Origin of the sequence: Burkholderia sp. IMCC1007, assembly GCF_027257875.1 — a bacterium.
Taxonomy (GTDB): Bacteria; Pseudomonadota; Gammaproteobacteria; order Burkholderiales; family Burkholderiaceae; genus Burkholderia.
This window is the reverse complement of record NZ_JAPVQY010000040.1, coordinates 1-57,671: the sequence shown is the minus strand read 5'-3', so window position 1 is coordinate 57,671 and position 57,671 is coordinate 1. Positions and strand designations below refer to the sequence as shown.

At 68.0% G+C, this 57,671-nt stretch carries 41 protein-coding genes and 3 pseudogenes (1 of these 44 running past the window's edge); 34 read left to right on the top strand and 10 right to left on the bottom strand.

The window, feature by feature from the left end; translation table 11 throughout:
• The 9 genes and pseudogenes from O1Q03_RS27705 to O1Q03_RS27675 form a co-directional block, all read left to right on the top strand.
• Nucleotides 1–137 carry the final stretch of a hypothetical protein gene (locus O1Q03_RS27705; protein WP_269507236.1) on the top strand. The gene continues 160 nt to the left of window position 1, outside the view, so 137 of the gene's 297 nt are visible here — the last part of the coding sequence; its start codon lies beyond the left edge, outside the window; its stop codon occupies nt 135–137.
• 24 nt (nt 138–161) lie between these two features.
• A complete protein-coding gene (locus O1Q03_RS40280; RefSeq protein ID WP_442865859.1) occupies nt 162–356 on the top strand; it encodes a GH-E family nuclease in 195 nt (64 codons plus the stop codon).
• Between the two features lie 189 nt (nt 357–545).
• The gene (locus O1Q03_RS27700; RefSeq protein WP_269507235.1) at nt 546–1,019 is read left to right on the top strand and encodes an immunity 42 family protein; all 474 of its coding nucleotides are present in this window, start codon (nt 546–548) and stop codon (nt 1,017–1,019) included.
• A 33-nt stretch (nt 1,020–1,052) separates the two neighbouring features.
• Nucleotides 1,053–1,205, top strand: a pseudogene (locus tag O1Q03_RS40275) (hemagglutinin repeat-containing protein); the annotation flags it as partial.
• A gap of 141 nt (nt 1,206–1,346) precedes the next feature.
• The gene (locus O1Q03_RS40270; RefSeq protein ID WP_442865858.1) at nt 1,347–1,604 is read left to right on the top strand and encodes a contact-dependent growth inhibition system immunity protein; all 258 of its coding nucleotides are present in this window, start codon (nt 1,347–1,349) and stop codon (nt 1,602–1,604) included.
• Complete coding sequence (locus O1Q03_RS40265) at nt 1,537–1,836, top strand: contact-dependent growth inhibition system immunity protein (RefSeq protein WP_442865860.1); 300 nt, start codon at nt 1,537–1,539, stop codon at nt 1,834–1,836. Before O1Q03_RS40270 ends, O1Q03_RS40265 begins: the two co-directional genes overlap by 68 nt.
• 26 nt (nt 1,837–1,862) lie before the next feature.
• Nucleotides 1,863–2,204 carry a hypothetical protein gene (locus O1Q03_RS27685; protein WP_269507232.1) on the top strand — a complete coding sequence of 114 codons (342 nt, stop codon included), beginning with the start codon at nt 1,863–1,865 and terminating at the stop codon, nt 2,202–2,204.
• 9 nt (nt 2,205–2,213) lie between these two features.
• Nucleotides 2,214–3,224, top strand: coding sequence for a hypothetical protein (locus O1Q03_RS27680; RefSeq protein WP_269507231.1), 1,011 nt, complete (start codon nt 2,214–2,216; stop codon nt 3,222–3,224).
• 355 nt (nt 3,225–3,579) lie between these two features.
• Nucleotides 3,580–5,270: pseudogene (locus O1Q03_RS27675) on the top strand (ShlB/FhaC/HecB family hemolysin secretion/activation protein).
• A 120-nt stretch (nt 5,271–5,390) separates the two neighbouring features.
• Here O1Q03_RS27675 and O1Q03_RS27670 read toward each other — a convergent pair.
• Nucleotides 5,391–6,674, bottom strand: a complete 1,284-nt coding sequence (locus O1Q03_RS27670) for a M23 family metallopeptidase (RefSeq protein ID WP_269507230.1) — start codon at nt 6,672–6,674, stop codon at nt 5,391–5,393.
• A gap of 329 nt (nt 6,675–7,003) precedes the next feature.
• Nucleotides 7,004–7,651 carry a TetR family transcriptional regulator gene (locus tag O1Q03_RS27665; protein WP_269507229.1) on the bottom strand — a complete coding sequence of 216 codons (648 nt, stop codon included), beginning with the start codon at nt 7,649–7,651 and terminating at the stop codon, nt 7,004–7,006.
• Nucleotides 7,652–7,800: 149 nt separating this feature from the next.
• On the opposite strand from O1Q03_RS27665, the gene O1Q03_RS27660 reads away from it, so the two are divergent.
• The 7 genes from O1Q03_RS27660 to O1Q03_RS27630 all read left to right on the top strand — a co-directional run bounded on the left by O1Q03_RS27660 (nt 7,801) and on the right by O1Q03_RS27630 (nt 19,327).
• On the top strand, nt 7,801–9,003 hold the full coding sequence (locus O1Q03_RS27660; RefSeq protein WP_269507228.1) for a MexX/AxyX family multidrug efflux RND transporter periplasmic adaptor subunit: 1,203 nt from the start codon (nt 7,801–7,803) through the stop codon (nt 9,001–9,003).
• A 15-nt stretch (nt 9,004–9,018) separates the two neighbouring features.
• Nucleotides 9,019–12,156 carry a multidrug efflux RND transporter permease subunit gene (locus O1Q03_RS27655; protein WP_269507227.1) on the top strand — a complete coding sequence of 1,046 codons (3,138 nt, stop codon included), beginning with the start codon at nt 9,019–9,021 and terminating at the stop codon, nt 12,154–12,156.
• Complete coding sequence (locus O1Q03_RS27650; protein WP_269507248.1) at nt 12,156–13,607, top strand: efflux transporter outer membrane subunit; 1,452 nt, start codon at nt 12,156–12,158, stop codon at nt 13,605–13,607. Before O1Q03_RS27655 ends, O1Q03_RS27650 begins: the two co-directional genes overlap by 1 nt.
• 840 nt (nt 13,608–14,447) lie before the next feature.
• Nucleotides 14,448–14,960, top strand: coding sequence for a fimbrial protein (locus O1Q03_RS27645; RefSeq protein ID WP_269507226.1), 513 nt, complete (start codon nt 14,448–14,450; stop codon nt 14,958–14,960).
• A gap of 122 nt (nt 14,961–15,082) precedes the next feature.
• Nucleotides 15,083–17,536, top strand: a complete 2,454-nt coding sequence (locus tag O1Q03_RS27640; RefSeq protein ID WP_269507225.1) for a fimbria/pilus outer membrane usher protein — start codon at nt 15,083–15,085, stop codon at nt 17,534–17,536.
• A 16-nt stretch (nt 17,537–17,552) separates the two neighbouring features.
• Nucleotides 17,553–18,299: a fimbrial biogenesis chaperone gene (locus O1Q03_RS27635; protein ID WP_269507224.1), complete on the top strand. Its 747-nt coding sequence runs from the start codon at nt 17,553–17,555 to the stop codon at nt 18,297–18,299.
• Nucleotides 18,296–19,327, top strand: a complete 1,032-nt coding sequence (locus O1Q03_RS27630) for a fimbrial protein (RefSeq protein ID WP_269507223.1) — start codon at nt 18,296–18,298, stop codon at nt 19,325–19,327. The genes O1Q03_RS27635 and O1Q03_RS27630 overlap by 4 nt, the downstream gene beginning before the upstream one ends.
• A 130-nt stretch (nt 19,328–19,457) precedes the next feature.
• Here the strand turns inward: O1Q03_RS27630 and O1Q03_RS27625 are convergent, their stop codons facing one another.
• Nucleotides 19,458–19,595, bottom strand: a complete 138-nt coding sequence (locus O1Q03_RS27625) for an HHHH-motif protein (RefSeq protein ID WP_011545368.1) — start codon at nt 19,593–19,595, stop codon at nt 19,458–19,460.
• A 46-nt stretch (nt 19,596–19,641) separates the two neighbouring features.
• Nucleotides 19,642–19,908, bottom strand: coding sequence for a hypothetical protein (locus O1Q03_RS27620; RefSeq protein ID WP_269507222.1), 267 nt, complete (start codon nt 19,906–19,908; stop codon nt 19,642–19,644).
• A gap of 401 nt (nt 19,909–20,309) precedes the next feature.
• On the opposite strand from O1Q03_RS27620, the gene O1Q03_RS27615 reads away from it, so the two are divergent.
• The 7 genes from O1Q03_RS27615 to O1Q03_RS27585 all read left to right on the top strand — a co-directional run bounded on the left by O1Q03_RS27615 (nt 20,310) and on the right by O1Q03_RS27585 (nt 27,154).
• Entirely contained in the window at nt 20,310–20,990 is a 681-nt protein-coding gene (locus tag O1Q03_RS27615) for an RNA polymerase factor sigma-70 (RefSeq protein ID WP_269507221.1), read from the top strand.
• Between the two features lie 104 nt (nt 20,991–21,094).
• On the top strand, nt 21,095–21,337 hold the full coding sequence (locus O1Q03_RS27610) for an MbtH family protein (protein WP_269507220.1): 243 nt from the start codon (nt 21,095–21,097) through the stop codon (nt 21,335–21,337).
• 44 nt (nt 21,338–21,381) lie between these two features.
• Nucleotides 21,382–22,401 (top strand): TauD/TfdA family dioxygenase, encoded by a 1,020-nt coding sequence (locus tag O1Q03_RS27605; RefSeq protein WP_269507218.1) that lies wholly within the window; start codon nt 21,382–21,384, stop codon nt 22,399–22,401.
• A complete protein-coding gene (locus O1Q03_RS27600; protein WP_269507217.1) occupies nt 22,391–23,239 on the top strand; it encodes an ABC transporter ATP-binding protein in 849 nt (282 codons plus the stop codon). The genes O1Q03_RS27605 and O1Q03_RS27600 overlap by 11 nt, the downstream gene beginning before the upstream one ends.
• Nucleotides 23,236–25,329, top strand: a complete 2,094-nt coding sequence (fhuB, locus tag O1Q03_RS27595) for a Fe(3+)-hydroxamate ABC transporter permease FhuB (RefSeq protein ID WP_269507215.1) — start codon at nt 23,236–23,238, stop codon at nt 25,327–25,329. The genes O1Q03_RS27600 and fhuB overlap by 4 nt, the downstream gene beginning before the upstream one ends.
• Nucleotides 25,326–26,129: a siderophore-iron reductase FhuF gene (fhuF, locus tag O1Q03_RS27590; RefSeq protein ID WP_269507214.1), complete on the top strand. Its 804-nt coding sequence runs from the start codon at nt 25,326–25,328 to the stop codon at nt 26,127–26,129. The genes fhuB and fhuF overlap by 4 nt, the downstream gene beginning before the upstream one ends.
• Nucleotides 26,126–27,154, top strand: coding sequence for an ABC transporter substrate-binding protein (locus O1Q03_RS27585; protein WP_269507213.1), 1,029 nt, complete (start codon nt 26,126–26,128; stop codon nt 27,152–27,154). Before fhuF ends, O1Q03_RS27585 begins: the two co-directional genes overlap by 4 nt.
• Nucleotides 27,155–27,248: 94 nt before the next feature.
• On the opposite strand, the gene O1Q03_RS27580 is transcribed toward O1Q03_RS27585, so the two are convergent.
• Nucleotides 27,249–28,994 (bottom strand): cyclic peptide export ABC transporter, encoded by a 1,746-nt coding sequence (locus O1Q03_RS27580; RefSeq protein WP_269507212.1) that lies wholly within the window; start codon nt 28,992–28,994, stop codon nt 27,249–27,251.
• 274 nt (nt 28,995–29,268) lie between these two features.
• Here O1Q03_RS27580 and O1Q03_RS27575 point away from each other — a divergent pair, with 274 nt between their 5' ends.
• The 9 genes from O1Q03_RS27575 to O1Q03_RS27535 all read left to right on the top strand — a co-directional run bounded on the left by O1Q03_RS27575 (nt 29,269) and on the right by O1Q03_RS27535 (nt 51,563).
• Nucleotides 29,269–38,922 (top strand): non-ribosomal peptide synthetase, encoded by a 9,654-nt coding sequence (locus O1Q03_RS27575; RefSeq protein WP_269507211.1) that lies wholly within the window; start codon nt 29,269–29,271, stop codon nt 38,920–38,922.
• A 9-nt stretch (nt 38,923–38,931) separates the two neighbouring features.
• A complete protein-coding gene (locus O1Q03_RS27570) occupies nt 38,932–43,926 on the top strand; it encodes a non-ribosomal peptide synthetase (RefSeq protein WP_269507209.1) in 4,995 nt (1,664 codons plus the stop codon).
• Entirely contained in the window at nt 43,916–44,941 is a 1,026-nt protein-coding gene (locus O1Q03_RS27565; protein ID WP_269507208.1) for a GNAT family N-acetyltransferase, read from the top strand. The genes O1Q03_RS27570 and O1Q03_RS27565 overlap by 11 nt, the downstream gene beginning before the upstream one ends.
• Before the next feature lie 34 nt (nt 44,942–44,975).
• Entirely contained in the window at nt 44,976–46,352 is a 1,377-nt protein-coding gene (locus O1Q03_RS27560) for a lysine N(6)-hydroxylase/L-ornithine N(5)-oxygenase family protein (protein ID WP_269507207.1), read from the top strand.
• Nucleotides 46,353–46,397: 45 nt separating this feature from the next.
• On the top strand, nt 46,398–48,683 hold the full coding sequence (locus O1Q03_RS27555) for a TonB-dependent siderophore receptor (RefSeq protein ID WP_269507206.1): 2,286 nt from the start codon (nt 46,398–46,400) through the stop codon (nt 48,681–48,683).
• 85 nt (nt 48,684–48,768) lie between these two features.
• Nucleotides 48,769–49,608, top strand: a complete 840-nt coding sequence (locus O1Q03_RS27550; RefSeq protein WP_269507204.1) for a formyltransferase family protein — start codon at nt 48,769–48,771, stop codon at nt 49,606–49,608.
• The gene (locus O1Q03_RS27545; RefSeq protein ID WP_269507203.1) at nt 49,608–50,636 is read left to right on the top strand and encodes a GNAT family N-acetyltransferase; all 1,029 of its coding nucleotides are present in this window, start codon (nt 49,608–49,610) and stop codon (nt 50,634–50,636) included. Before O1Q03_RS27550 ends, O1Q03_RS27545 begins: the two co-directional genes overlap by 1 nt.
• A gap of 250 nt (nt 50,637–50,886) precedes the next feature.
• The gene (gene vapB, locus O1Q03_RS27540) at nt 50,887–51,150 is read left to right on the top strand and encodes a type II toxin-antitoxin system VapB family antitoxin (protein ID WP_269507247.1); all 264 of its coding nucleotides are present in this window, start codon (nt 50,887–50,889) and stop codon (nt 51,148–51,150) included.
• Nucleotides 51,147–51,563, top strand: coding sequence for a PIN domain-containing protein (locus O1Q03_RS27535; RefSeq protein WP_269507202.1), 417 nt, complete (start codon nt 51,147–51,149; stop codon nt 51,561–51,563). The genes vapB and O1Q03_RS27535 overlap by 4 nt, the downstream gene beginning before the upstream one ends.
• 43 nt (nt 51,564–51,606) lie before the next feature.
• On the opposite strand, the gene O1Q03_RS27530 is transcribed toward O1Q03_RS27535, so the two are convergent.
• Together O1Q03_RS27530 and O1Q03_RS27525 are read right to left on the bottom strand one after the other, a co-directional pair.
• A complete protein-coding gene (locus O1Q03_RS27530) occupies nt 51,607–52,512 on the bottom strand; it encodes a nucleotidyl transferase AbiEii/AbiGii toxin family protein (RefSeq protein ID WP_269507201.1) in 906 nt (301 codons plus the stop codon).
• Entirely contained in the window at nt 52,481–53,551 is a 1,071-nt protein-coding gene (locus tag O1Q03_RS27525) for a type IV toxin-antitoxin system AbiEi family antitoxin (RefSeq protein ID WP_269507245.1), read from the bottom strand. The genes O1Q03_RS27530 and O1Q03_RS27525 overlap by 32 nt, the downstream gene beginning before the upstream one ends.
• 358 nt (nt 53,552–53,909) lie before the next feature.
• Here O1Q03_RS27525 and O1Q03_RS27520 point away from each other — a divergent pair, with 358 nt between their 5' ends.
• Nucleotides 53,910–55,073 carry a M20 aminoacylase family protein gene (locus O1Q03_RS27520; RefSeq protein WP_269507200.1) on the top strand — a complete coding sequence of 388 codons (1,164 nt, stop codon included), beginning with the start codon at nt 53,910–53,912 and terminating at the stop codon, nt 55,071–55,073.
• Between the two features lie 113 nt (nt 55,074–55,186).
• Nucleotides 55,187–55,473 (top strand): annotated as a pseudogene (locus tag O1Q03_RS27515) (type II toxin-antitoxin system ParD family antitoxin).
• On the opposite strand, the gene O1Q03_RS27510 reads toward O1Q03_RS27515, so the two are convergent.
• The 3 genes from O1Q03_RS27510 to O1Q03_RS27500 form a co-directional block, all read right to left on the bottom strand.
• Nucleotides 55,454–56,758 carry a cobyrinate a,c-diamide synthase gene (locus tag O1Q03_RS27510; RefSeq protein WP_269507199.1) on the bottom strand — a complete coding sequence of 435 codons (1,305 nt, stop codon included), beginning with the start codon at nt 56,756–56,758 and terminating at the stop codon, nt 55,454–55,456. The pseudogene O1Q03_RS27515 and the gene O1Q03_RS27510 sit on opposite strands and share 20 nt — an antisense overlap.
• A gap of 2 nt (nt 56,759–56,760) precedes the next feature.
• A complete protein-coding gene (gene cobO, locus O1Q03_RS27505) occupies nt 56,761–57,363 on the bottom strand; it encodes a cob(I)yrinic acid a,c-diamide adenosyltransferase (protein WP_269507198.1) in 603 nt (200 codons plus the stop codon).
• A gap of 34 nt (nt 57,364–57,397) precedes the next feature.
• A partial coding sequence (locus O1Q03_RS27500) for a cobalamin biosynthesis protein (protein ID WP_269507197.1) occupies nt 57,398–57,671 on the bottom strand: 274 nt, incomplete at its 5' end.

The window sequence follows — 57,671 nt, the reverse complement described above, 5'->3', positions numbered from 1 at the left end:
CGATGGATGAGGTTGGATCTGAATTGGCATCGCACTTTGAGCATGAATTGGTCGATATGCACTGCATTCGGATCGATGTACCGCAGCCGTTTCGTGATAGTTCATTAGAACTACATGCCTATCAACGAAAGGAATGATTCATAGTCGAGAACGATCTACTTTTGCCGCAAAAAAATGTAACGATTCCTCGCGGACAAAGTCGGCGAGATTGGGACGTCGACCACCGGCCTCCGTGGAGCCCGCGAGATCTTTCGGGTATGACGACCGACCAGGTCGCTGATGAGTGCAACAAATGCTCACGTCTGGAATGCTCGAGCTGCAATAGCTTGCGCGGTGACAAACCGGCAGGACAATGAAATGACAATTATCCGCGACGATGCCAACGGGCTGGATTTATCGACTCGCGCGGCAACATCAATCGGTTCTACTCGGATGGAAACGGCATTTATCATTGGTCCGGCTCTACTGGCGATTCGTCCGCACCGCTCAACATTTCGAGGATTCCGACGGACGTCAGACGATCGCTCGGTTTTAAGGAGAAGTGAATGTTATCTGGCAACCCTGACACATTCGCCATTTGGTTCGACTCAGTTGACTCTTGGTCGACCGATAGTTTCAAGAATGGATGCTTTGGCTGCTTCATCGCAGGAGAGCTAATTTGGTCGCTGCGCTCTACGCTGGGAGCTGATCTTCATCGGCTAAGTTTGATGAGCATCATGAATCATCCTGTCGAAAACGAGGAAATGTTTAATTTGCCGCCGTGGTTCGCATATCAGCGGCTTTGCAAGCTTGCTTTCCCTTCACTTGATTCCGATGCCGAAGTCAGCGATTTCACGTATCTTGTATCGCCGGAAAGCCTATCTGATGAAGGGTATTACCTGTTTCTTGTGGAGCTTGGAGAGCACGCGAAGCTAATCTCTGGTTTCAAGGAAGACCTCAGCAGTGTTCGGCAAGTTATTTTGAAGCGCGGAGAATTTCAAGACGTCGTGAGGGGTGCGATTGAGAAGTTAACGGTATAGAAGGATTGATTGTGCGTTGAGGTTCGCCGCGCGCTCCAGTCAGGCGGTGATACGAATCTGAAGGGCGCAATCGCGTCGGGCAAGCAGGTGGTCGCCGATGTTGGCGGCAATCGGAACATCGAGAGTCTGCAAGACAAGGACCATTACGGCTCGAAACAACAGAATGCCGGCGTTTCGGTGCGCGTTTGCCCGCCGCCTTGCGTGTCGAGCGTGGCGGGCAACTTGCAGTGCGGAACAAACAAACGCGGTGCAGTGGGAGCAGATCAATCGGGCTATCCAGTACGGTGAGAGTTAAGGTTGTTGTGACAACGGTAAAGGGGAAGTGAATTGAGTGACGTTAAACCTTGGCGCGGTGCGGCCATTTATCGAAATCGAGATTTCATTTTCATTGGAACGCAGTCTGGATATGGCGTTTCAATCGCAGATCCGGATGGCGGTGCATATTTTCTCGACACAGATGCTGATGACGAAACACTCGGTCGTTGTCTCAACGATGCGTTGTTGAAAAAGTCGTTTCATTACCCCACAGCAACGTGCGGAAAATCAGCTTTTCTTCGACTTTCGGCTGGTTGGAGAGAACTATAAGAAGTGGGTCGATGGCCTTCTTACACGGTTTGGGTACAAAACCAAGCAAGCCCTGTTCAAGAAAATGATCTTGTGTCACGCAAAAGTCGTTGACGGTGTTCTAAGGCTTGATCCAAACCGTCATGAGAAGCTCGAAGCGTGGGAAGGGTTGGGCGACGACGCCAAAGTCATCCTTCCATTCGATTCCCCAGAAGCAGAAATCGGCGCTGCTCTGCGAGTCGCGTTGGACTGATGCATTCCATAAATCGACGAACCCCATTGATAACAACAACATCCACGAGCATTGATCTGGTCTATATCGATCAGCAAACCAGGACGATTTATCATGTCGAGGTGAAAACCGTGACCGGTGATCGGATTCCGATAACGCCAGAAGACAACCTCACCAATCGATTCAATGACTGGGTTGCTCAAGCATCGACTGGGGTCCTGAATAAGCAGCAACTCCCAGGCGACATGCAGGCCCTTGCGAACCGGATCGGTCAAGCGCAGGACGAAGGGTACGCAGTTAGCCACAATGTCATGCAGGTCCGAATTCCGCGCCCAGGGGCAACAGGTTCAGTGACCGCTGGCCTTTTGCCGTGGCCGCCTGCACCGTGAGAAAAGTGAATGAAACGCCTTGGTATCTATCCCCGTTGGGAGACCGAAGATCAACTTCTGTCCGAAATTGAGAAGAGTTGGGAGCAGTTGCGACAGAACATATGGGAGCCGCGTCGACAGGACCTGGAGGCATATGCACGTGGTGAAAATCCATTTACAGATGTATCTGGGACTTCTCCGGCAAAATACCTTTCTCACGGGGTTAGTACCTCACTGGTTTGCGCTCAAAAGGAAAAATCCGAAGCCGTAAGGCTCATGTTTTCTTCCCATGAGGAGTCTGAGTGGAAAGGATTGCTGGCAGAAAGCTTCGGCTACCAGTACTGGCGCACAAGAATTGAACAGTATAAGCAGATCGATTCCACTCGAACCGATTTTCGAGCATCGTTCAATCAAGCGATTGAGACCTTGTCTGCCTGCCTGTGTATTGGCTGGCTCGATGAGGCGAGACTGCTGACCAATGAAATAAAGATTCTCTATGAGAGGCAGCGGTACTATGACACGGGGCATTACCCGCTTTATCACTGGTTGCTGCAGATCTGCTTTGACCACTGGGATATTCCGTTCGATGCCTGGAGCCATCCTGATAAAGAAACACCTCATTCTTTGAACCAGCCGATACTAAATGAACTGTTCACTCACTGGCGCGGAACTGATCTCTTGCCAATGCGAGAGCACATCCTCTGGCTATGCGATTTTTACACGCATCGAACCAGACGCAAGCAATGGTACGAATTCAACAACAGCCATCTCCTGACACGTTTCCCAGCGCCGATGCTGGCTTGGCAGCGGCTTCGCGAGATTCGAGGGCTTGAGAATCCGCCCATCGATCATCCGCTGATGCAACCGACATATGCGCGCCTCCAGGCCGCAATGCCGTTCTATACGGATCCGGTATTGGAGGCAGCAGTGGTGCGTCTCCGTCGCGAGGAAATGCCGGATCTCGGGAGCGTGCATTGGCCATCTTTGCCTGCAAGGACAGAGAAGCGCGGTCTGTTCGCTCGACTGTTCGGGCGGACGTGAACATGAGCAATTCTTCTCTCTGGAGGATCCAGCAATGCGAGAAACAATGCCGTCGATAATAAGTTGGGGTCCGGGGCCTTAATTGCATTGGCTTTCCTTTATGAAATTCTCCTTTATCCACACGTCCGAATCTTGAGCCCAACAGGATAATCGGGCTGGCGGGTGCTAGGAATGTTGTTTCCTGGGGTCAATATCGCTTGAACTGGATTTTCGCGTTCGCGAACTGGCCGGCAGTTGATCAAAGACGATGCCCCAATAATTCTGTGCGGCGCAGTTGCGACCCACGATCACATACCTAGAAAAACATACGAGAACTATTCTCCGTGGGAATTCTGCTGCTGCAGCACTGCTGTTTATCGTGACCAGTGCGGCGGCCCAGGAAGCTCCTCGCCTGATCATTCCGGGCAACGACCAGCAAACCCGACAGCAGGAAGAGGCGCGTGAGCGTGAACGGGCGGTCTCCGCGCCCGGGGTGCGATCGAACGTGACGGCGAACGCAGGCTATTCCACGCTACCGTTGGAAACGCCGTGCTTTCGCATCGAGCGGTTTGCACTTGACGTGCCCGATGCGCTTTCCGCTTCCGTGAAAGCGCAAGGCGCTTCGGCATTGCCAATGGATCGCTTCGCATTCGCGCGCGAATGGCTTGAGCACTACGCTGGCCAGTGCATCGGAAAGCAGGGCCTCGACATCCTCGTCAAGGCTCTGTCGCAAGCGATCCTGGCGCGCGGGTACGTCACGACGCGTGTGCCACTGCCTGAACAGGATCTGTCGAGCGACACCCTCAAGTTTTCGCTGATCCCCGGCGTGATTCGCCACGTTCGCTTCGCCGACGAGAAACTGCGCGGCACGTGGAAGACCGCGTTTCCAACGCGCGACGGCGAACTGCTGAACCTGCGCGATCTCGAACAGGGCCTCGAACAAATGAAACGCGTATCGAGCCGGACGTCTCGATGCAAATCGTTCCGGGCGAGCTACCCGGCGAAAGCGATGTCGTACTCGACGTGAAGCGCGGCAAACCGTGGACCGTCGTCGCCTCTGTCGACAACTCCGGCACGCGTGCGACCGGCAAGCTGCAAGGCAATCTGTCGCTCGGCATCGACAATCCGCTCGGCCTGAACGACATCTTCAACATCGGCGTGAGCCAGGATCTCGAATTCGGCGACAAGCGCCTCGGCTCGCACGGCTGGAACGGCTTCTATTCGATTCCGTGGGGCTACTGGACGGCTACGCTATCCGCCTACACGAACACGTACTACCAGCAGATTGCCGGCGTTAACGAGACATTCGTCGCGAGCGGCAACTCGAAGACGGTCGATTTCAAGCTGGCCCGCGTGCTGTCGCGCAGTCAGGACGATGTGTTCGGCGCGTACGTTCGCCTGTCGCGCCGTTTCGGACAAAGCTTTATCGAAGACACCGAGATCTCACAGCAGCGTCGCAATAATACGATGATCGAATTCGGCCTGACCGATCGCCACTACTTCGGCGGCGCACAGTTCGACGGCTCGCTTGCATATCGTCAAGGTGTCGGTGGGTTGGGTGCTCAGGACGATGCGTTGGCGGCGGGTGGCGGGCCGACCTATCGCTTCAAGATGGCGGTGCTCGATGCCAACTTCTCGGTGCCGTTCGCAATCGGCAAGCAGCCATTCCGCTATGTCGGCACATTCCACGGCCAGTACACCGGAAACACGCTTTACTACATCGACGACTTGACGATTGGCAGTCGCTATACAGTGCGCGGTTTCGATGGCGAAACGATGCTAGCCGCGGCACGCGGCTTCTACTGGCGCAACGAACTGCAGGCGCCCATCGGGGAGACGGGGCAGGCCGTTTATGCGGGACTCGACGATGGTCGCGTATGGGGCCCACAGCCTGTCGTCCTCGTCGGGACGCAGTTGGCTGGCGCAGTGATCGGCATAAAGGGTAGCGTGGGTACGCGATTCGGAGCCTATGCGTACGATCTCTTCGCGGGTACGCCTGTCTACAAGCCGTCGGGTTTTCCGACTGCGCGAGTGACGCTCGGTTTTCAGGTGACTGCGCAATTCTGACGACAATGAGCCAAGGTATTGCTCCGATACGTACATGTCGCAAGCCATTGGCTCAAGCCTGCGACCAACTGACGGTGTCGTGACCGTACGCTCTTCTGCAATCAGGATCGTGCCTCGGAATCAGCTTCGTTCCGCCGAGTAATGCGTATCGAACACCGCGCGCAGCGTCGACGGGCCGGTCGCGAAGTCGCCCCACAGCGGGCCGTCGTTCTGCGCGAACGCGAACGGCGTCGGATTGATCGACGCGAGGCGGCCGCGCCATTGCGCCGCTTCCTGGCGGAACGCGGTGAGCTGCATGTCGGAAAGCCCAGTCTGCGCGTTCGCGAGCGTGACGAGCGGATCGACCGGATCGTTCGCGACACGCACTTCGAAGTGCAGGTGCGGGCCGGTGGCCGCACCGGTCATCCCGACTGAACCGATGCGTTGCCCCTGCTTGACGGTCTCACCCGTCTTCAGCCCGCGCGCGTAAGCGGACAGGTGCGCGTAGTACGTCGAATAGCCGTCGGCGTGGTCGACGATCACGTAGTGGCCGTAGCCGCCCGGATCGGTGCCGACGAACGACACGACGCCGTCGGCCGCCGCATTGACGGGCGTGCCGCTCGGCGCGGCGAGATCGACGCCGGTATGGAACGCCATCGCCTGCGACAACGGGTGGATGCGTTCGCCGAAGAACGAGCTGATGCGCGTCCATTTGACCGGCATCGTGAACGCGGCCGCTTCGAGCGGTGCGCCGTCGAGCGTGTAGTACGCGCCGTGCTCGGCGCCGGGCGCGCGGAACCAGATCGCGCCGAACGTGCGGCCCGCGACGCGCAGCTCGAGCGCGGTGAGGTGCGGCGTGCCGTTGTCCGTGTCGTACGCGACGCGGTAGTAGTCGCCGCGGTGCGCGCTCGCGCGCATCGCGACCTTGCCGGTGACGATATCGCCGAGCTGGATGCGCACTTCGGGCGGCACGTCCAGGCGGTTCAGCGTATCGGACAGCGTCAGTTCGATGTCGCCCGCACGCATCCCGTGCTGGTGTTCGGGCGCCGCGAACTGAAACAGGCTCGCATAGCCGAGCATGTCGTTGCGGTGCGCGCTGAGCGGGGCGAACAGGCCGGGTTGCGGGTTCCGGTCGTTGCGTTCGGTGAGTGCGTCGCGCTCGCCGATCGTGCGCGCGAGCTCGCTCGTCACGAAGTGCTGCGCGGTGGGAAACGGCGTGTCGGACAGCACGCGCTGCGGCAGCACGGCGGTGCTGGTATCGACGGCGCCCGGCAGTTGCGAGACGGCCGGCAGCGCGGCGGCGAGACCGAAGGCGGCGAGGGCGCCGAGCACGGCGGCTGGCACGAGCGCACGCACGAAGCGCTGCGCGCGGCCGGGCGCGAAAGCATCAGGGGTTGCGGCAGGCTTGACCAAGGGTGTCCACATCCGGGAAAACGGTTCAAAGAGGTGTGGGCAGGGGCCATCGGCGGCACATCCGTCGGGCGACGACGGGGCGGGCGACGGGCGTGCAACAAAACAGGCCCTGCAAAGGGCCTGTGTCGTTTCCGTTCGACCCAACGCGCGGGCAGGCCCGCTTCGAACGGCGGCGTGAGTTTGCCGGGTCGAACCCGGTTTATCACACAGACGCTAAAGAAAGATGACAGCGCCAGTCTACCGACGTTCCATCAAATGTGAAAAATTTTAAACAGGGTCGGCGCGTTCGTTTCGCGGTGCGGTAAATCGGGTTGCATCGGCATTTCTTGCGCCATTTTTCGTCAGTCTGGCAATTTTTGCGCGCGCACCCGCAGCGCGGCAGCGGTGCGCACCGCATCGAAACCGGCGTCGAGCATCGCTTCGGCGTCGTTCCACAGATTCCCTCGCAGCCGGTTGGTCCAGATCATCGACGCGAACACGCCTTCGAGCAGCGACACCAGATAGACGGCCGCGAGGTGCACGTCCAGGTCGGCCGCGAGTTCGCCGGCCGCGATCGCACGGCGCAACAACGCCTTCGCGATGCGCAGCATCTGCAACTCGAGCAGCATCCGGCGCCGTTGCAGCGCACCGTTCTCCTCGCTCTGTTCGCACTTCGTATAGAGGATCACCAGCACGCGCTGCATCGCGCCCGGCTCGCCGCATTGCTGCAGATAGTGCGACGCGGCGCGGCGCAGCGTGCCGAACGCTGGGAGACTGTCGCCCGCGTCGAAGCCTTCGGACGTGCGCGCGAACGCGCGGTCGCACATCGCCAGACACACTTCCATCTTGTTGCGGTAATGGCCGTAGACGGCGCCGCGCGACATGCCGGCGGCCTCGGCGAGATCCGCCATCGCTGTTTGCGCGACGCCTTTCTCGAGCAGCACGAGCTCGGCAGCGTCGAGGATCCGGTGCTTGATGGCGAGCGATTCTTCCCGGGTCTTGCGGGCCATGTCGTGAATGTCCTTGCAGTTCGCTGTCGTTTTATTGAGACAGCATGACGAATGGATTACAAATGCACATATTTAATCAGTCGTGACTGATTATAATCGGCCACCCTGAGCCGCCGCATTGTATCGGCGGCAGACGATCGAGATCACACATGAATAACAAACGTTCGTTGTCGCGCCGCGCCCGGCTCGCGCTGTTCGCGCTCGCGGCCCTGCTGGTCCTGGCCGGATGCGGAAAGGGCGCAAAGGACCAGGCGCCGGAGGCCATTCAGAACGCGACGGTCGTGACGGTACGTCCGACGGCCGTGCCGATGACCGTCGAGTTGCCGGGCCGGCTCGACGCGTATCGGCAGGCGGAAGTGCGCGCACGGGTCGCGGGCATCGTCACCGCGCGCACTTACGAGGAAGGCCAGGAAGTGAAGCAGGGCGCGGTGCTGTTCCGCATCGACCCCGCACCGCTGAAAGCCGCGCGCGACGCCGCGCAGGGCGCGCTCGCGAAGGCGCAGGCCGCGGCGCTCGCGGCGACCGACAAGCGCCGCCGTTACGACGATCTCGTGCGCGACCGCGCGGTCAGCGAGCGCGATCACACCGAGGCCGTCGCCGACGATACGCAGGCGAAGGCCGATGTCGCGTCCGCGAAGGCGGAGCTCGCCCGCGCGCAACTGCAGCTCGACTACGCGACGGTCACCGCGCCGATCGCGGGCCGCGCGCGCCGCGCGCTCGTCACCGAAGGCGCGCTCGTCGGCCACGACCAGGCGACGCCGCTCACGATCGTCGAGCAGCTCGATCCCATCTACGTGAACTTCTCGCAGCCGGCGGCCGACGTCGATGCGTTGCGCCGCGCGGTGAAAAGCGGACGCGCGACGGGCATCGCGCAGCACGACGTCGCGGTGACGCTGCTGCGCGCCGACGGCACCGCGTATCCGCTGAAGGGCAAGCTGCTGTTCAGCGATCTCGCGGTCGATCCGACCACCGACACCGTCGCGATGCGCGCGCTGTTCCCGAATCCCGAGCGCGAGCTGCTGCCGGGCGCGTATGTGCGGATCGCGCTCGACGCGGCGGTCGACCAGCGGGCGATCCTCGTGCCGCGCGACGCGCTGTTGCGTACCGCCGACCGTACGTCGGTGCGTGTCGTCGGCGCGAACGGCAAGGTCAAGGACGTCGAGGTCACGGCCGACCAGATGAGCGGCCATGACTGGCGCATCACGCGCGGCCTCGCGGGCGGCGAGCGCGTGATCGTCGACGACGCCGCGCAGTTCGCGCCCGATACGTCCGTCAAGCCCGTCGAAAAGGCGCCGCCGTCGAAGGCGGCGCCGTCAGCGGCCGCTTCGCAGGCGGCCGCCCGTCAAACCTGACCGGTTCAAACCAACATGGCACGTTTCTTCATCGATCGCCCCGTCTTCGCGTGGGTGATCGCCATCATCATCATGCTGGGCGGCCTGTTCGCGATCCGCGCGCTGCCCGTCGCGCAGTACCCGGACATCGCACCGCCCGTCGTCAGCATCTACGCGACCTATCCGGGCGCGTCCGCGCAGGTCGTCGAGGAATCGGTGACCGCGCTGATCGAGCGCGAGATGAACGGCGCGCCGGGGCTGCTGTATACGTCCGCGACGAGCAGCGCCGGGGCCGCGTCACTGTACCTGACGTTCAAGCAGGGCGTGAACGCGGATCTCGCCGCCGTCGAAGTGCAGAACCGGCTGAAGACGGTCGATGCGCGCCTGCCCGAGCCCGTGCGCCGCGACGGCATCCAGGTCGAGAAGGCCGCCGACAACATCCAGCTCGTCGTGTCGCTGACGTCCGACGACGGCCGGATGACCGACGTGCAGCTCGGCGAATATGCGTCGGCGAACGTCGTGCAGGCGCTGCGTCGCGTCGAGGGTGTCGGCAAGGTGCAGTTCTGGGGCGCCGAATATGCGATGCGGATCTGGCCCGACCCGGTGAAGCTGGCCGGGCACGGGCTCACCGCGTCGGATATCGCGTCGGCCGTGCGTGCGCACAATGCGCGCGTGACGATCGGCGACATCGGCCGCAGCGCGGTGCCGGACAGCGCGCCGATCGCGGCGACGGTGTTCGCGGACGCGCCGCTGAAGACGCCGGCCGATTTCGGCGCGATCGCGCTGCGTGCGCGGGCCGACGGCTCGGCGCTGTTCCTGCGCGACGTCGCGCGCGTCGAATTCGGCGGCAACGACTACAACTATCCGTCGTACGTGAACGGCAAGGTCGCGACCGGGATGGGCATCAAACTTGCGCCGGGCTCGAACGCGGTATCCACCGAGAAGCGCGTGCGCGCGACGATGGACGAGCTGTCCAGGTACTTCCCGCCGGGCGTGAAATACCAGATCCCGTACGAGACGTCGTCGTTCGTGCGCGTGTCGATGAACAAGGTCGTCACGACGCTGATCGAAGCCGGCGTGCTGGTGTTCCTCGTGATGTTCCTGTTCATGCAGAACCTGCGCGCGACGCTGATCCCGACGCTCGTCGTGCCGGTCGCGCTCGCGGGCACGTTCGGTGTGATGTACGCGGCCGGCTTCTCGATCAACGTGCTGACGATGTTCGGGATGGTGCTCGCGATCGGCATCCTCGTCGACGACGCGATCGTCGTCGTCGAGAACGTCGAGCGGCTGATGGTCGAGGAGCGGCTCGCGCCGTACGACGCGACCGTCAAGGCGATGCAGCAGATCAGCGGCGCGATCGTCGGGATCACCGTGGTGCTGACCTCGGTGTTCGTGCCGATGGCGTTCTTCGGCGGCGCGGTGGGCAACATCTACCGGCAGTTCGCGCTGTCGCTCGCGGTATCGATCGGCTTCTCGGCCTTCCTCGCGCTATCGCTGACGCCCGCGCTGTGCGCGACGCTGCTCAAGCCGGTGTCGGGCGACCATCACGAGAAGCGCGGTTTCTTCGGTTGGTTCAACCGCTTCGTCGCGCGCGCGACGCAGCGCTATGCGACGCGCGTCGGCGCGATGCTGAAGAAGCCGCTGCGCTGGCTCGTCGTGTACGGCGCGCTGACCGCGGCCGCGGTGCTGATGCTCACGCAGTTGCCGACCGCGTTCCTGCCCGACGAGGACCAGGGCAACTTCATGGTGATGGTGATCCGCCCGCAAGGCACGCCGCTCGCGGAAACGATGCAGAGCGTGCGCGCGGTCGAGTCGGCCATCCGCCGCGACGAGCCGACCGCCTATACGTATGCGCTCGGCGGCTTCAACCTGTACGGCGAAGGGCCGAACGGCGGGATGATCTTCGTCACGCTGAAGAACTGGAAGGCGCGCAAGGCCGCGCGCGATCACGTGCAGTCGATCGTCGCGCGCATCAACGAGCGCTTCGCGGGCACGCCGAACACGACGGTGTTCGCGATGAATTCGCCGGCGCTGCCCGATCTCGGTTCGTCGAGCGGTTTCGACTTCCGGCTGCAGAACCGCGGCGGGCTCGACTACGCGACGTTCAGCGCCGCGCGCGAGCAGCTGCTTGCAGCGGGCGGCAAGGATCGCGCGCTCACCGACCTGATGTTCGCGGGCACGCAGGACGCGCCGCAACTGAAGCTCGACATCGATCGCGCGAAGGCGTCCGCGCTCGGCGTGTCGATGGACGAGATCAACACGACGCTCGCGGTGATGTTCGGCTCCGACTATATCGGCGACTTCATGCACGGCACGCAGGTGCGGCGCGTGATGGTGCAGGCCGACGGGCGGCACCGGCTCGATCCGGACGACGTGAAGAAGCTGCGCGTGCGCAACGCGCGCGGCGAGATGGTGCCGCTCGCGGCGTTCACGACGCTGCATTGGACGATGGGGCCGCCGCAGCTCACGCGCTACAACGGCTATCCGTCGTTCACGATCAACGGCTCGGCCGCGGCCGGCCACAGCAGCGGCGAGGCGATGACCGCGATCGAGCGGATCGCCGCGAAGCTGCCGGCCGGCATCGGCTATGCGTGGTCGGGGCAGTCGTTCGAGGAGCGGCTGTCGGGCGCGCAGGCGCCGATGCTGTTCGCGCTGTCGGTGCTCGTCGTGTTCCTCGCACTCGCGGCGCTCTACGAGAGCTGGTCGATTCCGTTCGCGGTGATGCTGGTGGTCCCGCTCGGCGTGATCGGCGCGGTGCTCGGCGTGACGCTGCGCGGAATGCCCAACGACATCTATTTCAAGGTGGGGCTGATCGCGACGATCGGGCTGTCCGCGAAGAACGCGATCCTGATCGTCGAAGTCGCGAAGGATCTCGTCGCGCAGCGCATGTCGCTCGTCGACGCCGCGCTCGAGGCCGCGCGCCTGCGGCTGCGGCCGATCGTGATGACGTCGCTCGCGTTCGGCGTCGGCGTGCTGCCGCTCGCGTTCGCGTCGGGCGCCGCGTCCGGCGCGCAGATGGCGATCGGCACCGGCGTGCTCGGCGGCGTGATCACGGCGACCGTGCTCGCGGTGTTCCTCGTCCCGCTGTTTTTCGTGATCGTCGGGCGCCTGTTCGACGTCGGCCCGCACCGACGCGGCGGCGCGCAGCCGGCGACGATGGAGGGTTCGCCATGATGTTTGCGTGGGATGTACGCGCGACGCTGAAGGGTCAACTGGCGCTGGCCGCGGCGCTGGCGCTCGCGGGCTGCTCGCTCGCGCCGCATTACGAGCGGCCGGCCGCGCCGGTGCCGGGCAGCTACGCGCCGGTCGACGACGGCGCCGCGGCCACCGCCGCGACGTCGGCGGATGCCGCGCTGCTCGACGACTGGCGCGCGTACTTCACCGATCCGGTGCTGCAGGCGTGGATCGACGCGGCGCTCGCGAACAATCGCGACCTGCGGATCGCCGCCGCACGCCTCGACGAAGCGCGCGCGCTGTACGGCGTGCAGCGCGCGGACCTGATGCCGTCGGTCGACGCGAATCTCGGCTACGAGCGCACGCGCCAGTACGACCCGGTGGTGCGCGAGAGCGCGGTGAGCGGGCTGTATCGTGCGGGCGTCGGCATCAGCGCGTACGAACTCGATCTGTTCGGCCGCGTGCGCAGTCTTTCCGATGCGGCGCTGGCCGAGTATTTCGCGACGGCCGACGCGCAGCGTACCGTGCGCATCGGCGTGATTGCCGAAGTCGCCGGTGCGTACGTGTCGGAGCGTTCGTTGCACGAGCAACTAGTGCTGGCGCGGCGCACGCTCGACGCGCGGCAGCGCATCGCATCGCTCACGCAGCGTCGCTATGCGGCCGGCACGAGCGATGCGATCGAGTTGCGTTCGGCGCAGATGCTGGTCGCGTCCGCACGTGCGTCGGAGGCCGCGCTGGCGCGCGACCACGCGCAGGCGGTGCGAGCGCTGCAATTGCTCGCGGGCGACTTCGCTCGCACCGTGCCGGCCGACGGCACCGCGCTCGACACGCTCGCGATTGCGCCGGTGGCGCCCGGCGCACCGAGCGCGCTGCTCGAACGGCGGCCCGACATCCGGCAGGCCGAGTCGCGGCTCAAGGCCGCGAACGCGCAGATCGGCGCCGCGCGCGCGGCGTTCTTCCCGCGCATCGCGCTGACGACCGACTACGGCTCGGTCAGCGACGCGTTCTCGAGCCTGTTCGCGGGCGGCACGAGCGTGTGGACGTTCGCGCCGCGCATCACGCTGCCGCTCTTCGCGGGCGGGCGCAATCGCGCGAATCTCGATGTCGCGACCGCGCGCAAGCACATCGCGGTGGCCGAATACGAGAAGACGGTGCAGACCGCATTCCGCGAGGTGGCCGACGCGTTTGCCGCACGCGACTGGATCGACCGGCAACTGGACGCGCAGCAGGACGTCCATGCGGCCGACAGCGCGCGGCTGAAACTGGCCGAGCGCCGCTATGCGGGCGGGGTGGCGACCTATCTCGAACTGCTCGACGCGCAGCGCAGCACGTACGAGTCCGGGCAGGAACTGATCCGGCTCAAGGCGCTCAGGCTCGCGAACGCAATCGCGCTGTATCGCGCGCTGGGCGGCGGGTGGGCGTCGGCGTCGGCCGGCGCGTCTGCCGCGTGATGTCGTCACCGTGAGCGGTTGAACGGCGGCGACGCGCGGGGGGCGTCGTCGCTCACTTGATGTTGCTTCTGCCGGGCGACGCATCGGCAAACATCGGCGACGCGCGCAGCCGTGCGTCCGTCGTCGTCATCCCGGTTTTTCCTCCCGGCTGTCGACGTTGAAGAGCCGCGTTTGCTCGACATGGGCGCGGCGACCAATCGCGTCGCCACGCGGCACGTATCCGTGCCGACTGCCTTCCTTTCTCTTCCTCGGTATCAATGCGCCGCCTGTCTCGGCACGCGCGTGGCATTACGTGCGATTTTAGAATCTGAATTGACGATTCGATTGATTCACGTATTAAAAATAATGCGGGTGGCAAAGTGTCACGGCAAAACGTTTGCATCGAATCGCAATCGTTTGCGCGCCGGACTCAGGTTTAAGCGAGTCGATCATTAATTTCCTGTCATTTGAGAATCACCGGGAGTTTTCGTTGCGACTCGACAACGCTGGCGGTATCGGACAGGGCTTTGTCAGCTGGGTATGTGCATCCTTCCAGCCCAGAAGCTGCAAGGGATAGCGGGTGATTCTCGGTCTCTTTATGGAAAAGCCTTTTATTTTCAAGCGACTTTGAAAAGTGAAAAAGGACTGCAAAAGAAAATGCAGAAATTGAAAATCACGGAGAGGTAATTCACCCGAAACCGCGAAAGACAAACAATGTCATTTTCAATTTAACAATGCTTTACAGAATTCTTTCATTGTTATCTCGATAATGCCGCCTCGTGTCGGACGGGAGCCAATCACACGCTGCCTTTTTTATCCGTCACGTCGTCCATTCGCATTGCAACCTACACGGAAAACATGATGAAAAAATCTGTCCTGACCGCTGTCGCACTCGCAGCCCTGTCCACGTCGGCGTTCGCGGCCGGCAGCGGCACGATCAACTTCACGGGCGAGATCGTCGCGGGCGCATGCGGCATCGATTCGGGCTCGGTCAACCAGACCGTGAACCTCGGCAAGGTGCCGACGAACGTGTTCAAGCAGGCCGGCGACAAGTCCACGCCGGCCAACTTCGACATCCAGCTGACCGACTGCGACACCAGCATCGCGCAGAACGCGTACTTCACGTTCACGGGCACGTCGAGCTCGGCCCAGCCGAAGCTGCTCGCGACGATCGGCTCGGCCACCAACGTCGGTATCCGCCTGCAGGCCGCATCGGGCGAATACCTCGACAACGGCGCCGAGCAAAAGGCACCGACGATCCTGCAGAACGGCGCGAACGTCGCACGCTTCGCGGCCATGTACGAAGCGACGGCAGCCGGCGTGACGCCGGGTACCGCCAACGGCGTCGCGAACTTCACGGTCCGCTACCAGTAAGCGTCCGTACCGGGGAAGGGGTGCGTGCACCCTTTCTCCTTCTTCCTTTCCCTCCCGCCTTTCGTCGTCGGACTTCCCGGTAGCATCGCGTGCGAATCAGACATTCCTTCCTTTGCGTCTCCGTGCTGGTTGTCGGCAGCCAGAGCCATGCGACGGAATTCAATTCGTCGTTTCTGAACATCGACGGCTCGAACAATGTCGACCTGTCGCAGTTCTCGCAGCCCGATTTCACGCTGCCGGGCGAGTACATGCTGGACGTGCAGGTCAACGACCTGTTCTACGGGCTGCAGGCGATCGAGTTCATCGCGGTCGACGATTCCGGCGCGGGCAAGCCGTGCCTGCGCCCGGAGCTCGTCGCGCAGTTCGGGCTGAAGCGCTCGCTCGCGAAGGACCTGCCGCGCTTCGAGGGTGGCCGCTGTGTCGATCTCGGCGCGATCGAAGGCGCGACGGTGCGTTACCTGAAAAGCGACGGGCGGCTCAAGATCACGATTCCGCAGGCCGCGCTCGAATTCACCGATTCGACCTACCTGCCGCCGGAACGCTGGTCCGAAGGGATTCCGGGCGCGATGCTCGACTATCGCGTGATCGCGAACACGAACCGCAATTTCGGTACGAGCGGCACGCAGACGAATTCGATCCAGGCCTACGGGACGATCGGGGCGAACTGGGACGCATGGCGCTTTCGCGGCGACTACCAGGCGCAGTCGAACGTGGGCAACACGGCGTACGCGGACCGCACGTTCCGCTTCAGCCGGCTTTACGCGTTTCGCGCGCTGCCGTCGATCCAGTCGACGGTGACGTTCGGCGACGACTACCTGAGCTCCGACATCTTCGATACGTTCGCGCTGACGGGCGCGTCGATCCGCAGCGACGACCGGATGCTGCCGCCTTCGCTGCGCGGCTACGCGCCGCTGATCTCGGGCGTCGCGCGCACCAACGCGACCGTGACCGTGTCGCAGGCGGGCCGCGTGCTGTACGTGACGCGCGTGTCGCCGGGCGCGTTCGCGCTGCAGAACATCAACACGAGCGTGCAGGGCACGCTCGACGTCGCGGTCGAGGAAGAGGACGGCAGCGTGCAGCGTTTCCAGGTCACGACGGCCGCCGTGCCGTTCCTCGCGCGCACCGGCCAGTTGCGCTACAAGGCCGCGCTCGGCAAGCCGCGCCAGTTCGGCGGCGCCGGCATCACGCCGTTCTTCGGTTTTGGGGAAGCCGCATACGGGCTGCCGTTCGACGTGACCGTGTATGGCGGCTTCATCGCCGCGTCGGGCTATACGTCGATCGCGCTCGGCGTCGGCCGCGATTTCGGCGCGTTCGGCGCGGTGTCGGCCGACGTCACGCATGCGCGCGCACGCCTGTGGTGGAACGGCACGACGCGCAACGGCAACTCGTATCGCGTGAACTATTCGAAGCACTTCGACGGGCTGGATGCCGACGTGCGCTTCTTCGGCTATCGCTTCTCCGAGCGCGAATACACGAACTTCGCGCAATTCTCGGGCGACCCGACCGCATACGGTCTCGCGAACAGCAAGCAGCGCTACTCGGCGACGATGTCGAAGCGCTTCGGCGACACGTCGACGTACTTTTCGTACGACCAGACGACCTACTGGACGCGCGCGTCGGAGCAACGCGTCGGCCTGACGCTCACGCGCGCATTCTCGATCGGCGCGCTGCGCAACCTGAACGTCAGCGTGTCGGCGTTTCGCACGCAAAGTACGGGCGCGAGCGGCAACCAGTTCTCGGTCACCGCGACGCTGCCGATCGGCGGGCGCCACACCGTCACGTCGAACCTGACCACGGGCAGCGGCAGCACGAGCGTGAACGCGGGCTACATCTACGACGATCCGGACGGCCGCACGTACCAGCTCAACGCAGGCGCGACCGACGGCCGCGCGGCGGCCAACGCGAGCTTCCGCCAGCGCACGTCGGCGTATCAGCTCACCGCGCAGGCGTCGACGGTCGCGAACGCGTACGCGGCCGCGTCGCTCGAAGTCGACGGCTCGCTGGTCGCGACGCGGTACGGCGTGTCGGCCCACTCGAACGGCAACGCGGGCGACACGCGGCTGCTGGTGTCGACCGACGGCGTGCCCGACGTACCGTTGTCCGGCACGCTCGCGCACACCGATTCGCGCGGCTACGCCGTGCTCGACGGGATCTCGCCGTACAACGTGTACGACGCGACGGTCAACGTGGAGAAGCTGCCGCTCGAAGTGCAGGTGTCGAACCCGATCCAGCGCATGGTGCTGACCGACGGCGCGATCGGCTTCGCGAAATTCTCGGCCGCGCGCGGCAGCAACCTGTACCTGACGCTGACCGACGCGCTCGGCAAGCCGCTGCCGTTCGGCGCATCGGTGCAGGACGCGGCCAACGGCAAGGAGCTCGGCATCGTGGGCGAGGGCGGCGCCGCGTTCCTGACCCAGGTCCAGCCGAAATCCGTGCTCGCGGTGCGGGCGGGCGAACGCACGCTCTGCACGCTCGACACGCTGCCGAACCCGCTCCAACTCGAAGGCACGCCGATCCCGGTCACGTGCCGGACGCGCGGCGAGTCGCATGCAGCGGCCGCGCGGAACGAACGATGAATTCATGGATCCTGCGATGAACAACGCTTTCTCCCTTTCCTTCCTGCGGCGCGCGTCGGGCGCGCTCGCCGTCGCGTCCACGCTGCTCGCCGGCGCCGCGCATGCGGCGATCGTGCCGGACCGCACGCGCGTGATCTTCAACGAAGGCGAACAGGCCGCCGTCGTCACGATCACCAACAAGAGCACGACGTATCCGTATCTCGTGCAGTCGTGGCTCGAGGACACCCATGGCAACAAGATCACGTCGCCGCTGATGGTCGTGCCGCCGCTGCAGCGCGTCGAGGCGAACGAGCGCAACGTGCTGCGCATCGCGAAGCTGCCCGGCGCCGCGTTGCCGGCCGATCGCGAATCGGTGTTCTACCTGAACATCCGCGAAGTGCCGCCGAAGACCGATACGCCGAACACGCTGCAGATCGCGCTGCACACGCAGATGAAGCTGTTCTACCGGCCGAAGGGCGTGCAGCCGGCGCGCGACGAGGACTGGACGCTGCCGATGACGCTGCGCGTCGACGCGGCCGCGCACACGCTCGTGTTCGACAATCCGACGCCGTATCACGTGACGGTGGTCGACGTGAGTTCGGGCGCGCAGAAGACGCGCGTGCCGATCGAGCCGGTCATGGTGAACCCGATGAGCACGGCGGACGTGCCGTTCAGGGCCGCGACGCCGGCGACGCTGTTCGTCACGCATATCGACGACTACGGCGGCCAGGTGGCGGTCGAGTATGCGTGCGACGCCGGTGCGTGCAAGAGCGTGAAGCGATGAACGGCATCCGACGCAATGCAATCGCGGCGAGGCTGCCAGCGTGGCTCAGGTGGGGCGTGCTCGCGCTGTTGATCGGGCTGGTGCAGCCGGCGTGGGCGGTGCGCTGCATCGCGAACGAGGGCGGCACGATGCTGACCGAGGCCATCGGCAACGTCGCGTCGTATCCGACCGACGCACCGGACGGCTACGTGATCTGGGTGTCACCGCCGCGCACGACGACCGGATATTGCTACAAGGATCTCGGCGGCGACATGAAGAAGTTCGGCGAGTGGATCTATTTCTACGCGAACCCCGAACAGCAGAATCCGGCCGCGTGGGGGCTCGAGATCGGCATCCGCTATCTTGGCCAGGATTATTTCGGGCGCAGCAGCCAGCCGGGCGACGGCGTACAGACGACGACATACGTGGACCCTTGCAGGCTAAGCGACGCCGAGGTCAAGGCGGGACGGTGCCCGCGCGCCCCGCTGAGCATCACGTACCAGATCGTGGTGCGCAAGCGCGGCACCTGGGTGCAGCCGCCGTCGGACATCTACGCGGTGTTCCAGTTCGACGGCCAGGGCGCCCTGAACTACATCAACCCCAGCTTTCGCTACAAGCTGAGCGGCCTGCGCAACCTGAAACCGACGCCTTGCCTCGTCGATGTGAAGGTCACGCCGGAGCCGGGGATCGTGAAGTTCGGCCAGCTTCAGGCAACCGGCAGCGGCTTTTCGCCCGCGGTGCCGCGCAAGTCGTTCAGTCTCGCGTTGACCAAGCAATGCAACGTGGCGCTGCGTGTGGACGGTTACTTCGAGACGTCGCAGACCGTGCGAAACGGGCTGCTTGTGCCGGATGCGAACAGCAATTTCGGCATCGGCATCGAGGACCGCAACGGCACGGCGATTCCGTTCAACCAGCAGTTCGTGCTCGCGCAGATGCCGGGCAGCGTGAACTACCAGAGCGTGACGCTCGACGCGGTGCTGAAGGCGTTCGGACCACCGAAGATCGGGCCGTTCAACGGCACCGCGACGATCCGGTTGTTCATCTACTGACGCATGCGGCGCGTGCGCCGCTGCATGCACGGCCCGTCATCATGAAAAACACCCCAAAGGTTGGATCGGTGTCCAACTTTTGGGGTGCAGTTCACGGCCCGGCGCTTTTTTCAAACTCGCTGCACGATGCTCAACGCACCCAGTGGCACACCCTGTGATGGTGGTGCTCGAAGTGACACACGCGGTGCGGATGGGCTTCGGCGATGGCCGGCACGAGCACGGCTGCGGCAACGGCGGCTGCGGTCAAGGTCTTGAGTAGTGTCTTCATGTTGAGGTCCTGTCGTTCAGTATCGGATCACGGGAAAGAAAAGGCCTTACCACTGCGGGCGCTGATCGCCGCGGTGGTCATCGCGGCGGTCATCGCGGTGGTCGTCACGACGGTCGTCGCGATGATCGTCACGCCCGCCGGAGTGCTGCGCTTCCCAGTCGCGGCGCTCCCAGTAGCGCTGCCCGTCCCAGTAGCGATCGCCGTGCCAGCCGATCGTCACTTCGGCCGGACCACCTGGGTACGCAACACACCCGGTCAGCATCACGCTCGACAGCGCGCCGACCATGACTGCGGATAACACGATGTTCTTCATGTTGTTCTCCCGTTGGAAACGGCCATTCGATCGTACGAGCCCCCAAAATTTCACGTCGTAATAAGTTGCTACCGCACATGACAAGGCCGCACGTTGGGTCGGCTGATTGAAAGATCGTGTCGGCGGCGCGCAAGGCAGCCGCGGCCGCGAAATTCGCCGCGTGCCACGCGAAGCAGGTCCCGCGCGGACGTTCGCCGCATATCGGCCGGCGCACGGTTTCTTTCAGTCGGAAAGCTTCGCCGTGCGCGGCGCTCGCTGACGCATACCTATCCGACCGGACGGCGATTCCGCCAATTACTCAGACAAATCCCGATAAGCGGCAGGGGCATTTGGTGAATGTTATTGAGAATGATTTGCGTTTACGTTAGATTGCGCTATCTCGGAATTAACGGAGCAGATCGATGGCAATGGCGGAAGTGCTCGAACGACCGGCGGCGGCAACGGCAAACCCGTTCCTCGGCAGTTATCCGGACCGGCCGTCGCGCGTCGCACCGCGTGCGAACCGGGCCGCGAACAGGGCTGCGGAGAAGCAGGCGCAGGGCGCGCTGCTCGACGTGCTGATCGCCCATCGGGCGATGCTCGTCAACGTCGCGCGCGGTTTCGTCGGTTGCGCGAGCCGGGCCGAGGACGTCGTGCACGACGTGTTCGTGAAGCTCGTCGAATTCCCGAACCAGGATGCGGTGCGCCAGCCGGTCGCGTACGTGACGCGGATGGTGCGCAACGCGTCGATCGACGCATGCCGCCGGCAAAGCCTCGAGAACGTCTATCACACGGAAGAAGACGACGGCTTCGACGTGCCGTCGCCGGAGCCGACGCCCGAAGCCGCGCTGCTGACGCGCGACACGCTGCGCCGCGTGTGGGCGGCGCTCGACGACTTGCCGGCGCGCAGCCGCGCGGCGTTCGAGATGGTGCGGCTGCGCGAGGAAACGCTGCAGACGGCGGCGCGCGCGCTGAACGTGTCGCAGACGCTCGTGCATTTCATGGTGCGCGACGCGGAACGGCACTGCGCGGAATGCCTCGACGCGTGCCATCGCGGCGTCGCGTGCCCGGTGTTTCTCGGCGGTCGTGCGCGGCGGCGGTAAAAAATCGTGCCGGCCAATCGTCTTCAACACAGGAGCGGCCAAGTCGATAGTTCGTCGCGCTCGCCGCTTCGCCTCCTTCAACCGTCTTCCGCTTTTTTCCGATCATGACGCAAGCCACGACGCCTTCCGCCGACATCGACGACCTGGTCCACACGGTCGTCATCAACGACGAAGAACAGTATTCGATCTGGCCGACGTTCCGGCCCGTGCCGGCCGGCTGGCGCGAGGTGGGCGTGCGCGGCACGAAGGCCGAGTGCCTCGCGCACATCGAAGCCGTCTGGACCGACATGCGCCCGGCGAGCCTGCGCCGCGCGATGGACGGCGAACGCGCATCGCGCGCGTCGTGACCCGCTGCGCCGGGATCCGGCGCGCCACCTGAAGAGGACGTTGCATGACCCTGCTTTCGTTGCCGACGCTCGACGACCTGCGTATCGAGCCGGGGCTGCCTACTGTGGTGTCGCCGCGCAGCGCCGACGGCATGTCGATCGACGAGGTCGCGCCGCTCGCGCATGCGATCGCGGCCGACACGCTCGAACGCGCGGGCGGTGTGCTGTTCACGGGCTTTCATGTGCCGTCGATCGACGCGTTCCAGCAGTTCGCGGCATCGCTCGGCGATCCGCTGATCGGCTATGAGTACGCGTCGACGCCGCGCAGCCAGGTCGAAGGCGCCGTCTACACGTCGACCGAATACCCGCCGCACCGCGCGATTCCGCTGCACAACGAGCAGTCGTACACGCGCGAATGGCCGCTGCGGATCTGGTTCCATTGCGCGCTGGCGGCGCCCACGGGCGGCGCGACGCCGATCGCGGACAGCCGTGCCATCTATCGCGCGCTCGATCCGGCGCTGGTCGCGCGCTTCGCGCAGCGCGAGCTGCTGTACGTGCGCAACTTCGGCCAGGGGCTCGACCTGCCGTGGCAGCAGTCGTTCGGCACCGACGAACCGGCCGAGGTCGAACGGATGTGTGCGGCACGCGGCATCGAATGCGCGTGGCGCACCGACGACGACGGCGAACTGCTGCTGCGCACCCGCGAGCGCTGCCAGGCCGTCGCGCGTCACCCGCGCACCGGCGATCGCGTGTGGTTCAACCAGGCGAACCTGTTTCATCTGTCCGCGCTCGACGACGACATGCAGGAAGCGCTCGTCGATGCGGTCGGGCTCGAGAACGTGCCGCGCAACGTGTACTACGGCGCCGGCACGCCGCTCGAGGCCGACGCGCTCGCGGAGATCCGCGGCGTGCTCGATCGCCAGCGCATCGTGTTTCCGTGGCAGACGGGCGACGTGCTGATGCTCGACAACATGCTGACCGCGCATGCGCGCGACCCGTTCGAAGGGCCGCGCAAGGTGGTCGTCGCGATGGCGCAGAGTCATACGGTCGCACGCGCGACCGAACGGAGGACCGATGACGCGTAGTACCGCCGCGCTTGCCGCGCGCGGGCTGACGGTGGGTTATCGCGACCATGTCGTGATCGACGGGCTGGACCTGTCGATCGCGGCCGGCCGCGTGACCGCGCTGTGCGGGCCGAACGGCTGCGGCAAGAGCACGCTGTTGCGCACGCTCGCGGGCCTGCAGCCGGCGCTGGCCGGGCAGGTCGACGTGAACGGCCAGCCGCTCGCGTCGTTTCGCCGTCGCGCGCTCGCGCGCGAGCTGACGATGCTCGCGCAATTCAACCAGATTCCGTCCGGGCTCACCGTGCGCGAGCTCGTCGCCTATGGGCGCTACGCGTATGGCGGCTTCCTGCGCGGGCTGTCGCGCGCCGACCATGCGGCGATCGACGAGGCGCTCGATACGAGCGGCCTCGCGGGCGACGCGGAGCGCGACGTCGGCGCACTGTCGGGCGGCGAGCGGCAACGCGCGTGGATCGCGATGGCGCTCGCGCAGCAGGCGCCGATCGTGCTGCTCGACGAACCGACGACCTATCTCGACATCCATCACCAGCTCGACATCCTCGATGCGCTGCGCACGCTGAACCGTACGCGCGGGCTGACGATCGTGTGGGTGTTGCACGACCTGAACCAGGCCGCCGCGTACAGCGACGAGCTCGTGCTGATGCGGGCCGGCCGCCTCGTCGCGCAAGGCACGCCCGACGCGATGCTCGATCCCGCGCGGCTGCGCGCCGCGTTCGGCGTCGACATGCTGAAGCTCGCGCATCCGCGGACGGGCGCGCCGATGTGCGTGCCGGCCTACGGGCCGCCGGCGTCCGGCGCAGCGCACGCGGCGAGCGCACTCGACCGGGACATCGCGGTATGACGACGTTCGCGATGCGCAAGCGCCTCGCGGCGAGCGGGCAGGGTGCCGCCTCCGGTCGTCGAGCCGGCGCGCTCGCGCTCGGCCTCGTCGCGCTGATCGCGGCGCTGACGGTGCTGCGCGTGGCCCCCGACCTGCGCGTGTGGTGGCACGCGGCGCCGGGCAGCGACGCCGCCGCGCTCGCCCATGTGTTCCTGTTCGACCTCGATTTGCCGCGCGTCGCGGCCGCGCTCGTCGCGGGCGGCTGCCTCGGCATCGCCGGCGCGCTGTTCCAGTCGCTCACGCGCAATCCGCTCGCGTCGCCCGATCTGCTCGGCGTGACGGGCGGCGCACAGCTCGGGCTGCTGGCGGCGATGCTGGTCCCGGCGCTCGCGGGCGTTGCTTCGGTGCCGCTGCTGTTCGTCTGCGGGCTGATCGCCGCCGCGTGCGCGATCGTCGCGGCCGGCGGCTGGCGCGCAACGCCGCTGCGGCTCGTGCTCGCCGGCAGCGTCTGCATGCTGCTGTTCGCCGCGCTGTCGACGCTCGTGCTCGCATTCTTCGAGCAGAACATCGCGGGCGCCGCGCTGTGGACCAACGGCAGCCTCTATCAACCGGGCGCGGCGGGGCTCGCGCTTGCCGCGTGCTGGCTCGTCGTGCCGCTGGTCGCGCTGCCGTTCGTGATCCGGCCGCTCAATCCGCTCGCGCTCGGCGACGACGCGGCGGCCGCGGCCGGCGTGCGCGTCGACGCGACGCGGCTCGCCGCGACGATCGTCGCGGTCGCGTTCACGAGCGTGGCCGTCAGCATCGCGGGCCCGCTGTCGTACGTCGGCCTCGTCGCGCCGAACCTGCTGCGCCAGGTGCGCGGCGCACGCGCGGCGCGGCTCGGCGTGCTGGTGCCGCTGTCCGCGCTCGCGGGCGGCGCGCTCGTGCTCGTCACCGACAGCGCGGTACTCGCGTCGGGCCTCGATGCGACGCTGTCGACCGGTGTCGCGATCGCGCTCGTCGGCACGCCGCTGATGCTCGCGATGATCCGGCGCGGCGCCGCGTGGTCGGGCGTGCTGCACGCGGACGGCGAACGCGCGGCGGGCAACGGCTCGACGCGCGTGGTCGGCTGGCTCGAACGGCTCGGCTGGCCGTTGCGCACCGGGCTGTTCGTCGCGCTCGCCGTGGTCGCGGTGTTCGTCGGCGTGTCGGCCGGCCCCGACTGGCTGTCGCCCGCACGCTGGTCCGCCGCGCTGTCGGGCCACGATGCCGTCGCGCGGATGATGATCGACCTGCGCATGCCGCGGTTGCTGTGCGCGCTGCTCGCCGGTGCGCTGCTCGCCGTGAGCGGCGTCGCGATGCAGAGCGTCGTGCGCAACCCGCTCGCCGGCCCCGAAGTGCTCGGCGTCACGCAGGGCGCGGGGCTCGTCACGCTGTTCGCGTTGTCGACGTGGCCGCTGATGGGGCACGTGACGCTGGCCGCGGCCGCGCTGATCGGCGGCGGCTTGTCGCTCGCGATCACGCTCGCGCTGAATCACCGGCATCGTTATGCGCCGCTGGCCGTCGCGCTGACCGGCATCGTGATCGGCGCGCTGTGGACCACGCTCGCGCAGTGGCTGATCGCGCAGCAAAGCGTGCAGCCCGCGCGCTTCGTCGTCTGGCTCGTCGGCGGCACTTACGGCCGCAGCTGGGGCGAAGTGTCGATGCTGCTGCCGTGGTGCGTGCTGGCGGTGCCCGTGTTCGCGTGGCTCGCGCGGCCGCTCGACATGCTCGCGCTCGGCGACGACCATGCGGCCGCGCTCGGCCTGCCGGTCGCCGCGCTGCGGCCGCTCGCGCTGACGATCGCCACGCTCGCCGCGTGTGCGGCCGTCGCGGCGGTCGGCCCGGTCGGCTTCATCGGGCTGATGGCGCCGCACGTCGCGACGATGCTCGGCGCTCGCCGGCACCGCACGCGCCTGTGGCTCGCGGCGGCATGCGGCGCGCTGATTCTCGGCTGCGCCGATCTGGCGGCCCGCATGGCGGTCGCGCCGCGCGAAGTGCCGGCCGGCGTGCTGACCGCGCTGATCGGTGCCCCCTATCTGCTCGGACTGTTGATTATCGAGGGGCGCCGCGCGCGGCGCGCGGGACGATGACGCCGGCGCTCGACGGCGCGCGCGCCACGCGGTTCTCGTCGTTCGCGCCTGCGGCGTTTGCCGAACATCTCGACGTCGTGTGGCTCGGGATGCCCGCTGACGCCCATGCGCCGCCGGCACGCATCGTCGTGCCCGTCAGCGCGCTGCCCGAGCATCGCGACGCGGTGCTCGGCGCGATGGTCCGTCACTACGGCGGCGACCCGGCGCAACATGCGCGCGCGCTGATGTCGCAATGGAGCAAGTACTACTTCGGTCGTGCCGCGCCTGCCGGCGTGGCTGCCGCGCTGACGCTCGGCCGGCCGCTCGACATGGCGCCCGAGCGCACGTTCGTCGCGCTCGACGACGGGATGCCGGCCGCGCTGTATTTCGCACCGGACGCGCTCGGCGCGCCCTGCGACGAACCCGCCTCGCGTTATGCGGGGCTCGTCGCGCACCTCGGCGCGGTGATCGACCTGCTCGCGGCGATGGGCCGCGTCACGCCGCGCGTGCTGTGGAGCAACGCGGGCAACCTGCTCGACTATCTGCTCGACACGTACCGGTCGCTGCCGTGCCGCGCGGATCCGGGGCGCGATGCGGACTGGCTGTTCGGCGCGTCCTGCGGGCACGGCGAGCCGAATCCGCTGCGTCTGCCGGTGCGCGACGCGGTACCGCGTTCGTCGCTGCTGCCGGCGCCGTTTCGCGTGCGCCGTGTGTGCTGCCTGCGCTATGAAATTCCTGGAGAAACGCAACTGTGTGGAAGCTGCCCCCTGCTATTGACGATGGACGACGCGGCGCTGGCCGAGCAGGACGCGATCCGGTGACGCACGCCGGCCGCCGTCACGCGCTCGGCGCACTGGCGGCGCTCGGCGCTGCGTGCTGCGGCGCGGTTGTCGCACCGAGCATCGCAGGGGCAGCGGGCGGCGATGCGCGCGGCACGGCTGCGCAACCCGGTCACTCGCTCGCCGGCAATCCGGTCGTGTCGCAGGCGAGCAAGACGATGCCGGTGCGCCCGCAGCGCGTGGTCGCACTCGACTTCATGTTCGCGGAAAGCGTGATCGCGCTCGACATCGTGCCGGTCGGCATGGCCGACACCGCGTTCTATCCGGGCTGGCTCGGCTACGAGAGCGACCGGCTCGCGCACGTGACCGACGTCGGCTCGCGGCAGGAGCCGGGGCTCGAGGCGATCGCCGCGGTGAAGCCCGATCTGATCATCGGCGTCGGCTTCCGGCATGCGCCGATCTTCGACGCGCTCGACCGGATCGCGCCGACGATCCTGTTCCAGTTCAGCCCGAACGTGTCGGAAGACGGCGTGCCCGTCACGCAGCTCGACTGGATGCGGCAGATCTTCCGGACGATCGGCGCCGTGACCGGCCGCGAGGCGCGTGCGCAGGCAGTCGAAGCGCAGCTCGACGCGGGTATCGCGCGCAACGCATCGCGGCTCAAGGCGGCGGCGCGCAACGGCGGGCGCATCGCACTGCTGCAGGATCTCGGGTTGCCCGACCGTTACTGGGCCTATACGGGCAACAGCACGTCGGCGGGCCTTGCGCGCGCGCTCGGGCTCGAACCGTGGCCGCGCAAGCCGACTCGCGAAGGCACGCTGTACGTGACGTCCGCCGACCTGCTCAGGCAGCGCGACCTGGCCGTGCTGTTCGTCACCGCGACGGGGATGGACGTGCCGCTGTCCGCGAAACTCGATTCGCCGGTGTGGCGTTTCGTGCCCGCGTTGCGCGATCACCGGATCGCGCTGATCGAGCGCAACATCTGGGGGTTCGGCGGGCCGATGTCGGCGCTGAAGCTGGCCGACGTGATGACCGATACGATGCTGAAGCTGCCGGCCGTGCGCTGAGTGGCGATCGATGCAGGCGGGCGGGGCAGCGGTTTGACGGGAAGGTGCTCCCGCGCACCGCAATCGCGGTGCGCAGGCGGCCACATCTGCACGCTTACGCGCTCAACGCATCGACACCATTCTGCTCACGCGAGCGCGCAGGCGTCGTATCGCTGACGATCTGCCCGTTGTCGAGCTTCAGCAACCGGTCGGCGAGACCGAAATAGCGGTCGTCGTGCGTGATCACGATCACGGCCTTGCCGCGCGCGCGCAGCTCGGGCAGCAGTTGCTCGTAGAACACGGCCTTGAACGACGGATCCTGGTCGGCCGCCCATTCGTCGAACAGGTAGAACGGCCGGTCCTCCAGGTACGCGACCACGAGCGCGAGCCGCTTGCGCTGCCCGGTCGACAGCGCCCGGTTCGAGAACGCGCCGTCGACGACCTTCACCTTGTGGTCGAGCGCGAGCTTCGCGACGAGCGCGTTCGCGCGCGCATCGGCCTGCGCGCGCGCCGGATCGTCCGGATCGACGATGCCGAGCAGCGCATCGAACAGGTGGAAATCGTTGAACACCGCGCTGAAGCGCTGCCGGTACGCGGCGCGCTCGCGCCAGCCGATCGTGCGGCCGTCGACCTCGATCGCGCCTTCCTCGGGCTCGTAAAGCCCCGTCAGCACCTTCGCGAGCGTCGTCTTGCCGCTGCCGTTGCCGCCGACGATGAACACGAGCTCGCCCGGCTGGATCGTCAGGTCGATCGGCCCGATCCGGAACATCCGCTCGTCGCGTTCATGGAAATACGCATGCGTGACGCCGCGCAGCGTGACCGCGCCGGCCGGCGGCACGTCGGGCGCTTCGCTGGCGGGCGGCACCGTGCGCAGCGCGCCGAATTCCGCCATCACGCCTTCGATTCGCCCGAGCGACACGCGTGCCGCGTTGACGGTCGGCAGATTGTTCAGCAGTCCGTCGAGCGGCACCAGCATGAACAGGAACACGACGACGTAGCCGGCCGCGGTGCCGGCATCGGCATGCACGCCGAGCTGCGGCCAGAACGCGGCTGCACCGAGGAACACGTAGAACAGGAAGATGATCCAGCCGACGCCGACCGCATACGCGCTGAACGCACGGCGGCGGTGATCGCGTACCTCGCCGATCGCGGCGCCCAACTGGCCGTCGACGAACTGGCGCGCACGCGCGTCGTGCAGCTTCAGCTCCTTCGCGCCGGAGAACAGCGAGCCGAGATAGCCGAACAGGCGGTCCTGCGCGTGGCCGGCCGCCTCGAGCGACGCGATCGCGCGACGGTCGCCGGTGTGATAGCCGAGCGAACCCGCGACGATCGCGGTGAGCGCCAGCACGCACACGGGCCACGACAGCCATGCGAGGTAGCCGAGGCAGCCGAACACGATCGAGCCGTGCATCACCAGGTTCGGCAGCGCGAAGAACAGCATCGACACGTTGGTCGCGTCGTCGGTCAGCACCGACTGCACGGGGGCGGCGCCGATCCGCTCGATGTCGCGCAGCTCGGCCGCGCCGACGCGCCGCGCGAGGTGCACGCGCAGCCGCGCCATCGTGTCCTGCGACAGCCGTGCGAACAGCGTGCCCGACACGATGCGCGTGACGAGCGCGATCACCGCGCATAGCGCGAAGCGCCACGCGAGCGACGCATCGGCCGCGCCGGGCTGCGCGAGCGCGCGGTTCAGCGTCGCGACGAGCAGCACGCTCGCGACGCCGTTGAGCACGCAGGCGACGAGCGCGAGCGCGAGCGACGCGCGGCTTTCGCGCAGCAGCGCGAGGATCAGGCGCGCGGCGGGGCGGCCGGGAGAGGCGTCGAGGGACGGCGGGGAAGAAGGCTCGTGGGCGGCTGTCATCGGCAACGTCGGTATCAAGAGGGCAGGCGAAACATGCGGAAACGGAACAACTGATGTGGAAGCAGCGCGCGAGCACGGGCCCGGTTGCCGCCTTCCTCCCTGATAGACGAACGGGCCGCGCAAATATTTAGCGATTCCTCCAGGAAAGCGAGCCCGTGCGCGATCTGCACGCAAAACGGTAAAAAATCGGCCGCGTCGTTCGTCACACCAGTGAAGCCGCCCAAAGCGGCCCCGAGACTTGGCCGAAGCGGCCGGACCGAAGGACTTCACGCACATGACGAGTTTCCCGACTGCGCTGCATCACCGAATCCGCGAACTGGCGCGCATTGCGCCCGACGCACCCGCGCTCGCCGCACCTTTCCTGAACGATCTGCGCATGTCGCGCGGCGCGCTCGATGCGCGTGCGTCGCAGCTTGCGCGGCAGTTGCGCGCGGCCGGCGTCGGCGCGGAAGTGCGGGTCGGCGTGTGCGTCGAACGCTCGTGCGAGCTGTTCGTCGCGTTGCTGGCCGTGCTGAAGGCCGGCGGCGTGTTCGTGCCGCTCGATCCGCGCCATCCGGCCGCGCGCCTCGACTGGATCGTGCAGGATGCGCAATTGCGGCACGGGATCGTCGATGCGGCGGGCCGCGCGGCGCTCGGCACGCGGTTCGTGCACGCGTTCGATGCGACCGCCGCGGCGGCCGACGGCGCGGATGCCGCGGCCTTCGACGATCACGACGACGCACGGGTGCATCCCCGGTCGGCTGCCTACATGATCTATACGTCGGGTTCGACCGGCACGCCGAAGGCGGTCGTCGTCGAGCACGGGCCGCTCGCCGCGCATTGCGACGCGCTCGCGGCCGCGCTGCCGATCGAGCGCGGCGACTGCCTGCTGCATTTCGCGTCGGTCAATTTCGATGCCGCGCACGAATGCTGGCTCGCGCCGCTCGCGGTTGGCGCCAGCGTGACGATCGCGCCGCCGCAGCCGTTCGCGCCGGACGCCGCGCATGCGCTGATGGTGCGCGAGTCGGTCAACGTCGCCGCATTCCCGCCGGCGTATCTGCGCGAATTCGCGGCCGTCGCCGCGCGCGACGGCGTGCCGCCGGCATTGCGCGTGCTCGCATTCGGCGGCGAAGCGCTGCCGCAGCAGGCGTTCGAATGCGTGCGCCGGACGTTCCCGTCGGTACGCCTGATCAACGGCTACGGGCCGACCGAGGCCGTGATCTCGCCGATGCTGTGGCCGGTCGAGCCGGGCGAGACGCCGGCGCTCGCGGCGGACGATGCGTTTGCGTCGCTGCCGATCGGTCGCGTGATCGGGCCGCGCGTCGCGCGTATCGATGGCGACGAAGCGGGCGACGGTGGCGAATTGCTGCTCGGCGGCGTGTGTCTTGCGCGCGGCTATCACGGTCGTCCGGCGTTGACGGCCGAGCGCTTCATTCCCGACGCGGACGGCGAGCCGGGTGCGCGCGTCTATCGCACCGGTGATCTTGCACGCTTGCGTGACGACGGTGCATTCGATTACCTCGGCCGTCTCGACGATCAGGTTCAGGTGCGCGGCGTGCGGGTAGAACCCGCCGAAATCGCCGCGTGCCTGCGCACGCATCCGGCCGTTGCCGATGCAGCGGTGATCGCCGAAACCGGCAACGGCCCGACGCGGCTGATCGCGTGCGTCGCGCTGCGCGCGGCTGCCGACGATGCGGTGCTGAAGGCGCACGTGGCCGCGCAATTGCCTGCAGCGTGGCAACCGCACCGGTTCGTCCGGTGCGACGCGCTGCCGTATACGCTGAACGGCAAGATCGACCGGGCCGCGCTGCGCGAGCGCATGGCCGCCGCGCGCGATACGGCACAACGCGCGGGCGATGCGCCGCGCACGGCCACCGAGCAACGGATTGCCGATGTCTGGCAGACGCTGCTCGGTCTCGATGTCGTTCCGTCGCGCGACGATCGCTTCTTCGCGCTCGGCGCCGATTCGCTGGCCGCGATGCAGCTTCAGGCCGCGATTCGTGCGGCATTGCGCGTGAACCTGCGGCTCGACACGCTGTTCGCCGATCCGTCGCTCGCCGATCTGGCCGCGCACGTCGATCGCGCGGAACGCGAAACGGGCGAGCCGCTGGCCGCGATCCCCGCACGTCGCGTGGCTGCATTGGCCGCACCGTACGTCGACCGCGCGGCATCGCTCGCACAGCAACGTTTCTGGGTGCTCGCGCAGACGCGCGATGCCAGTGCCGCGTATCACATTGCCGCGCACTGGACGATCGACGGCGTGCTCGACCGCGACGCGCTGCAGCGCGCGCTCGATCACGTGATCGAGCGGCACGAAACGTGGCGCACGACGCTCGTCGACAACGACGACGGCATCGTGATGCAGCGTATCCACGCACACCTGCCGGTTGCGATCGCCACGCTGGACCTGCGCGCGCAACCGCCGGCCGCGCGCGATGCGCAAGCCGCGCGCGTGGCTGAGCGCGATGCGGGCGCGCCGTTCGATCTGTCGGCGGGGCCGTTGCTGCGCGCGACGCTTCTCGTGCTCGCCGACGAGCGCCACCGGCTGCTGCTGACCGCACACCACGCGATCACCGACGGCTGGAGTTCGCGCTGCGCGTTCGACGAACTGTCGGCCGCGTATCGCGCGTATGCGGAAGGCCGCGAACCGTCGTTGCCCCGCTTGCCGATCCAGTACGCGGACTACGCGGACTGGCAGCGCGACATGCTTGCCGGCGGCGAAGGCGAACGGCAGCTCGACTACTGGCGCGGCGCACTGCGCGACGTGCCGGGCCCGCTCGCGCTGCCGGTCGACCGGCAGCCGGGCGCGACGCGCACGCTGCAGGGCGCACGCGTGTCGGTACGCGTGCCCGACGCGGTCGCGGCCGACGTGCGGCGCCTCGCGCGCGATGCGCGGGCCACGGTCTTCACCGTGCTGCTGGCCGCGCTCGATGCGTGGCTGTCGCGCGTGACCGGCGAGACGGACGTGGTCGTCGCGGTGCCGGTCGCGCATCGCCAGCGCCCGGAAACCCGTGCGCTGCTCGGGCTGTTCCTGAATACGGTCGCGCTGCGCGTGCGCGTGGCGCCAACCCAGCCGTTCCGCGCGCTCGTCGATGCCGCACGGGCGGCGGCGCTCGATGCGGTCGCGCATCAGGACGTGCCGTTCGAGCGCGTCGTCGATGCGGTGAAGCCGCCCGTCAAGCGCGGCGACGAATGGCTGCGCGTGAAATTCGCACAGCAGTTCGATGCGCGTCACGACAGCGTGCTGCCGGGCGCGACCGCCGTGGCGACGCCGGGCCCCGATCTCGCCGCGCGCTTCGACTTCGCGCTGGATTTCACCGACGACGCGCACGGGATTGAACTGGTCGCCGCATACGCGACCGACTGCATCGATGGCGATACCGCGCGCGCGTGGCTCGACAGCTATGCGGCGCTGGTCGCGGCCGCCGCACACGAACCGCACCGTGCGACGGCCGCATTGCCGTGCGATGCGTCGCCGGTTTCGCGCCAGCCGCGTGACGGCCGTGCGCTGCGTATCGAGCACGCGGATATCGTCGCCGCGTTCGCGCGGCAGGCGGCCGCGTATCCGCATCGCGTCGCGCTCGCCGATGCATCGGCATCGCTGACGTTCGCCGAGCTCGACGACGCGTCGAACCGGATCGCGCACGCATTGCAACTGCGCGGCGCGACGGCCGAGGTACCCGTGATCGTCTGCATCGAGCGTTCGGCCCGTTTCGTCGTCGGCCTGCTCGGTGCAATGAAAGCCGGCGCGCTGGCCGTGCTGCTCGATCCGGCGCAGCCCGCCGCACGCGTGGCCGCGGCTGCCGCCGATTGCGGCGCGCGCTGGGCGCTCGTCGCGGACGCAGCCGCCTGGCCGCCCGGCACCGACGCGCAGCCGCTCGACGTCGATACGCTCGCGCAGGACGCGACGCTCGCCCATGCGGCCGGCGTCCGTGTCGCGCCGCATCCCGAGCAGGGCGCGTATCTGATCTATACGTCGGGTTCGACCGGCGCGCCGAAGGGCGTCGTCGTGTCGCACGGCGCACTCGCCGACTACGTGCAGGGCATGCTCGACGAACTCGCGTTCGCACCGGACGCGTCGTTCGCGATGGTATCGACGGTGGCCGCCGACCTCGGCCACACGACGCTGTTCGGCGCGCTGTGCGCGGGCCGCACGCTGCACCTGCTGCCGGCCGCGTGCGCATTCGACCCGGACCTGTTCGCCGACGAAATGCGCCGCCGCGACGTCGGCGTGCTGAAGATCGTGCCGAGCCACCTGCAGGCACTGCTCGACGCGCGCGTGCCGGCCGACGTGCTGCCGCGCCACGCGCTCGTGACCGGCGGCGAAACGCTGACGTGGGCGCTCGTCGCGCGCGTGGCCGCGCTCGCGCCGGCCTGCCGCGTGATCAACCATTACGGGCCGACCGAAGCGACGGTCGGCGCGATCGCGTGCGACACCGCGTCGATTGCCGCCGACGCGCGCGATCCCGCAAGCGGCGTGCCGCTCGGCGCACCGCTGCCGAATGCGCGGGCGCTGGTGCTCGATGCGTTCGGCGCATGCGTGCCGGCAGGCGCGACGGGCGAGCTGTATCTGGGCGGGCCGGGCGTCGCGCGCGGCTATCTGAAGCGGCCGGCGCAGACCGCCGAGCGCTTCGTGCCCGATCCGTTCACGCCCGGCGCGCGGCTGTATCGCACCGGCGACCGCGTGCGTCTGCGCGCGGACGGCCGGATCGCGTTCCTCGGTCGCATCGACGACCAGGTGAAAATTCGCGGCTACCGCGTCGAACCGGGCGAAGTGAGCGCGGCGGTACGCGCGGCCGGCCCGATCGCGCAGGCCGAAACGCTCGCGATCGAGCACGACGGCCGCCTGCGGCTCGCGACGTTCGTCGTGATGCGCGACGGCGCGCCATTCGACGAAGCCGCCGTGCGCGCGGCACTCGGCGCGACGCTGCCCGACTACATGGTGCCCGCGCAATTCGTCGCGCTCGCGCGCCTGCCGGTCACCGCGAACGGCAAGATCGATCGCGCGGCACTGCGCGAGCTGGCCGCCGTGCCGGCGACGGTTGCGTCGGGCGACGCGCCGCAGGGTCCGGTCGAAAACGCGCTCGCCGAAGTGTGGCAAGCGGTGCTGAAGGCGCCGCGCGTCGGCCGCGACGACAACTTCTTCGAACTCGGCGGCGACTCGATCCTCGTGCTGCAGGTGATCGCACGCGCCCGCAAGCGCGGCGTGCGCTTCACGCCGAAGCAACTGTTCGACGGCCCGACGGTCGCCGAACTCGCGCGCATCGCGAAGACGGAAGAGGTTGCCACAGCAACGCCGGCTTCGGCTCCGCCCGCCCCGGCTACGCCCGCTGCCGCGGCGATCCTGACACCGGCGCAGCAGCGCTTCTTCGCGCTCGACGTGCCGCATCCGGGCCACTGGAACCAGTCGGTCGCGTTCGACGTGCGCGGCTCGTTCGATGCCGATGCATTCGCACGCGCATTCGACACGCTGCTCACGCATCACGACGCATTCCGGCAGCGCTTTGCGCGCGACGCGAACGGTGACTGGCGCGCAAGTGATGCGGCGAAACCGTACGACGCGCTGCCGTTCGTCGAAGTCGCGGCACGCGACGAAGCCGACGCGCTGGCGCGCTTCGACGCGTTGCAGTGCCGCCTCGATCTGGGCCGCGGGCCGCTCGCGTGCGCATGCGCGGCACGGCTTCCTGACGGCTCGATGCAGCTCTATCTGGCGATTCATCATGCGATCGTCGACGGCGTGTCGTGGCGCATCCTGCTCGACGATCTCGACTCGGCCTATCGCGCCGCATGCGAGCGCGCGCCGGTTCGCCTGTCGCAGCCGGGCGTGCGGGCTCACGCATGGGCCGCGCGCCTGGCACGCGCGGCGACTGACCCGGCATCGCCGTTTTCCGCCGAAACCGCATACTGGGCCGCGATGGCGCAGGGCGACGACCTCGTGCCCGATCATCCCGACGCACCGGCGACGAACGCCGATGCAGCCGTCGTCGTGCAGACGATCGACGCGGCATTGACCCGCGTGGCGCTGACCGATGCGCACGCCGCGTATCGCACGCAGACGATCGAACTGCTGGGCGCGGCGCTCGCGCTGGCGCTGACCGAAGGCAGCGGCGCCGCGTCGTGCCGCGTCGAACTCGAGGGACACGGCCGCGAGGCGCTGTTCGACGATGCGGACGCAAGCCGTACGATCGGCTGGCTGACGAGCCACTATCCGGTGACGCTGCCGGTGCGCGCGAGCGCACGCGACACGCTGTGCGCGGTCAAGGACACGCTGCGCGCGGTGCCGCACAAAGGGCTCGGCTTCGGCGTGCTCGCGCACTACGGCGATGCGGCGACGCGCGCGCCGCTGGCCGCCGTGCCGCGGCCGCGCGTCACGTTCAACTATCTCGGCCAGTTCGACGCGCCGCGCGACGTGATGCTCGTGCCGCGCTTCGGCGGCATCGGCATCGAGCGCGATCGCGAAGGCCCGCTCGGCAACACGCTCGCGATTCACGCATATCTGGATACCGATCGCGACGGCGCGCGCACGCTCAAAGTGCATTGGGTGTACGGCGCACCGCAATTCGAACGCGCGACGATCGACGCATTCGCCGAACGCTTTGCAAACGCGCTGCGCGCACTCGCCGACGCCTGCGCATCGCGTGTCGCACATCGCGGCGGCGGGGCGACGCCGGGCGACTTCCCGCTCGCGCAGGCGGCCGGTCTCACGCAGGCCGCGATCGAGCGCGCGCCGCTCGACTGGCGCACGATCGACGATGTCTATCCGCTGTCGCCGATGCAGCAGGGGATTCTGTTCCATGCATTGTTCGCGCCCGGTCACGCAAGCTACGTGAACCAGCTCGTCGCGACGGCGACCGCGCTCGACCCGGACCGGCTCGCGGCCGCATTCGCCGCGTCGATCGCGCGCCACGACATTCTGCGTACCAGCGTGATGCCGGACGAAGCGGCGCCGCTGCAATGCGTGCATCGCCATGCGCAGATGCCGGTCGAGCAACTCGACTGGCGCACGCGCGGCGCCGCGTTCGACGCCGATTTCGACGCCTGGCTCGCGGCCGATCGCGCCCGCGGCTTCGACTGGCGCGAGCCGCCGCTGATGCGCCTCACGCTGATCCGCGCGGCCGACGACGCATGGCGAGTCGTGTGGACGCGCCACCATCTGCTGCTCGACGGCTGGAGCACCGCGCGCCTGCTCGCCGACGTGCTGCGCGACTATCGCGACCCGGATGCGGTATCGCCGTTCGCGAGCCGCCCGGCGCTGCGCTATCGCGACTTCATCGCGTGGCTCGGCACGCGCGACCGCGACGCGGACGAACGCTTCTGGACCGAGCGGCTCGCGCGCCTCGACGCGCCGACGCTGATCGCCGAGCGCGCGGCCGATCGTGCGGATGCCGAAATGCTTACGTGGCGTGCGACGATCGATGCGGATGCGCTTGCGCGTGTCGCGCACACCGCGCGGGCGCTGAAGCTGACCGTGAACACGCTGGTGCAGGGCGCGTGGGCGCTCGCGTTGCAGCGCATGACGCATCAGCCGGCCATCGCGTTCGGCGCGACCGTCGCCGGTCGCCCCGATGCGCTCGCGGACGTCGACACGGTGCTCGGTCTTTTCATCAACACGCTGCCGGTGATCACGGCACCCGCGCCGCAACAGCGCGCGGCCGACTGGCTGCAGGCGCTGCAGCGCGACAACGCAGCCGCGGCCGAGCATGCGCATACGCCGCTTGCCGATATCCAGCGCTGGGCGCGCGGCGCCGGCGGCGCACTGTTCGACACGCTGGTCGTGTTCGAGAACTACCCGGTCGACGACACGGCGCGCGACGCCGATCCGCGCGCGCTCGCACTGCGCGACGTACGCAGCATCGAAGCGACCGATTTCGCGCTGACGCTCGTGATCGAAAGCGGCACGGAACTGACGATCGACTATGGCTACGACAGCGCACGCGTCGATGCGCGGCAGGTCGAAACCTGGCACCGCGCGTTCGCCTGCGCGCTCGACGCGCTCGCCCGCACGCCGGACGCGCTGCTCGGCACGCTGTCGATCGCGGACGATGCGGCACGTGATGCGCTGGCGCGCGTGCAGCACACGGCGCAAACATGGCCGGCCGCGCAGCGCCAGCCGCTGCATCTGCAATTCACGGAGGTCGCACGTGCGACGCCGGACGCGATCGCGCTCGAATACGCGGATTCGCATGGCCGCGTGCAACGCGCAACCTATCGCGAACTCGACCTGAGCACGTCGCGCGTCGCCGCTGCACTGCGCCGGCGCGGCGTGCGGCCCGACACGCCGGTCGCGTTGTGCGTCGAGCGCTCGTTCGACATGGTGACGGCGCTCGTGGGCGTGCTGAAGGCAGGCGCCGCGTACCTGCCGATCGACCCCGACTATCCGGCCGAGCGCATCGCGTACCTGCTGCAGGACGCGCGTCCGGCCGTCGCGATCACGCAGGCCCATCTGCGCGAGCGGGTCGAGGCCGCGCTCGGCGAAGGCGCGACGACGCAACTGCTGACCGTAGCCGAGCTTCTCGCGGACGAACCGGGCGAGCTGCCCGACGACGTCGCGACCGACATCGACGCTGCGCAGCTCGCGTACCTGATCTACACGTCCGGCTCGACCGGCAAGCCGAAGGGCGCCGGCAACACGCACGGCGCGCTCGCGAACCGGATCGCGTGGATGCAGCACGCGTACCGGCTCACGCGCGACGACGTCGTGCTGCACAAGACGCCGTTCGGTTTCGACGTGTCGGTATGGGAATTCGTGTGGCCGCTCGCAATCGGCGCGAAGCTCGCGATCGCCGCGCCCGGCGACCACCGCGATCCGGCCCGCCTCGCCGCCGCGATCCACGCGCACGGCGTGACCGTGCTGCACTTCGTGCCGTCGATGCTTGCCGCATTCGCCGCGTATCTCGACGATTTCGCGGCCGCCGCGCCATGCGACAGCGTGCGCCTGATCGTCGCGAGCGGCGAAGCGCTCGCGCCCGAGCTCGTCGCGAAGGTCGCACGGCTGCTGCCGAACGCGACGCTCGTGAACCTGTACGGGCCGACGGAAGCCGCGATCGACGTGTCGCACTGGACGTGCGGCCCCGACGACGCGAACGCGATCGCGGTGCCGATCGGCCATCCGATCGCGAACCTGCAATTGCACGTGCTCGACGCCGCATGGCAGCCGGTGCCGGCCGGCGCGACCGGCGAACTGTATCTGGCCGGCGCGGGCCTCGCGCGCGGCTATCTCGGCCGCCCGGCGCTGACCGCCGAGCGCTTCGTGCCCGATCCGTTCGTGCCGGGCGCGCGCATGTACCGCACGGGCGACCTCGCGCGGCGTCGTGCCGACGGCGCGCTCGACTACCTCGGCCGCGTCGACACGCAGGTGAAGCTGCGCGGCCAGCGGATCGAGCCGGGCGAAATCGAGGCGCTGCTGCGCGCGGCGCCGGGCGTGCACGACGCGGTCGTGATCGTGCGCGACGAGCAGCTGATCGCTTACGTCGCACGCGGCGACGCGGGCGCGCTCGACCGCGCGGCGTTGCTCGATGCGTTGCGTGCGCAACTGCCCGCGTACATGGTGCCGTCGCAATTGATCGAGCTCGATGCGTTGCCGGTCACGCCGAACGGCAAGTGCGACCGCCATGCATTGCCCGCGCCGGTGCGTGAAACGACCGCAGCGGTCGAACTCGCGACCGACACCGAACGCGCGCTCGCGGCGATCTGGCAGCGCGTGCTGCATGTGGACGCGATCGGCCGCGACGACGATTTCTTCCTGCTCGGCGGCCATTCGCTGCTTGCGACGCAAGCGCATGCGCAGGCAAACCTGCACTGGGGGCTCGCGCTGCCGCTGCGCACGCTGTTCGACGCCCGCACGCTCGCGCGCTGCGCGGATGCGATCGATGCGGCGTGCGCGGCGCGCGGCGAGACCGATGCGGCGAGCGCGATCGACGCGCTGCTCGGCGAACTGGAAACCCAATAAGGACGACGGATGACGAAGGTTCAACCCGACTGGCTCGCGCTCGCGACGCGTTTCGCGCAACTGCCCGACGCGCAGCGCGCCGTCTTCATCGACAAGCTCGATGCGGCCGGCATCGACTTTCGCATGCTGCCGATCCCGCCGCGCACGCCGCGCAGCGACCGCGTGCCCGCATCGTTCGCGCAGACGCGGCTGTGGCTGCATGCGCGGCTGATCGACACGCCGCACGCGTATCACATCACCGAACGGCTCGCGCTGACGGGCGCGCTCGACACGCACGCGCTGCGGCTCGCGTGTGATGCGCTGATCGCGCGTCACGAAGCGCTGCGCACGACGTTCGACGAAGCGGAGGACGGCGTCACGCAGACGATCCATCCGCCGCTGCGCTGCCCGTGGCGCGAGACCGATCTCGAAGCGCTGCCCGAAGGGGCGCGCGGCGCACGCGCGGAAAGCGTCGCGACGGCCGACGAGGCCGACGCGTTCGATCTCGGCACCGCCCCGCTCATGCGCGCGCACCTGATCCGCTTCGACGCGACGCATCACTGGCTCGCGCTGACCGTCCACCACATCGTGTCGGACGGCTGGTCGTCCGACGTGATGCTGTTCGAGCTCGCGGCGTTCTATCGCGCTTACACGTCGGGCGCACCGGTACCGCTCGCGCCGCTGCCGATCCAGTACGCGGACTATGCGCTGTGGCAGCGCCGCTGGCTCGATGCCGGCGAACGCGACCGGCAGCTTGCGTTCTGGCGCGAGCGGCTCGATCCGCAGCGCGGCGTGCTCACGTTGCCGGGTGCCGCCGCGCGACCCGCACGGCGCAGTGTGCGCGGCGCGCGCCAGGGGTTTTCGCTCGACGCACGGATCGGCGCGCAGCTGCGCGCGTTCGCGGCCGCGTCGGGTGCGACGCCGTTCGCGGTGCTGCTTGCCGCGCTCGACGCGTTGCTCGCCCGCGCGACGGGCGACGCGCGGATCTGCGTCGGTGTGCCGGCCGCGAACCGCGAACGCGCGGAAACGGGCGGCCTGATCGGGTTCTTCGTGAACGCGCTCGCGATCGACGTCGACGTGCCCGCGCACGGCGATTTCTCGTCGCTGGTCGCGCGTACGCAGCGTGCGCTCGTCGATGCGCAGATGCACCAGGACGTGCCGTTCGAACAGGTCGTCGACGCGCTCGGCGTGCCGCGCAGCGCGAGCCATCATCCGCTGTTCCAGGTGATGGCCGCGTATGGCGAGCGCCGCTCGCTGCCCGCACTGGGCGCGGCGTCGGCCGCGCTGTTGCCGTCCGGCACGCCGTCCGCAAAATTCGACCTGACGCTCGCCGTCGACGCGACGCCCGACGGCACGTTCGATGCCGCGTTCATCTACGCGCTCGACCTGTTCGACGCGGACGCGATCGCGCGGCTCGCCGCACGCTTCGTCACGCTGCTCGGCGACGCGCTCGCGCGCCCCGACATGCCGATCGGCGATCTCGACTGGCTGCCCGCCGACGAGCTCGCGCAACTGTTCGCGTGGAACGCGCCGGCCGGTGCGGCCGACGCCGAACCGTTCATGCCGGTGCATGCGCGCATCGCCGCGCATGCGCAGGCGCGGCCGGACGCACGCGGCGTCGCCGACATCGATCGCGCGCTCACGCGCGGCGAAGTCGACGCCCGCGCCGCACGCATCGCACGCAATCTCGTCGCGGCCGGCGTGCGGCCCGAGATGCGCGTCGGCGTCGCGCTGCAGCGTTCGGTCGATCTGCTGGTCACGCTGATCGCGGTGCTGAAGTCGGGCGCCGCGTTCGTGCCGCTCGATCCCGCGCATCCGCGCGAACGCCTCGCGCAGATCGTCGGCGACGCGGGCATCGCGCACGTGCTGACCGATGGCGCGAGCGCCGCGTCGCTGCCCGAACTGCCGGCGCTGCGCATCTGGCGCGCGGACCAAGTCGACGCATTCGACGAAGCCGCGCACGTCGAACTGCCCGACGTGCTGCCCGGCCATGCGGCATACGCGATCTACACGTCGGGCTCGACCGGCAAGCCGAAGGGCGTGATCGTCGATCACGCGGCCTTCGCGCGGCACTGCGTCGCGATCGCCGAGCGTTACGGCGCGAGCGAACACGACGTGTTCCTGCTGTTCCAGTCGGTGAACTTCGACGGCGCGCACGAAGGGTGGTTTTCGCAATACCTGTCGGGCGCCGCCGTGTCGGTGACGGCCGACGTGCTGTGGCCGCCCGCGCGGACCTGCGCGATGATGGTCCGCGACGGCGTGACGATGACCTACGTGCCGCCCGGCTGCGCCGCGCAGCTCGCCGAATGGGCGCTCGCGCACGGTGCGCCGCCGACGCTGCGTTCGCTGACCGTCGGCGGCGAGGCGACGTCGCGCGAAGCGTTTGCGATGCTGCGCCGCGCGATGCCGAACGTGCGGGTGGTCAACGGCTACGGCCCGACCGAGACCGTGATCACGCCGACGTTGTGGATGTTCCGTCCCGGCGACGATCTCGCGAAGCTCGGCGACGCCGCGTACCTGCCGATCGGCACGCTGGTCGGCGCGCGCACCGTGCACGTGCTCGACGCGCGGCTGCATCCGCTGCCGGTCGGCGTGATCGGCGAACTGTATCTGGGCGGCGAGGGAATCGGCGTCGCGCGCGGCTATCTGGATCGTCCGGCACTGACGGCCGAGCGCTTCGTGCCCGATCCGTACGGCGCGCCCGGCGCACGCCTGTACCGCACCGGCGACCTCGTGCGGCGTCGCGCCGATGGCGTGTTCGACTTCATCGGGCGTGTCGATCATCAGGTGAAGCTGCGCGGGCTGCGCATCGAACTCGGTGAAATCGAGGCGCAGCTCGCCGCGCACGACGCGGTGCGCGAAGCGTGCGCGGTCGTGCACGGGCAGGGCGCGCACGCGCTGCTCGTCGCGTACGTCGAACTGACCGCCGACGCGCAGGCCGCCGCGCAACCCGTCGAAGCCGCGACGCTCGATGCGCATCTGCGCCGCACGCTGCCCGACTACATGGTGCCCGCGCAACTGATCGTGCTCGATGCGTTGCCGCGCAATGCGAACAGCAAGGTCGACCGCGCGCGATTGCCGGTGCCGGTGCGCGTCGAACGCGCATACGAGGCGCCGCGCGACGGCGACGAAGCTGCGCTCGCGGCGATCTGGCGCGACGTGCTGAACGTCGAGCGCGTCGGGCGTGGCGATCACTTCTTCGAACTCGGCGGCCATTCGCTGGCCGCGGTGCGCGTTGCGACGCGGGTTGCCGAGCGGCTCGGCCGCGATGTGCCGGTGCGTGCGCTGTTCGAAGCACCGATGCTCGCGCAATACGCGCGGCAGGTCGCCGATGCGCCGCGCGCCGCGCATGCCGGTGCCGCGGCGCCGGGTGTCGCGGTGGTCAAACCCGATGCGCAGGGCGTGTGGCCGTTGTCGCCGCCGCAGCTCGGCCTCTGGTTCCTGTGGCGCGCGCAGCCGGACAGCGCCGCGTACAACATTCCGGTCGCGTTGCGCGTGCGCGGCCCGCTCGACGTCGCTGCGCTGCGCGCGGCGTTTTCGGCTGCGGCGGCCGCGCATCCGGCGCTGCGCGCACGGCTCGTGATGCGCGACGGAACGCTGCCCGGCCAGCGGATCGATGCAGACGTTTCCGTCGAAATGCCGGTCGTCGATCTGTCCGCACAGCCGGATGCGCTCGCCCGCGCGGCAGCGCTGACCGATGCGGATGCGCTCGCACCGTTCGATCTCGTCGCCGATGCGCCGCTGTGGCGCGCACGCGTGCTGCGGCTCGGCGCGGACGATCACGTGTTGTCGGTGACGATCCATCACATCGTGTCGGATGGCGAATCGATCGAGCTGTGGCTCGACGCGGTGCGCGCGCGCTATGTCGATATCGTCCGCGGTGTCGCCGCGTCGGCATCGACGCCCGCGGTGGAGAACCTCCCGCTCGTGTTGCCCGCCCCATGCCACCCGGCCCGCGTCGCGTACTGGCGCGACGCGCTGGCCGATCTGCCGTCGGGCGTGCTGCCGCAGCGCGCGGATGCGCCGGCCGTCCCGCAATGGCGCGCGGCGCGCATCGCGTTCGAGTTCGATGCGTCGCTGATCCGTGCCGCGCGCGACGCCGCAGCAGCCGCGCATGCGACGTTGCCGATGCTGCTGCACGCGGCGCTCAACACCGCGCTGTTCCTCGCGACCGGCGCGGCCGACCAGCCGGTCGGCGTGCTCGCGTCGACGCGCGAGCTCACGGGCGACGCGGCGCGCGATGCGCTGGGCCTCTTCATCAATGCCGTCGTCGTGCGCACGCGCGTTGACGCCGCTGGCCGCCGCGCGGACGTGCTCGCCCAGGTGCGCGACACGGCGCTCGCCGCGTATGCGCATGCCGACGTGCCGTTCGCCGACGTCGTCGCGGCATTGCGCGCGCCGCGTGCCGCGCAGGCCAATCCGCTGTTCCAGGTGATGTTCAACTACCTGCGCCCGACGGGTGCGGCCGCGCGCGACTGGGCCGGTTTGTCGCTCGCCGAATTCGACGACGTGCGGCATCGCGTCGTGTTCACGCTGGAGCTGGACGTCGTCGAGCATCCGGACGGCCGCGTGAGCGCCGCGTTCTCGTATGCGGACGAACTGCTCGATGGCACGTTCGTCGACGCGCTCGTCCGGCTGTATCACGACGAAGTCGCCCGTTTCGCCGGTACGCCGGAAGCGACGCTCGGCGCGCCCGACGCGCGATTCGCCGCGCACGCCGCGAACGCAGTCGCGCCGGCACGCAAGGCGGCGCACGGCACGGCATCGTCGGCCGCCCCGCACGCGGTTGCGTCGCTCGCGGCGTTGTGGTCGGACACGTTCGCGACGGCCGCGCCCGCGCCCGACGCCGATCTGTTCGAAGCCGGTGCGACGTCGTTCGACGTCGTGCGCTTCATCGACGCGGCGCGCCGCGCCGGTCATCCGCTGACGGTGGCCGACGTATTCGCGTCGCCGACGCTCGCGGCGCTCGGCGCACGCATCGGTGCACCGGTGCCGACCTGGCAGGAGGTGCGCGATGCTGGCTGAAGTGCGCCCGGACAGATTCACGATGCCCGACACGTGCCGCCTCGTATTCGCGGACGACCTGTTCGCCGCGCGTGACGGCGCCGAGATCCGCGTTGCGCACGGCGACGGCATCGGCGCGCAATTGTTGCGCGCGCAACTTGCGGACGACGGCACGCTGCGCCTCGTCGCCTACAACCATCGCACGGCACCGGCCGACCAGCGCCGCGCGCTGCTGGCCGCGCTCGCGGCGGCGTTTTCCGACGACGCGCGCCGCGCGGCGATCCGGCTCGACCCGGCCGCGTGGCCGGCGGTCGCGCTCGATGCGCTGCGTGCGAGCGGCGTGCTCGCCGACAGCGGCCTGTGCATGCGCGAAGGCTGGGCGCAACAGGCGGACCTGTGGCGTGTCGGTCAGCATCTGCCGTGCGCGACGCTGCCGATGCTGACCGACGGCCGGCGTCATCCGCGCCGGCCGCCCGCGCCATGCGGCGACGTGTACGCACGCGACCTGCCGGCACTCGGCGTGCGCTTCACGCTGCGCGGCTGGCAGCCGGGCGACGACGCCGCGCGCGTCGCACGCTGGTTCGACGAACCGCGCGTACGCGACGGCTGGCCCGGCACGCAGCCCGGCGCGGACGGCACGCAACCCGATGCCGACCCGCACGTGACGCCGCTCGTCGGCTGCTTCGATGGTGAACCGTTCGCGTACTTCGAAGCGTTCTGGCTGAAGGAAGACCCGCTCGCGCCGCACGTCGGCGCGCGCGACTACGACCGCGGCCTGCGGATGCTGGTCGGCGCATCGCGCTGGCGCGGCCCGCATTGCGTGGCGGGCTGGCTGCCGTCGGTCGTTCATTACCTGTTTCTCGACGACCCGCGCACCGAAGCGCTCGGCTGCGCGGTCCCGGCCGGCCGCGCGCGGGTCGTCGACATCCTCGCGCGGCATGGCTTCGCGCGGCAGCGCCGTCTGGCGCTGGCCGACGCGCAGCCGCTGTGGATGCACACGGTGCGCGAGACGTTCTTTTCCGGCCGTCATGTCTGACGGGCCGGTTTCACCGACAAGGGAGCTGAGAGACATGCAGAGAGAAACCGTATTCGACCTGATCGGCGTCGGCTTCGGGCCGTCGAATCTGGCGCTGGCCGTCCGTCTTGCCGAGCGCGGCGGTGCGCGTCCGTTCGCACATTGCTTCATCGAGCGCCAGCCTGAATTCGGCTGGCATCGCGGGATGCTGCTCGACGACTGCCGGATGCAGATCTCGTTTCTGAAGGATCTCGTCACGATGCGCGATCCGACGAGCCGCTATACGTTCATCAACTACCTGTTCGAACGGGGCCGGTTGAACGAATTCGTGAATCTGAAGAACTTCTATCCGACCCGCGTCGAATTCCACGACTACCTGAGCTGGGTCGCCGAAGCGTTCGACGAGCACGTTCACTACAGCGAGACCGTCACGGCGATCGAGCCCGTGCGCGGCGACGGTGCGCGCATCGACGCGCTGCGCGTGCTGTCGCGCGATGCCGCCGGCCACGAACGCCGGCGCGTGACGCGCGCGCTGTCGGTCGGCGTCGGCGGCACGCCGGCGGTGCCGGACGCGTTCGCCGCGCTCGGCCGCGACCGCGTGATTCATTCGTCATCCTATTTGACCGACATCGACCGGCTGGTGGCAGCACCGGACGGCGAGCGCCGGCGAGTCGCGGTGATCGGCGCAGGGCAGAGCGCGGCCGAGGTGTTCATCGACCTCGCGCGCCGCTTCCCGCACGTCGACGCGAGCCTCGTGATGCGCGCCGGTGCGTTGAAGCCGGCCGACGACAGCCCGTTCGTCAACGAGATCTTCAGCCCGGCGTTCACCGACGTCGTCTACGCGCAGCCGCAGCACGCGCGCCGCGCGCTGCTCGAGCGCTATCGCGACACCAACTACGCGGTGGTCGACCGGCCGCTGATCGAGCAGATCTACGAAATGCTGTACCTGCAACGCATCGACGGCACGCTCCGTCATGCGCTGCTCGCGAACAGCGCGATCGAAGCCGCGGTGCGTGCTGCCGACGGCCGCATCGAGCTGACACTGCGCGACCGGATGAACGGCGCGACGCGCGTCGAACGCTTCGACGCGCTCGTGCTCGCGACCGGCTACCGGCGCGATACGCATTCGGCGCTGCTCGAAGGGCTCGCACCGTACCTCGGAGACGCGCTCACGCGCGGCGATGTCACGCGCGACTACCTGCTCGCGACGCCAGAGCATTTCGCGCCGCGCATCTACCTGCAAGGCTGCTGCGAAGACAGCCACGGTTTGTCCGACACGCTGCTGTCGGTCCTCGCACGCCGCGCGGACGAAATCTGCGCGTCGCTCGAAGACGGGATCGCGCCCGACCATGACGACGGCGCGGCCCGGGCAGCACACGAACAACGACATCAAGACGGGGCGAGCGCGGGCCGGATGGCTTTCGCTCTTTGACGAAGGCGCGGTCGGAGACCGCATGAAAAACTGGAGTAGAGAAACATGGAGTGGGCAACAGGCACGCGTTTGCGTGCGATCGCAGCCGCGGCGAGCGTGGCGTTCGGGACGGCCGCCGCGGGGCACGCATTCGCACAGACGGCGCCGACCGTGAACGCAGGCGCTTCGGCGTCGGTGAGCAGTGCGCAGAACGGCACGGCGTCGAATGCGGCGGCCGGTGCATCGGATGCCGCGGGTGCATCGAGCAGCGCAGCGAACGGCGCGGCGACCGGCACGCTGCCGGCGATCAACGTCAACGCGGGCGCGGAGGGCGACGGCACGGTCGGGCTCGTCGCGAAGCGCAGCCGCACCGGCACCAAGACCGATACGTCGATCAACGAAATTCCGCAGACGATCAACGTCGTCACCGCGCAGCAGATCGAGATGACGGGCGCGACCGACGTGAATGCGGCGCTGCGCTACGTGCCGGGCTTCTCGTCGTACGGCTCGGACAACCGCTCCGACTGGTACGCGGCGCTGCGCGGCTTCACGCCGACCGCGTACGTGAACGGCCTGCAGGTGCCGAACACGCTGAACCTGTCGAGCTGGCGCGTCGATCCGTACATGATCGACAGCATCACCGTGCTGCGCGGGCCGACGTCGGTGCTGTACGGCGCCGGCGATCCGGGCGCGATCATCGACGTGCAGACCAAGACGGCCGACGGCGAGCGCGTGCGCGAAGCCGGCGTGCAGATCGGCAACTATGCGCGCAAGCAGTTCATGCTCGATGTCGGCGACACGCTCGACGCGGATGGCAAGTACGCGTACCGGTTCGTCGGTGTCGCGCGCGACGGCAACGCGCTCACCGGCCCGAACAACGACCAGCGCGTCGCGCTCGCACCGTCGTTCCGCTGGCGCCCGGACGCCGATACGTCGCTGACGCTGTCCGCGACGTACCTGCAGGACTGGGGCGACATCTCGTCGAACTTCCTGCCGGCCGAGGGCACGGTGCAGCCGAACCGGAACGGACAGCTCAGCAAGGACGTCTACGGTGGCGACCCGGATTTCAACTACTACCGCAAGAAGCAGTGGTCGCTCGGCTACCAGTTCGAGCGGAACCTGAACTCGATGTGGACGTTCCGCCAGAACGTGCGCTGGATGCACCTGTCGCTCGACAACGGCTCGGTGTTCGGCGCGGGCTTCGCGGACGACAGCCTGACCGACATCAACCGCTGGGCCGGCGTGTTCCAGACGAACTACAGCCGCTTCGACATCGACAACAACCTGCAGGGCCGCTTCGGCACGGGGCCGCTCGAGCACACCCTGCTGCTCGGCTTCCAGTACAACCGGCAGACCGCGACCGACAGCGAATGGCTGGCCGCCGCGCCGACGCTGAACATCTACAACCCGGTTTACACGCCGGTCACGCTGTCCGTGTTCTCGCCGCCGAACACCACGTACCGCACCAACACGTACACGACGATGAACACGTTCGGGCTGTACGTGCAGGATCAGGTCAAGTGGAACCGCTGGACGCTGACGCTCGGCGGCCGCGAGGACTGGGTCAATCAGCGGATGGACGACCGCGAGGGCGGCACGCAGTCGAAGGCCGACGTGACGGCGTTCACCGGCCGCGTCGGCCTCACGTACCAGGGCGACTACGGGCTGTCGCCGTACATCAGCTACGCGACGTCGTTCAATCCGCTGATCGGCGTGAACCTGTACGGTGGCGGCCTGCCGCAGCCGACCCGCGGCAAGCAGATCGAGGCCGGCCTGCGCTGGCAGCCGCCCGGCAAGAACATGATGCTGAGCGCGGCGATCTACCAGATCAACCAGACCAACGTGCTCACGCCGACGCCGACGAGTCTCGATCCGGCCGGTACGACCTCGATCCAGACCGGCGAAGTGCGCTCGCGCGGGATCGAGTTGAACGCAACCGGCAAGCTCACGCGGAACCTGTCGCTGATCGCGTCCTACGTGTACCAGGACGTGAAGAACGTGAAGGCCAACGACGCATCGCTGAACAACTGGCCGGTCGACATTCCGCGGCCGCGCCAGATGGCGTCGCTGTGGGCCGACTGGACCTGGCACACCGGGCCGCTCACCGGCTTCGGCCTCGGTGGCGGCGTGCGCTACCAGAGTGCGTCGGCCGGTGCGGCGGACAACTCGCTGACCGTGTCGAGCTACACGCTGTTCGACGCGGGCGTGCACTACGACACGCGTCACTGGCGCTTTGCCGTGAACGGGACGAACCTGTTCAACCGCCACTACATCAGCGGTTGCCAGTCGACGAGCGTCTGCGTTTTCGGCACCGACCGCACGGTGATCGCCACCGCGAAATACAACTGGTGACGCCGCGCGCCGCGGCGTGCCGGCCGGCCTTCGGGCCGGTTCGCGCGGGCCGCGGCGCCGTCGTCCGCTTTTCCACGACGCCTCCATGCCGAAGAAAAATCTCGTCTATATCCAGTCGCTGCGCAACGGCGCGGCCGATCGCGCCGGGCAGCCGGTCGCTTACCAGGGCGGCACGCGCTACATGAAGGCGCCGCTCGAATTCCTCGTCGAGCGCCTGAACGATTCGCCGCTCGGCGAGCGCTATACGCTGCAGGGCGTGATCGTCGACGACGACGAAGGCTCGCCGGCCGACCGCGCGAAGGTCGCCGACTACGGGTTCGCGCGCACGCCGGGCCGCCCGTGGATCCTGCCGGAAGGGCTGACGGTGCAGGGCCGGCTCGTCGACGAACTGTTCTGCACGATTGCGTCGACGTATCGCCGGCTGCCGCGCGATGCGCGCGAGCGCGTGACGGGCAAGCAGGCGTTCGAGCGCCGGCTGCTCGAGCGCCTGCTCGAACTCGACGCGGACGTGGTCGTGCTCGACGGGCTGCTCGTGATCCTCGACGAGCTGGTGCGGCCCGGTGCGCGCTTTCACCGGCGCATCGCGAACATTCATCCCGGCATCACGGCCGACGATTCGCCGTACCAGCGGCGCGGTGCATGGGCGACGCTCGATGCGCTGCACGGTGCGCGCGGCGAGCGGATCGACTGGGCGAGCGGCGCGAGTGCGCGCGTCGAACCCGTGACGATGACGGGCGCATCGTTCCACTACGTCGACAACGGCATCGACTCCGGCGAAGTGATCTGCGACGTGCTCGACACGCCGATCGCGCCGGACGACACGATTCTCGAACTGCGCTGGAACAACTTCCAGCGCAGCCTGTTTCCGGCGCTCGAGCGGGGGCTGCACATCCTCGCCGACCGCCACGACGCGGGAGCACTGTGATGGAACACACGCTGACGAAACCGGCCGGCGCGGCCGATGCCGTCGAAGGTGAAGTGGCCGCGGCGCTCGACGGCGCCGCGTACGCGCGCACGCTGGCTCGGGTGACGCCTGCCGCCGAGCGCACGCTCGATGCATGGCGGCCCGACGATCCGCCGGCCGCGCTGCTCGCGGAATTCGTCGCGCTGTTCAACACCGACACGCGGCACGACGCGGCGACGGTGTCGGTGCCGCTCGGCGGCGCCGATCCGGCGGCCGTCGCGTCGTACGTCGATCGCGCGGTGCGCGAGGGCGTGATCGACGGCGCGCGGATCGAAGGCGGCCGGTTGCGCCTGAATGCATCGCGCGCGACGTTCTGGCAGCACCCGCAGCCGTGGCTGACGGCGCCCGCATCGAGCGGGATGCCGCTGCGCTACGCGATCACGAACGGCCATCGGCATCCGGTGCGGCCGCCGTCGCCGGCCGGCGAGATCTATGCGCGCTACATGCCGCAGGTCGGGATGACGTTCAGCCTGCGCACCGTCGACGTCGACACGCATGCGCAGCTTTTCAGCGACTGGATGAACCTCGATCGCGTCGCGCATTTCTGGGATCAGCGCGGCACGCGCGACGAGCATGCCGCGTATCTCGCGGAGCGGCTCGCCGATCCGCACATGCATCCGATGATCGGCTATTTCGACGACACGCCGTTCGGCTATTTCGAGTTCTACTGGGCGAAGGAGGATCGCCTCGCGCCGTTCTACGATGCGCACGACTACGATCGCGGGCTGCACCTGCTGATCGGCGACTCGCGGTTCCAGAGCGCCGGCAAGCTGCATGCGTGGTGGAGCGGGGTGCTGCACTACATGTTCGTCGACGAACCGCGTACGCAGCGGCTCGTCGGCGAACCGCGCGTCGATCACGTGCGGCATATCGCGTACATGCACCGGCTCGGGTTCTACACGCTGAAGGAATTCGATTTCCCGCACAAGCGCGCGGCGCTGACCGTGATGGAGCGCGAAACGTTTTTCGACACTTTCCGGTTGCCGTGATCGGACGGGGGCGCGACGTCGCAGGCGACCAGCCGCGCGACCTGCCGCGGTGGGCATCGGCCGTTCGGGATATGGATCAGCCGGGCTGCATGAGGAAGAATGGGCTTCCCTCTCATCAGCCACAGGTCGTGACGATATGGCCAGCACACTCGCCACAGCGTGGGACGCGCCGCCCGATCCGCGTTCCCCGGCATTGACATATGCCAACATATGCCTAGAATGGGCGCATCGAACGCCAGTGGAGTGGCTCATGCGCATCGTTTCCATTTTCAAGAACGCCCGTAACCAGGCAATCCGCATCCCGAAAGACATGGAATTCGAGGGTGTGACCGAGCTCGAGATCCGCCGCGAGGGCGATACGCTGCTGTTGCGTCCGGTACGGCCGACGTGGCTGTCGTTCGCGAGCGAACCGCTGGCCGATTCCGACTTCCTCGTCGAGCGCCCGGCCGTCGTCGAAACCGGCCGTTTCGACCTGTCCGGCGCTGATGACGGTGCATCGACGGAGGGCCAGTGACGACGCTCTATATGCTCGATACGAACATCTGCTCGTTCATCATGCGCGAGCGGTCGCCCGCGGTGTTGTCCCGGCTGCAGTCGTGCGTCAATGCGCAGCACCGGATCGTCGTGTCGGCGATCACCTATGCCGAAATGCGATTCGGCGCTGTGGGCAAGAAGGCGTCGCCCAAGCATGCGGAACTCGTGACGGCCTTTATCGCACGGCTGGACGGCGTGCTGTCGTGGGATACGGCCGCCGTCGATGCAACGACCGCGATTCGGGCCGACCTCGCGGCCCGTGGCACGCCGATCGGCGCCAACGATGCGTCGATCGCCGGCCATGCCATTGCCGCCGGCGCGGTGCTCGTGACGAATAACTGTCGGGAATTCGGTCGCGTCGCGGGGTTGTCCGTCGAAGACTGGGCAGCTTGAGCCGGCGGGCGGCAGCGTCGTGATCCTGCCGGGTCGCGTCGCGTCACACGTCGCGCGCGGGCGGACCGGCAAGGAAGGCGCCACGGAACGCGTCGAGATACCGGTCCGCGTCGTCGTTGAATTCACCCGGCAACTGTGCGAACGCACGCGCGAGCAGATCCTGCCCGAGCATCGCGTAAATCGCTTCATCGGATAACAGCGCGTGAATGGCGTCGTGCGTATGCGGCAACGCGATCCGCTTCGCATCGCGCGCCAGCAATGCCGCCGCCGCCAGCTCCGGCTGGAAGCCATGCAGTTCCACCAGATCGGGTGCAACGTCCCAGATGCGCTCGCGATTGCCCGCGTCGTGAAAATGCGTGAGCAGGAACAGCAGGTCGTACGCGTCGCTGTTCTGGCGCGCGCGCCGGTCCTTCCACGCAAGCAGCTTCAACAGCACGAGCGCCGGCAGGCTGGCCACCGGCACCACGACGCCCGCGCCGACCGACACGGGCAGTGCCGTATCGACCGCCTCCTGGAAGCCCAGCACGTTCAGCACGAATTCGCCGCCGGGCGGCCACGCGATTTCTCCGGGCGGTGTTTCGAGCGGCCCGAACGGCACGAGGTCGAGCTCCGTGCGAAACCCTCGCGTGCCGCTGTCGAACAGCAGCTTTTGCTGATGCTTCGGCGCATGCGCGAATTGCCCGGTCGCGACGAGCGCGTCGACGAGCTGCGCGTGAAACGGCCAGCTCACCGCGCACACGGCGACGTCGACATCCCGCGTCGCGCGCACCGGCCGGATGCCGTGGACGTGCCACATCAGGATGTCGCGCGCGGTCGCGCCGGCGATGACGAACGCCGCGTCGAGCCGGGTGCAGGCCGCGCCGACCGCCTGCAGCAATGCGAGCGCCGCCGGCTCGAGCGGCCGGCGCGGGTCGACTTCAAGCGGGCGGGTGGGCAAGGTATCGGTCATGGATCTGCTCGGCGGCGGCAAGATTGCGGCTGTCTCCGGACGAGACGAGATCCGCGTAGATCAGGAGCGGCGGCACGAGCGGCACATCGTGGTCGCGCCAGTCGAATGCCGGCGACGGCGGCCAGAACGCTTCGAGCAGCTCGACGTCGCCACGCTCGTCCGGACGCAGGCGCGCGTCGAGCAGCAGGCGGTTCGACACGGTGCCGTGCGTATAGACCGTGATCGCCGCCGGTTTCAGGTCGTGCGTCAGCAGATCGGCTGCCGGTTCGCCGCCGAGCCGCGCATCGAACGCCGCGAAATCGAAGTCGCGCCACCAGTCTGGCGAGAGCGCAGCAAACCGCCGGCCCGGCAGTTTCGCGCGCAGCCGGCTCGGATACAGCGCGACCCATTCCTGCACGAAGCGCGGCCAGTCGGGAATCAGGCGCTCGCCGTTGCGCCGCTGCGCGACGAGGCCGCGCGCAATCAGATCGTCCATCGCGAGATTGACCGTGCCGAGCGCGACGCCCGACTCGGCGGCGATCGCGCGATACGGCTGCGCGACGAGACCCGGCCGCGTCGCGAGCGCGAACATCACGGCGAGCCCCTTGGGCGTCGTCGCGCGCGACGCCTGGCGGCGCGGCGTGCGCGCAGGTTTCGGCCGGCCGGCGATCATCACGGTGGCCTCCGGCTGGATCAGGCCTGCATTGCCGGCGGTATCGAGAAACGGGATGTCGTGCTCGGCCAGGCGGGCGGCCAGTTCGGCAGAAAAATAAGGCGCGACCAGCATCAGCGGCCGTTCGCCGGGCGCGGGCGTGCCGCCGCGGCGACGCAACGCCGCGAGCGCGCCCTGCAGCGATTCGACGCCGACGCTCACGGCCGCCGGCATCTCGAAGGTCTGCCCGGCGATGTCGAAGCGGATCATTGCGTCGGCGCGCGCCTGGTACGCCGCCGGCACGCGCACGGGCCGCGCATCGAAGCGCCGCGTCACGCGCGCGAACGCGGCGCAGGCGTCGTCGAGCACCTGCTGTTCCGATATCGGGAGGAGGGCGTTCGCGGGCATCACGGAGGGTCGCTTGTTCACTGTTTTGCCAGCGTACACAAAAAATGTACATCCGTCAAAAAATGAACAAACGCCATCAACCCTTTGATGCAAAGGAACTTTTACGGAATGTTGAAAGGCAACCAACGATAGCCTCCGCGTGAAAATCGAACTTGAACACGCAGTGTCGTGCGTGCCGATCGCATGCGGCACCCGTCCGGATGGACAGTGCGTGGGGTGGCCGCGCGCTTCGTCCCGCGCCCCGGTAATCGCCCGGCAACCAGGAGTTGCTGCCACGACGACTTTCTGTCTGTCCGGTTGTCGCTCGACGGACTATCCTTGCCTGCACATTCCCCACTGGACACCAGGAGACGACACCGTGACGCACAGCGTGATTCCCGCAGGCCTCGCCGACGAAATGATCGAGATCCGGCACCGCATCCATGCCCACCCCGAGCTGGGTTTCGAGGAATTCGCGACGAGCGACCTCGTCGCCGAGCAGTTGCAGGGGTGGGGCTATACGGTGCATCGCGGGCTCGGCGGCACGGGTGTCGTCGCGCAGCTGAAGGTCGGCAACGGCACGCAGCGCCTCGGCCTGCGCGCCGACATGGACGCGCTGCCGATCCACGAATCGACCGGCCTGCCGTACCAGAGCACGATCGCCGGCAAGATGCACGCGTGCGGCCACGACGGTCACACGGCGATGCTGCTGGCGGCCGCGAAGCACCTGGCGCGCGAGCGCCGCTTCTCCGGCACGCTGAACCTGATTTTCCAGCCGGCCGAGGAAGGGCTCGGCGGCGCGAAGAAAATGCTCGACGACGGGCTGTTCGAGCTGTTCCCGTGCGATGCGATCTTCGCGATGCACAACATGCCGGGCTTCCCGACGGGCAAGCTGGGCTTCCTGCCGGGGCCGTTCATGGCGTCGTCGGATACCGTGATCGTCGACGTGCAGGGGCGCGGCGGTCACGGCGCGGTGCCGCACAAGGCGATCGACCCCGTCGTCGTGTGCGCGCAGATCGTCGTCGCGCTGCAGACGATCGTGTCGCGCAACGTGTCGCCGCTCGACATGGCAATCGTCACGGTCGGCGCGATTCACGCGGGCGACGCGCCGAACGTGATTCCCGATCGCGCGCAGATGCGCCTGTCCGTGCGCGCGCTGAAGCCTGACGTGCGCGACCTGCTCGAAACGCGCATCAAGGAAGTCATTCACGCGCAGGCGGCCGTGTTCGGCGCGACCGCGACGATCGACTACCAGCGGCGCTACCCGGTACTCGTCAATGATGCGGAGATGACCGCGTTCGCGCGCGGTGTCGCGCGCGAGTGGGTCGGCGACGCGAACCTGATCGACGAAATGGTGCCGCTCACCGGCAGCGAGGATTTCGCGTTCCTGCTCGAGAAACGGCCGGGCTGCTACCTGATCATCGGCAACGGCGACGGGGAGGGCGGCTGCATGGTGCATAACCCAGGCTACGACTTCAACGACGCGGCATTGCCGACCGGTGCGTCGTATTGGGTCAGGCTGGCCGAGACGTTCCTGGTGTGACGGAGGATGCGAGACATGCGGATCGGGCCGACCATCGGCCCGACTTCGCAGGGGCCGAATGCGAAATGCATCAAAAATCGGTACATGATGACCGCATCGAAAGGAGGTGACTCATGTCGCGAAACACGTCCGTTTCCCTCGGCGATCACTTTGCCGAATTTGTCGATGCCCAGCGATCGGGGCGATATGGTTCCGCAAGTGACGTCGTGCGAGCCGGGTTGCGGCTCCTCGAATCACACGAAACGGAAATGCGTGCGCTGCAGGAAGCATTGAAGGCAGGTGAAGCGTCCGGGGCGCCCAAGCCCTTCGACAGCGAGGCTTCCTCGCCCGCATGCGGGCAACGCATGGCGGTAAAAGGCAGACAACTTCGGCTGACCCCTCTAGAACGCTTCCCCGCTGAACAACGCCACCACCGCCTCCGGATTCGACGGCCAGTACATGTGCATGTACGTCGCGACGATCGCGCCCGCGCGATAAACGGCTTCGCCGCTGCCGGCCTCGCCATCGGGCCGGGCGGCGGTCGCGGTCGGCACCAGCGGCGTATCCAGCCGCGAATAATGAAACGTATGACCGCGCAGCGGCCCGGTGCGCGTGTCGAGCTGCTGCATCCCGAGCGCCGCGAACCGGCGCTGCATCGTCGCGTGGCCTGACAGCAGGCCGAGCATCGGCGTCGTGACGCCATCCACGCAGGTCAGCGACTCGCACAGATACACCATCCCTCCGCATTCCGCGACGATCGGCCGGCCGGCCGCCGCGTGCGCGCGAATCGTGCGCGCGGTCACGGCGTTCGCCGCCAGCGTCGCCACATGCAGTTCCGGATACCCGCCCGGCAGGAACAGCGCATCGCAGTTATCCGGCACGGATTCGTCGGCCAGCGGCGAGAAGAACCGCAACTGCGCGCCGAGCGTGTCGAGCAGCGCAAGATTGGCCGGATAGATGAACGAGAACGCCGCATCGCGCGCGATCGCGATCCGCTTGCCGGCGAGCGCGCGCGGCAGCGGGGCGGCAACGTCCGGTTCCGCGAACGTGACGGCAGGCGGCAACGCGGCGAGCGCGGTTTGCGCGAGCACGTCGGCCGCGCGCTCGAGCCGGGCGTCGAGATCGTTGACATCGGACGGCTGGTGCAGCCCGAGATGCCGTTCCGGCAGCGCGATGCCCGCATCGGCCGGCACGTGCCCGAGCCAGCGCAAGTCGTCGGGCAGCGCCTGCCGCAGCAGTTCCGCGTGTCGCGGCGACCCGACGCGGTTCGCCAGCACGCCGTGAAACGGCACCTCGGGCCGGAACCGCGCGAGCCCGAACGCGATCGCCGCGAACGTCTGCGCCATCGCCTTCGCCGAAATCACCGCGACGACCGGCACGCCGAACGCGGTCGCGAGATCGGCGCTGCTCGGCGTGCCGTCGAACAGCCCCATCACGCCTTCGATCAGGATCAGGTCCGCATCGCGCGCGGCCTCGGCGAGCAGCGCACGGCAGCCGGCTTCCCCGACCATCCCGAGATCGAGCGCATGCACGGGTGCGCCGCTCGCGCGTTCGAGCAGCATCGGATCGAGAAAATCGGGCCCGGTCTTGAACACGCGCACGCGCCGGCCGAGCCGCCGGTGCAGCCGGGCGAGGCCGGCCGTCACCGACGTCTTGCCTTGGCCCGATGCGGGCGCGCTGACGAACAGCGCGGGGCAGGCCGGCATGCTCAGAACTCCACGCCGCGCTGCGCCTTCACGCCTTGCTCCTTGTACGGATGCTTGACGAGCCGCATTTCGGTGACGAGGTCGGCCGCGTCGATCAGCGCATCGGGCGCATGCCGCCCGGTGACGACCACGTGCACCGAATCCGGTCGAGCCGTGAGCGTCGCGAGCACTTCGTCGAGCGGCAGGTATTCGTACTTGAGCACGGTGTTCAGCTCGTCGAGGATCACCATCCGGTAGTCACCGCTTTCGATCATCCGGCGTGCCTCGTCCCAGCCCTTGCGCGCGGTGGCGATGTCGGCGTCGCGGTTCTGCGTGTTCCACGTATAGCCGTCGCCCATCGTCACGAAATCGCACTCTGCGACCGCGCCGAGGAAATCGCGCTCGGACGTATGCAGCGCGCCCTTGATGAACTGCACGACGCCGAGCCGCATGCCGTGGCCGAGCACGCGCACGGCCATGCCGAACGCGGCCGTGCTCTTGCCCTTGCCGTTGCCGGTGTTGACGATCAGCAGCCCCTTTTCCTGCGTGGCGGCGGCCTGCTTCTTCTCGTGGCCGGCGCGGCGGCGTTCGGTCATCCGTTGATGGGATTCGGCATCGGTCTTCATCGGGAATCGTCCTGTCGAAAGCGAAACAATGGGTTCAGAGCGGGCCGGCGAGCGCAACCGTCACGCCGCCCAGAATGGATTTGGGGCCGAGCAGCCGGCCCCGCGGCGCCGCGAGCTGCGCACACGGTTCGGCCACGCCGGCGACGCCGAAACGCGCGAGCGCGGCCGCCGACGGGGCGCTCGGCGCAGGTTCGGCACCATTCGCGACCTGCGCCGCGTCGAACGCGACGAGCGGCCAGCCGCGCCGCGCGCACAGCGTGCGCAGCGCACGCGCGCGCGCCTTGTCGGCGAGGGTCGCGACGACGGCC

Coding starts and splice junctions, on each gene's coding strand:
- O1Q03_RS27660 (WP_269507228.1), top strand. CDS start 7,801: ATGAATAACAAACGTTCGTTGTCGCGCCGCGCCCGGCTCGCGCTGTTC.
- O1Q03_RS27560 (WP_269507207.1), top strand. CDS start 44,976: ATGCAGAGAGAAACCGTATTCGACCTGATCGGCGTCGGCTTCGGGCCG.
- O1Q03_RS27670 (WP_269507230.1), bottom strand. CDS start 6,674: ATGTGGACACCCTTGGTCAAGCCTGCCGCAACCCCTGATGCTTTCGCG.
- O1Q03_RS27525 (WP_269507245.1), bottom strand. CDS start 53,551: ATGCCCGCGAACGCCCTCCTCCCGATATCGGAACAGCAGGTGCTCGAC.
- O1Q03_RS27645 (WP_269507226.1), top strand. CDS start 14,448: ATGAAAAAATCTGTCCTGACCGCTGTCGCACTCGCAGCCCTGTCCACG.
- O1Q03_RS27570 (WP_269507209.1), top strand. CDS start 38,932: ATGACGAAGGTTCAACCCGACTGGCTCGCGCTCGCGACGCGTTTCGCG.
- vapB (WP_269507247.1), top strand. CDS start 50,887: ATGCGCATCGTTTCCATTTTCAAGAACGCCCGTAACCAGGCAATCCGC.
- O1Q03_RS27625 (WP_011545368.1), bottom strand. CDS start 19,595: ATGAAGACACTACTCAAGACCTTGACCGCAGCCGCCGTTGCCGCAGCC.
- O1Q03_RS27600 (WP_269507217.1), top strand. CDS start 22,391: ATGACGCGTAGTACCGCCGCGCTTGCCGCGCGCGGGCTGACGGTGGGT.
- O1Q03_RS27620 (WP_269507222.1), bottom strand. CDS start 19,908: ATGAAGAACATCGTGTTATCCGCAGTCATGGTCGGCGCGCTGTCGAGC.
- cobO (WP_269507198.1), bottom strand. CDS start 57,363: ATGAAGACCGATGCCGAATCCCATCAACGGATGACCGAACGCCGCCGC.
- O1Q03_RS27610 (WP_269507220.1), top strand. CDS start 21,095: ATGACGCAAGCCACGACGCCTTCCGCCGACATCGACGACCTGGTCCAC.
- O1Q03_RS27555 (WP_269507206.1), top strand. CDS start 46,398: ATGGAGTGGGCAACAGGCACGCGTTTGCGTGCGATCGCAGCCGCGGCG.
- O1Q03_RS27510 (WP_269507199.1), bottom strand. CDS start 56,758: ATGCCGGCCTGCCCCGCGCTGTTCGTCAGCGCGCCCGCATCGGGCCAA.
- O1Q03_RS27615 (WP_269507221.1), top strand. CDS start 20,310: ATGGCAATGGCGGAAGTGCTCGAACGACCGGCGGCGGCAACGGCAAAC.
- O1Q03_RS27655 (WP_269507227.1), top strand. CDS start 9,019: ATGGCACGTTTCTTCATCGATCGCCCCGTCTTCGCGTGGGTGATCGCC.
- O1Q03_RS27575 (WP_269507211.1), top strand. CDS start 29,269: ATGACGAGTTTCCCGACTGCGCTGCATCACCGAATCCGCGAACTGGCG.
- O1Q03_RS27635 (WP_269507224.1), top strand. CDS start 17,553: ATGAACAACGCTTTCTCCCTTTCCTTCCTGCGGCGCGCGTCGGGCGCG.
- O1Q03_RS27580 (WP_269507212.1), bottom strand. CDS start 28,994: ATGACAGCCGCCCACGAGCCTTCTTCCCCGCCGTCCCTCGACGCCTCT.
- fhuB (WP_269507215.1), top strand. CDS start 23,236: ATGACGACGTTCGCGATGCGCAAGCGCCTCGCGGCGAGCGGGCAGGGT.
- O1Q03_RS27700 (WP_269507235.1), top strand. CDS start 546: ATGTTATCTGGCAACCCTGACACATTCGCCATTTGGTTCGACTCAGTT.
- O1Q03_RS27550 (WP_269507204.1), top strand. CDS start 48,769: ATGCCGAAGAAAAATCTCGTCTATATCCAGTCGCTGCGCAACGGCGCG.
- O1Q03_RS27530 (WP_269507201.1), bottom strand. CDS start 52,512: ATGACCGATACCTTGCCCACCCGCCCGCTTGAAGTCGACCCGCGCCGG.
- O1Q03_RS27565 (WP_269507208.1), top strand. CDS start 43,916: ATGCTGGCTGAAGTGCGCCCGGACAGATTCACGATGCCCGACACGTGC.
- O1Q03_RS27545 (WP_269507203.1), top strand. CDS start 49,608: ATGGAACACACGCTGACGAAACCGGCCGGCGCGGCCGATGCCGTCGAA.
- fhuF (WP_269507214.1), top strand. CDS start 25,326: ATGACGCCGGCGCTCGACGGCGCGCGCGCCACGCGGTTCTCGTCGTTC.
- O1Q03_RS27605 (WP_269507218.1), top strand. CDS start 21,382: ATGACCCTGCTTTCGTTGCCGACGCTCGACGACCTGCGTATCGAGCCG.
- O1Q03_RS27665 (WP_269507229.1), bottom strand. CDS start 7,651: ATGGCCCGCAAGACCCGGGAAGAATCGCTCGCCATCAAGCACCGGATC.
- O1Q03_RS27630 (WP_269507223.1), top strand. CDS start 18,296: ATGAACGGCATCCGACGCAATGCAATCGCGGCGAGGCTGCCAGCGTGG.
- O1Q03_RS27650 (WP_269507248.1), top strand. CDS start 12,156: ATGTTTGCGTGGGATGTACGCGCGACGCTGAAGGGTCAACTGGCGCTG.
- O1Q03_RS27680 (WP_269507231.1), top strand. CDS start 2,214: ATGAAACGCCTTGGTATCTATCCCCGTTGGGAGACCGAAGATCAACTT.